The following is a 57,122-nucleotide window of genomic DNA, read 5'->3' on the forward strand; positions in this document are numbered from 1 at the left end:
CAAGGCATCGCACGCTCCCAAAGTCAGCAGTGCAATGATCATAAAAGGTGTTACCTATGTCCCTAGCCAAGTGTTTAGGATGTCCCTGTGCTGAACACACTGGTGCCCACGCTGCCTCATCAGCGGAGCAGGCCTGGCACGGATGGGCGACCCAAGCGGCAGGCTCGGCATTTCCGCAACGCCGACGCCGTCACGGCGTGGGCACGGATGCCCACCCTGCCCCTGCTGCATCGGCATGGCGCTTAATTGCAATGCTTCGGCGCGCCCGGATACAGCCCGTTGTTATACACGTCCAGCGTCCCCGCCCAGGTCTTCTGCAAGGCGCACTGCCCCGGGCCGCAAGTGGCGGGTACGGTGCCGCTGCGGAACCAGGTGGCGGCGGCGTCGATGGTCGACTGCACGCCGGACGGCGCCGAGGCGCCGGCGGAGCGGTTCAGGACGGCGGCAATGTACTGGTGCGCCAGGATCAGGTAAGCACTGCCGCGCGGCGGCGTATCGAGGACCTGCTGCCACGTCAGGCCGGACGCGAAGAACCAGGCCTTCCGGCTGTAGGGCGCCGGCCAGACCACGTTCGGCTTGTTGCCCCAGTAGCCCTGGGTGCGCACGCAGCCTTTCGGTGCGCAGCCGCACACGGTTTCGGGTGTGACCATCGCGCTCTGCACGGCGAACGGGCCGCCGAGCGGGCTGCCGGATTGCTCATACACTTGCACGCTCGAGACGCTGCGCAGCACCCCCAGCGCGAGCGGCGCCGCCTCCAGCACATAGGGCAGCACCAGGGTTTCCCCGGCGCGGGTGGCGATGGTGGCGGGCTGCGCCGGCAAGGCGTTGCTGAATCCCGCGCGGGTGGTCTGGTTCTGAACCTGGTTGTTGACGGCGGCCTTGCCGTCGCCTGCTCCGAGCACCGTCACCACGCCCGAATAGCGCCACTGGCCGTTGGCTTCATTGATGCAGACGTCGAGGGTCGAGCTTGCGGTCGGCGCCGCGCGTGCGGCTTCCTGGGTCGGCGCCGCGGAGGCAAACACGCCGAGCGCGAGACCGAGGGCGAGTGCAGCCCGCGCCGGTGCATGGGTAATGGCAAGGGCATGGGCAAGCAAGGTGCTGGGCTTCATGGAGATCTCCTTTGGTAAGCGGACGCGACAGTCATCCAGCTCCATGATGTCGCCCGGCCGGCGCCCGGGCTTGCGCGGCCTCAGCAACGCAAGTCGTTGAATTTAAAGGAAGAAAAGTTGAAAATAAAAAAATCGCCTCGAGCGAGGCGCTTTTCTGGAACGAGCTTCCTGCGGCTAATTCAAGCGATCAGCCCACCCACTTGCGCGCGTTGCGGAACATGCGCATCCACGGCGCGTCTTCGCCCCAACTGTCCGGCGCCCACGAATGGACCACGGTGCGGAACACGCGCTCGGCGTGCGGCATCATGGCCGTGAAGCGGCCGTCCGGCGTCGTCACCGCGGTCAGGCCGCCCGGCGAGCCGTTCGGGTTGAACGGATACTGTTCGGTGGCCAGGCCCCGGTTGTCGACGTAGCGCAGCGACTGCACGACTTCCTGGATGTTGCCGGTCAGCGAGAAGTCGGCAAAGCCTTCGCCGTGGGCAATGGCGATCGGCGCCTGGGTGCCGGCCATGCCCTCGAAGAAGATCGACGGCGAATCGAGCACCTCGACCATGCCGAAGCGCGCCTCGAACTGCTCCGACTTGTTGCGGGTGAACTTGGGCCAGGCGTGGGCGCCCGGGATGATGGACTTCAGGTTCGACAGCATCTGGCAGCCGTTGCACACGCCCAGGCCAAAGGTGTCCTGGCGCGCGAAGAAGGCCGCGAACTGGTCGGACAGCGCATTGTTGAACAGGATGGTCTTGGCCCAGCCCTCGCCTGCGCCCAGCACGTCGCCGTAGGAGAAGCCGCCCACCGCGATCACGCCGTGGAAGTCCGCCAGCGTGGCGCGGCCCGCGATCAGGTCGCTCATGTGGACGTCGACCGCCGCGAAGCCGGCCTGGTGCATCGTCCAAGCGGTTTCGATGTGCGAGTTGACGCCCTGCTCGCGCAGGATCGCCACGCGCGGACGCACGCCGGTCGCAACAAACGGCGCGGCCACGTCCAGGCAGGGGTCGAAGCTCAGCTTCGGCGACATGCCAGGGTCGCTTTCGTCCAGCAGGCGCTCGTATTCCTGGTCCGCGCAGTCGGGATTGTCGCGCAGGCGCGCGATGCGCCAGCTCGTTTCCGACCACAGGCGGTGCAGGCTGCTGCGTTTCTGGTTGTAGATGACCTTGGCGTCGCGCGTGAATTCGATGACGCCACGGTCATTCACCTTGCCGATGATGTGGCTGCAGGCGCCCAGGCCCAGTTCGCGCAGCACGTTCATCACCGGCGTCTTGTCGTCCATGCGGACCTGCACCACCGCGCCCAGCTCTTCCGAGAACAGCGCGCGCAGGGTCATTTCGTTGCGGCGCTCGCCGACCTGGGTCGCCCAGTTCTTGGCATCGCCCCAGTCCGACGCATGCTCGCCTTCCATGGTGAGGATGTCGAGGTTGACCGACACCCCGGCGCGGCCGGCAAAGGCCATCTCGCACAGGGTGGCGAACAGGCCGCCGTCGGAGCGGTCGTGGTAGGCCAGCAGCTTGCCTTCGCTGTTGAGGCGCTGGATGGCGGCGAAGAAGGCTTTCAGGTCCTCGGCCGAATCGACGTCCGGCACGGAGTCGCCCAGCTGCTGGGTCACCTGGGCCAGGCTTGACGCGCCGAGGCGGTTCTTGCCGCGGCCGAGGTCGATCAGCACGAGTGCAGTTTCGCCCAGGTCCGTGCGCAGCTGCGGCGTGAGCGAACGGCGCACGTCCGGCACCGGCGCGAAGCTCGAGACGATCAGCGACACGGGCGAGATCACCGACTTGTCCTGGCCTTCGTCGTTCCATGTCGTGCGCATCGACAGCGAGTCCTTGCCGACCGGAATGCTGATGCCCAGCGCCGGGCACAGTTCCATGCCGACCGCCTTGACGGTGTCGAACAGGGCCGCGTCCTGGCCCGGCTGGCCGCAGGCCGCCATCCAGTTGGCCGACAGTTTGATGTCCTCGATCGAGGCGATCGGGGCGCAAGCGATGTTGGTGATCGCCTCGCCGACGGCCATGCGGCCGGAGGCGGCGGCGTCGATCACGGCCAGCGGGGTGCGCTCGCCCATCGCCATCGCTTCGCCGGCGTAGCCTTCATGACTCATCGCGGTCACGGCGCAGTCGGCCACCGGCACCTGCCACGGGCCGACCATCTGGTCGCGCACGGTCATGGCGCCGACGCTGCGGTCGCCGATGGTGATCAGGAAGGATTTGTCGGCGACGGTCGGCAGCAGCAGCACGCGGCGCGCGGCTTCCTCGAGCTCGATGCCGGTCAGGTCGATCGCCGGCAGCGTGCGCTCGACGTGCTCGACTTCGCGCAGCATCTTCGGCGGTTTGCCGAGCAGTACGTCCATTGGCATGTCGACCGGATTGTTCCCCGCCTCGGGATCGATCACGCGCAACTGGCGCTCTTCGGTGGCAACGCCGACCACGGCGAACGGGCTGCGCTCGCGCTCGCACAGCGATGCAAACAAAGGAAGGCTTTCTGGCGAAATTGCCAACACATATCGCTCTTGCGACTCGTTAGACCAAATTTCCTTCGGCGCCATGCCACTCTCTTCGAGCTGGATCTTGCGCAGGTCAAAGGTCGCGCCGCGCTTGGCGTCGTTCACGATTTCCGGGAAGGCGTTCGACAGGCCGCCGGCGCCGACGTCGTGGATCGAGATGATCGGGTTATCCGCGCCCAGCTGCCAGCAGCCGTTGATGACTTCCTGGGCCCGGCGTTCCATCTCCGGGTTGCCTCGCTGTACCGAATCGAAGTCCAGGTCCGCGGTATTCGTGCCGGTCGCCATCGAGGAGGCGGCCGAGCCGCCCATGCCGATGCGCATGCCGGGGCCGCCGAGCTGGATCAGCAGGCTGCCGGCCGGGATGTCGTTCTTGTGGGTGTGCTGGTCGGCGATGTTGCCGATGCCGCCCGCGATCATGATCGGCTTGTGGTAGCCGTAGACGCCGCCGGCGGCCTGGGCGTTCTGCTCGTAGGTGCGGAAATAGCCGCCGAGTACAGGGCGGCCGAACTCGTTGCTGAAGGCGGCGCCGCCGAGCGGGCCGTCGATCATGATTTGCAGCGGCGAGGCGATGCGTTCGGGCTTGCCGTAGACCGGTGCCTCACCCTTTTCGCCGGAAGCCGTCACGTCGGCCGCGTTCTCCCACGGACGCTGGGCGTCCGGCAGCAGCAGGTTCGAGACGGTAAAACCGGTCAGGCCGGCCTTCGGCTTGGCGCCGCGGCCGGTCGCGCCTTCGTCGCGGATCTCGCCGCCGGCGCCGGTCGAGGCGCCCGGGAAGGGAGAGATCGCGGTCGGGTGGTTGTGGGTCTCGACCTTCATCAGGGTATGGGTCAGCTCGCTGGCCGGCGCATATTCCTGCCCTGCCCCGCGCGGGAAGAAGCGGGTAACCGTGGTGCCTTCCATGATCGACGAGTTGTCGCTGTAGGCCACGATCGTGCCCTTCGGCTGCAACTGGTGCGTGTTCTTGATCATCTGGAACAGCGACTTGTCCTGCTTGACGCCGTCGATGATCCAGTCGGCGTTGAAGATCTTGTGGCGGCAGTGTTCGCTGTTGGCCTGGGCGAACATCATCAGCTCGACGTCGGTCGGGTTGCGCTCGGCCCTGGTGAAGGCATCGAACAGGTAGTCGATCTCGTCGATCGACATGGCCAGGCCGAGTTCCGTGTTGGCGCGCACCAGGGCATCCCGACCTGAACCCGGGCCGAGGACGTCGATCGATTCGAGCGGCTTACCCTCGAGTTCGTTGAACAGCCGGGACGCGTCGTCGGCGCTGCGCAGCACGGTTTCCGTCATGCGGTCGTGCAGCAGGTTCGAGACTGCCGCGATTTCCTCGGCGGTCAGCTTCTTCGGCGCCCCGATGCTGCTGCCGAGGATGCCGCTCTTGAGGACCACCGTGTAGGCCACGCCGCGCTCGATGCGGTGCACCTGCTGCATGCCGCAGTTGTGCGCGATGTCGGTCGCTTTCGAGGCCCAGGGCGAGATCGTGCCCAGGCGCGGGATCACGAAGAACTCCTCGGTCACGCCCTCGTACAGGGTTTCCGGGACCGGCTCGCCGTAGGTCAACATCGCCGCAAGGCGCTGCGTGTCGTCGGTGGACAGGGGCGCGCTCGCATCGATGAAATGGTAGAAGCGGGCCTGCACCTGGGCGATCGCGGGTGCGGCAGCTTGCAGTTGGCTCAGGAGGCGTTGGCTACGAAATACAGACAGGGCGTTGGAACCCGGCAGAATCAACATGGCTGGAAGTCGGTTGATGCAGCGTGGCTGCGGGTGGAAGATAGCCCGCTATTATACAGGGTCGACAACATTGCCCCTAGCGCGGGCGCCGCTTTCCTCCTATGGCAGCTCGTATAGCCGGCAATCCCGCCCTGCCGTGCGCCCGCGCGACGAACTCCGGCCCCGATCGCTGCTGCCAGTTGCCGGGCGCGGCGCTTCTCGGTATTGTTGCGTTTGGAGACCGCCGTGCCTCATGACAGGAGCGGCGCAGACGAAAGAGACAATGCACGAGAACAGTAAGCTGTCGGTCCTGATCATCGATCCCAACCCGGGCATGCGCAGCAACCTGCAGAACATGCTCAACCTGGCCGGCATCAGCAAGATCGAGTACGCCGTGAACGCCGGCACCGCCATCCGCCAGCTGGCGCGGCGCAGCTACGACATCGTCCTCTGCGAATACGATCTCGGCAACACCGGCAGCGGCAGCGCCGGCGACGGCCAGGACGGCCAGCAACTGCTGGAAGACTTGCGCCACCACCGCCTGCTCAGTCCCTGGGCGATCTTCATCATGCTGACCTCGGAAGCCGTCTACGGCAAGGTGATCGGCGCGGCCGAGCTGGCGCCGACCGACTACGTGCTCAAGCCCTTCACCAGCGAGACCCTGAACGCCCGCATCGCGCGCGCGGTCGAGCGCCGTGCCGTGTTCCTGCCGGCTTACCAGCTGGTCGCCCAGGGCAAGACCCGGGAGGCGATCCACGCGGCGGCCGCCGCCGAGCTCGCCCACCCGCGCCATGCGCTCGACTTCGCCCGCCTGCGCGCCGAACTGCACGCCAGCCTGGGCGAACATCCCGATGCCGAACAGGTCTACCGCAAGGTGCTCGGCTACAAGCCGCTTGGCTGGGCCGGCCTCGGGCTGGCGCGCGCCGAGTTCGCGCAGGGCCGCGTCGACCAGGCGCGCGAGACGCTGCAGGAGCTGGTCGCCGCCAACCCGCGCCTGATGGCCGCCTACGACCTGCTGGCGCGCTGCCACGAGGCCGCCGGCCGCCATGCGCAGGCCCAGAAGATCCTCGAGGAAGCCGTGTCGATCTCGCCGCACCTGGTGCGGCGCCTGCGCAAACTCGGCGAGGTCGCGCTCGAGGCGGGCGACGCGCAGGCGGCGGAAAAATCGTTCAAGCAGGTGGTCGCCAAGGCGCGCTATTCGGAATTTCGCGATCCGGAAGACCATGTGCGGCTGGTCCAGGCCCTGGTCAAGCGCGGCGACATGCTGGGCGCCAGCGGCGTCGTGCGCGACCTCGAGCGCTCGATGCGCGCCAGCCCAGAGCTCGACGCCTGCATCGGCGTCGCCAACGCCGCCCTGCACGGCGCCGCCGGCAACCGCGAGGCCGCCGCCGCCGGGCTGCGAAACGCTGCAGCGGCCGTGCGCGGCGCCGGCGCGCTCTCGACCCGGCTCAAGGTCGGCCTGGTGCGCTCCTGCCTCGAACACCGCCTCGACGGGCCGGCCCAGGAAGTGATGCTGGCGGTGGTCAACGACAGTGCCAGCGGCGTCAGCTCGCAGGACGCGCTGCGCCTGTTCGGCGAGGCCGGCCGGCGCGACCTGGCCGAGGGCATGAGCGAGCAGCTCAAGGCCCAGGCCCAGGTCCTGCTCGGCGTGGCCGACGAGAAGCGCAACATGGGCGACGTGCGCGGCGCGGTGCAAACCCTGCTCGAAGCCCTGCACATGGCGCCGCAGAACCTGCAGGTGACGATCGCGGTGGCCGGCGGCGTGTTGCGCCAGATGAGCGAGCTGGGCTGGGATCACCCGCTGGGCGAGCTGTGCCTGGCGCAGCTCGAGAAGATCCGCGCCGTCGACGCCCAGCATCCGCGCCTGGGGCCCTTGATGGACGAGTACGCGGCGCTGCGCAGGAAGTACGGCATTTCCACGTAGGGTGGGCTCCGCCCACCGCTGCCGCGTATGATCAGCCGTTACGCGTGGACACAGGTGTCCACCCTACGTCGAGACCGTCCCGTACCCTCCCCCGCCCGGCGTTTCGATGACAAACACATCCCCGGCTCCCATCTCGACCTTGCCGATATGCCCGACGGGCTCGATCCGCCCGTCCGCGCGCACCACGGTGTTGACGCCGCGTTCGCCCGGCGCGCCGCCGGCCATGCCGAAGGGCGCATGGATCCGGTTGTTCGACAGGATCGCCGCCGTCATCGGCTCGAGGAAACGGAGCTTCCTGACCCCGCCGTTGCCGCCGTGCCAGCGCCCCGCGCCGCCGGAACCGGGACGGATCGCGTAGCTTTCCAGGCGTACCGGGAAGCGGAACTCGAGGATTTCCGGGTCGGTCAGGCGCGAATTGGTCATGTTGGTCTGGACCACGTCGGTGCCGTCGAAGCCCTCGCCCGCGCCGCTGCCGCCGGAAATTGTTTCGTAGTACTGGTATTGTGCGTTGCCGAACGTGAAATTGTTCATCGTGCCCTGGGACGCCGCCATCACGCCCAGTGCCCCGTACAGGGCGTTGGTGATGCAGGTCGAGGTTTCGACATTGCCCGACACCACCGAGGCCGGGTAATGCGGATTGAGCATCGAGCCGGGCGGGATGATGACTTCCAGCGGTTTCAGGCAGCCCCCGTTGAGCGGGATCTCGTCGTCGACCAGGGTGCGGAACACGTACAGCACCGCCGCCATGCAGACGGCGGACGGCGCATTGAAATTGTTGTCGAGCTGGGACGATGTGCCGCTGAAGTCGATCTGCGCGCTGCGCGCGGCGCGGTCGACGCGCACGGCGACGGCGATCTTCGCGCCGTTGTCGAGGTCGACCGTGAACGCGCCATCCTGCAAGGCGCCGATCACGCGCCGCACCGCCTCCTCGGCATTGTCCTGCACGTGGCCCATGTAGGCGCGCACCACGTCCAGGCCGAAGTGGGCGACCATGCGCCGCAGCTCCTCGACACCCTTCTGGTTGGCTGCCACCTGGGCGCGCAGGTCGGCCAGGTTCTGGTCGGGGTTGCGCGCCGGGTAGCGTGCGCCGGTGAGCAGCGCGCGTGTTTCCTCTTCGCGCAGCACGCCGTCGGCGCCGTCGACCAGCTTGAAATTGTCGATCAGGACGCCCTCCTGCTCGATGTGGCAGGAGTCCGGCGGCATCGAGCCGGGCGTGGTGCCGCCGATGTCGGCATGGTGGCCGCGCGAGCCGACGTAGAACAAGATGTGCTCGCCGGCCTCGTCGAACACCGGCGAGATCACCGTGACATCGGGCAGGTGGGTGCCGCCGTTGTAGGGGTCGTTCAGCGCATACACGTCGCCGGCGCGCATGCGCCCGGCGTTCTCGCGCATCACTGTCTTGATGCTCTCGCCCATCGAGCCCAGGTGCACCGGCATGTGCGGCGCATTCGCCACCAGGTTGCCGTCGGCATCGAAGATGGCGCAGCTGAAGTCGAGCCGCTCCTTGATGTTGACCGAGTGCGCCGTGTTCTGCAGGCGCAGGCCCATCTGCTCGGCGATCGACATGAACAGGTTGTTGAAGATCTCCAGCATGACCGGATCGGCCGCGGTCCCGATCGCGCGCCGCTCGGGCAGCGCCTCGACCCGGGTCAGCACCAGGTGGTTGTAGAGCGTGACCTCGGCGCGCCAGCCCGGCTCGACCACGGTCGTCGCGTTGTTCTCGGCGACGATCGCCGGCCCCGGGATCAGGTCCCCCGGCCGGATGTCCTCGCGCCGGTAGACGGCGGTGTCGCGCCACTGGCCGCCGGCGAACATGCGCACCGTGTCGAAGGCCGCGGGCGCGCCGGCCCCGGGACGCCGGACTGCGGCAGCCGGCCGTTCGGGCGGCGCTTCCGAGCGGCCGAGGGCTTCCACCGAGACCGCCTCGACCACCAGCGCGCGCGCCGGCATCAGGAAGGAGAAGCGGCGTTTATAGGCCTGCTCGAAGGCCAGGCGCATGGCCGGCGCTTCGTCGAAGTCGACCACCAGGGCCGAATCGGTGCCCTCGTAGCGCAGGTGCACGCGGCGCACGACGTCGATGCGCTCGACGCCCACGCCCTGGGCCAGCAGCTCGCCCCTGGCCGCATCGGCCAGCGCATCGAGCCGCCTGGCCAGCGCCGTGCCCATGATCGTGTCGAGCTTTTCCTCGACCGCCTGCTCGCGCATGGCGCTCTGGTCGGCCAGGCCCATGCCATAGGCCGACAGCACGCCGGCCAGGCTGTGGATGAAGACCGTCTTCATCCCGAGCGCGTCGGCCACCAGGCAGGCGTGCTGGCCGCCGGCACCGCCGAAGCTGGTGAGCGCGTATTCGGTCACGTCGTGACCGCGCTGCACCGAGATCTGCTTGATTGCATTGGCCATGTTGCCGACCGCGATCTGGATGAAACCTTCGGCCACCTCTTCCTTGCTGCGCAGGTCGCCGGTGGCGTCCGCGATCTCGCGCGCCAGTTGCGCAAAGCGCGCACGCACCGCGCCGGCGTCGAGCGCCTCGTCGCCGCCGGGCCCGAACAGGCGCGGGAAATACGCGCCCTGGATCTTGCCGAGCATGACGTTGCAGTCGGTGACCGTCAGCGGGCCGCCGCGCCGGTAGCAGGCCGGGCCGGGATTGGCGCCGGCGCTGTCCGGGCCGACGCGGTAGCGGCTGCCGTCGAAATGCAGGACCGAGCCGCCGCCGGCCGCCACCGTGTGGATGCTCATCATCGGCGCGCGCATGCGCACGCCCGCGACCTGGGTTTCGAAGGCCCGTTCATAGTCGGCCAGATGAGCCCCGGCGAAGTGCGAGACGTCGGTCGAGGTGCCGCCCATGTCGAAGCCGATGATGCGCCCGAAGCCGGCCAGGCGGCTCGCGCGCACCATGCCGACGATACCGCCTGCGGGCCCCGACAGGATGCTGTCCTTGCCCTGGAAGGCGCGCGCATCGGTCAGGCCGCCGTTCGACTGCATGAACTGCAGGTTCACGCCCGGCAGGTCGCAGGCCACCTGGTCGACGTAGCGGCGCAGGATAGGCGACAGGTAGGCGTCGACCACGGTGGTGTCGCCGCGCGCGACCAGCTTCATCATCGGGCTGACCTCGTGCGAGCTCGATACCTGGGTGAAGCCGATCTCGCGCGCGATGCGCGCCACCGCCGCTTCGTGGTGCGTGTGGCGGTAGCCGTGCATGAAGACGATGGCGAGCGTGCGCATGCCGGCGTCGAAGGCCGCCTGCAGGCTGCGGCGCGCGCCCTCCTCGTCGAGCGGACGGACGATGTCGCCGTGGGCGCCGATGCGTTCGTCGACCTCGATCACCTCGCCGTAGAGCAGCTCGGGCAGCACGATGTGGCGCTCGAACAGGCGCGGACGGTTCTGGTAGGCGATGCGCAGCGCATCGCGAAAGCCGCGCGTGATGGCCAGCAGGGTGGGCTCGCCCTTGCGCTCGAGCAGCGCGTTGGTCGCCACCGTGGTGCCCATCTTGACCGCTTCGATGGCGCGCACGGGGAGCGGATCGCCGGGCGCGACGCCCAGCAGGTGTCGGATCCCGGCGACGGCGGCATCGCGGTACTGTTCCGGGTTTTCCGACAGCAGCTTGTGGGTGACCAGTTGCCCGCCCGGGGTGCGCGCCACGATGTCGGTGAAGGTGCCGCCGCGATCGATCCAGAACTGCCAGTCCATTGTGTATCCTCTGCCATGTGAAGTCTTGCGCCTATTGTATTCGCCCCGGCGCCGGAAATTGGCGAAAATGCACGTATCTTGAATCTGGAATGGAGTTGGCATGAACAATGGTCTCTACAGCGTGGCGCAAATCCGCGCAATCGAAGCCGCGGCGCGCGAAGCGGCCGGGCCGGGGGGCCTGATGCGCCGTGCCGGGCGCGCGGCGGCCGACCTCGCCCTGGAACTGATCGGTCCGAAGCCGGCGCAGCCGGTGCTGGTGCTGGCCGGGCCGGGCAACAACGGCGGCGATGCGCTGGAACTGGCGGCCTGCCTGGCCGAGGCCAAGGTCGACGTCGTGGTGCTGCACCTGGCCGGGGGCGGCCAGCCGTCGCCGGAGGCGGCGCAGGCCCTGGCCCGCGCGCGCAACAGCGGGGCCAACTTCGCCGACGTGGCGCCCGACCTGCGCGCATGGGTGCTGGTGGTCGACGGCCTGTTCGGCATCGGCCTCGAGCGCCCGCTCGAGGGACGCTACCGCGAGTTCGCGGCAGCGGTCGAGCGCCTGCGCTGCCCGGTGCTGGCGCTCGACGTGCCGAGCGGGCTCGATGCCGACACCGGCGCGGTGGTGGGCAACTCGGGCATTGCCGTGCGCGCCACCCACACGATCACCTTCATCGGCGACAAGCCGGGCCTGCACACGGGCGATGGACGCGATCACGCCGGCATCGTCCGCGTGGCGGCGCTCGGGATCGACGTCGACGCGTGCGAGCGGGCCCGCGCCTGCCTGGCCAGCCCTGCCCTGTTCGCGCCGCTGCTGGCGCCGCGCCGCCAAAATTCGCACAAGGGCCAGTTCGGCGACGTCGCAGTCGTGGGCGGCGCCCACGGCATGCTGGGCGCGGCCCTGCTGGCGGCGCGCGCGGCCCTGCACGCCGGCGCCGGCCGGGTGTTCGCGGTGACGGTCGATCCCGGGCCGCAGGTCGACCTGGTGCAACCGGAGCTGATGCTGCGTACGTCAGGCGACTTCGAGTTCGAGCAGCGCGTGCTGGTGCTGGGGCCCGGGATGGGCGACTCGAGCGAAGCGATGCGCGTGCTGGGCCAGGGCATCGACGGCGCCGGGCCGGTCGTCATCGATGCCGATGGCCTGAACCTGGTGGCGGCCAGCACGGCCCTGCAGGAGCGCGTGGCCAGGCGCCAGGGCGCGACGATCGTGACCCCGCATCCACTGGAGGCGGCGCGCCTGCTCGGCACCTCCGGCGCCGAGGTGCAGGCGGACCGGCTCGGCTCCGCCCGCGAGCTGGCGCGGCGCCTGCAGGCAATCGTCGTCTTGAAAGGCTCGGGCACCGTCGTCGCCCAGCCCGACGGCGAACTGGCGATCAACCCGACCGGCAATCCCGGCCTGGCCAGCGGCGGCAGCGGCGACGTGCTGGCCGGCCTCTGCGGCGCCCTGCTGGCCCAGGGCTGGCCGGCATGGGAAGCGGCCGCGGGCGCCGTGTGGATGCACGGCGCAGCGGCCGACCGCCTGGTCGAGGAAGGAATCGGCCCGATCGGCATGACCGCCGGCGAACTGCCGAAGGCCGTGCGGTCCGTCTTCAACACCCTGGTACGGGAGCGGGCGTAGGGTAGGCGGGTCCCCCGCCTACGCGTTCAAACACCGCCTGCACGTCGCAAGCACAGTCAAGACGTCAAACCAGCTTCCCCGCCGCAATCGTAATCGTGCGCCCACAGCGCGCCGCCATCGCCGGATCATGCGTCACGAGCACCAGCGTCGAGCCGCGCTCGCGGTTCAGTTCGAACATCAGCTGGATGATCGATTCGCCGGTGGCCGCGTCCAGGCTGCCGGTGGGCTCGTCCGCGAACAGCAGCGGCGGTTGCGTCACGAAGGCGCGCGCCAGGGCCACCCGCTGCTGCTCGCCGCCCGACAGGTATTTCGGGTAGTGCTTCAGGCGGCTCGACAGGCCGACCCTCCCTAACATCGCCTCGGCCTTCTCGCGCGCCGCGCCGTCGCCGCGCAATTCGAGCGGCAGCATGACGTTTTCCAGCGCATTCAGGTGGGCCAGCAGCTGGAAGGACTGGAACACGAAGCCCAGCTTGGCCATGCGGAAGGCGGCGCGGCCGTCCTCGTCGAGGGCGAAGATGTCGGTGCCGTCGAGCAGCACCTTGCCGCTGCTGGGCGCGTCGAGGCCGGCGAGCAGGCCAAGCAGGGTCGACTTGCCGGAGCCGGAGGCGCCGACGATGGCGAGCGTCTCGGCCGGTTGCACGGTAAAATCGATGCTGTGCAGGATGGTGAGTTCGCCGCTGGCGTCCGCCACCCGCTTGGACAAACCCGCTACTTGAATCGCGGCCGGCCGGGCCTGTCGATTACACTGCGCAGGAACATCATTTTTCACAGCTTCGGGGTTATCGCGCATGCTTGCTTTTCTCAAAAAATTAACTGTCGCCGCAAGCCTGGTGCTTGCGTCGGCGAGCGCCTATTCTGCACCAAAAACGGTACTCGTGGTGGGTGACAGCCTGTCCGCCGAATATGGCCTGACCCGCGGCGCGGGCTGGGTGGCCCTGCTCGAACAAAAGCTCAAGGCCAACAAGATCGAGGCCAACATCGTCAACGCGAGCATCAGCGGCGAAACGACGAGCGGCGGCCGGGCGCGCCTGCCGGCCCTGCTGAACCAGTACAAGCCGCAGGTGGTCGTGATCGAACTCGGCGCCAACGACGGCCTGCGCGGCCTGCCGGTACCGGCCGCCGAAAGCAACCTGCGCCAGATGATCACGATGTCCCAGGACAAGGGCGCGAAGGTCATGCTGGTCGGCATGCGCATGCCGCCGAACTACGGCCGCGCCTACACGGAAAAATTCTTCGGCATGTTCGGCAAGCTGTCGAAGGAGTACAAGGCGCCGCTGGTGCCCTTCATGCTCGAAGGCGTGGCCGACAAGCCCTCCTTGTTCCAGGCCGACCGCCTGCATCCGAACGCCCAGGCGCATCCGATCATCCTGAATAACATCTGGCCCACCATCTCCAACCTGATCACATCCTGATGAAATACCCTGCCGTACTGAGTTTTGCCGACATCCTGCCCGAGCTGGACAATTTTGATGCCATCATCGACGCCCGCAGCGAGGGCGAGTTCCTGCTCGACCACCTGCCCGGCGCCATCAACTGCCCGGTGCTGAACGACGAGGAGCGGGTGCGCGTGGGCACGCTCTACAAGCAGGTCGGCGGTTTCGAAGCGAAGAAGCTGGGCGCGGCGCTGGCTGCGCGCAACATCGCGCGCCACCTGGAGCAGCAGTTCGCCGACAAGCCGCGCGACTGGAAGCCGCTCGTCTACTGCTGGCGCGGCGGCAACCGCAGCGGCTCGATGGCGCACATCCTGGCCAAGGTCGGCTGGCCCGCGATCCAGCTCGACGGCGGCTACAAGGCCTACCGCGCGCACGTGAGCGCCGCGCTCGCGCATCCGCCGGAGCTGGAGTTCCGCGTCATCTGCGGCACCACCGGCAGCGGCAAGAGCCGCCTGCTCGAAACCCTCGACGCCATCGGCGCCCAGGTGCTCGACCTCGAACGCCTGGCGGCGCACCGCGGCTCGGTGCTGGGCCATTTGCCGGACGAGCCCCAGCCGACCCAGAAGCGCTTCGAATCGCGCATCTGGGACACGCTGCGCCGTTTCGATGCCGGCCGCCCGGTGTTCGTCGAATCCGAGAGCAAGAAGGTCGGCAACCTGCGCGTGCCCGACGCCGTGATGGAGCGCATGCGCGCCTCGCCCTGCGTCGCCCTGGGCCTGTCGCGCCCGAACCGGGTGCGCCTGCTGATGGAAGACTACCGCCACTTCGCCGTCGACCCGCAGGCCCTCAACGGCCAGCTGGAACACCTGGTGCAGCTGCACGGCCGCGCCAAGATCGACGCCTGGCATGCCCTGGCCAACAGCGGCGCGATGCCGGAACTGGTCGACCAGTTGCTGGTGGAGCACTACGACCCGGCCTACCTGCGCTCGATCGACCGCAATTTCGTGCAGTACGGCCAGGCCCGGGTGCTCGAGCTGGACGATATCGGCCAGGACGATTTCGTGAACGCCGCCAGGACGCTACACGCTGCCTGAGGCCTGCGCTCCCGCCAAGGGACGTAGGGTGGACGGCTGCACCAGCGCGTTCGCATCGACGCGGCCGCGACGCCGTCCACGCGTTCAACCAGCAGAAGAACAGCGCAGGATTTCAAGCGCCAGTTGAACGCGTGGGCGGCGTTCGAGCCGCGCGTTCGCCACCGCCAAGGTGGAGCCGACCACCCTACCTCCTCCTGCAAGCGCTGCCGGAAGCTTCCGACATAAAAAAACCCGGCTGCGCGAGCAGCCGGGTTTTTCGTTTCAGGCACCAAGGGCCAGGCGTTTATTCCGCCTTCGCCGGCGCCGCCTTGGCATTGATCTTGACCTTGGCCTTGTCTTTCAGGGCCTCCACATAATTGTAGAGTTCAGCCTGGCCAACCAGGTTCGAGATCTGCTGGGCTTCCTGTGCGCGGCGTGCTTGGTCGAGCTGGGCCGGCTGGAACACCTTGCCGATGCGGTAGACGCCGTAGCCGACGCCAGGCAGTTCCACGCCCACGTAGGCCGGCAGCTTGGTCGCGTCCGCCTTCAGCGCGGCCAGGGCGCCGGCCGGGTGGATGGTCGGCTCCTGGGTGCGCGAGATCACTTTCACTTCACCGAAGCCGCTGGCGTCGCCCGAAGCCTTGGCCGCGGCCAGCTTCGCCTCGCCGGCTTCGCGGGCCAGGCGCATCGCTTCTTCCTGGGTGACGCGCTGGCGGATGGCCGCTTCGACTTCGGCCAGCGGACGCTTGGTGGCCGGCTTGAACTCGGCCACGCGGCCGGCGATGAGCACGGCCGGCGCGACTTCCACGGCTTCCGTGTTGCGCTTGTTCTTGAGCGAGTCGGCGGAGTACAGGGCCGTCAGGAACTTCTCGTTGTTGTACGGCGCATCGCCCAGTGCCGGGTTCGGCTTGCGGGTCAGGCCTTCGGCGGTCTGGATCTTCAGGGCCAGCTTGTCTGCGGCGGGCTTGAGGCTGTCGGCCTGCTCGTAGACGATGTCGTTGAACTGCTCGGCCAACTCCGAATACTTCTTCGACAGCTTGGCTTTCTTCAGTTCGGCGGCGATCTCGTCCTTGGCCGCGGCCAGCGACTTCTGCTGCGCCGGCTTGACCGAGGTGACCTTGATGATGTGGAAGCCGAATTCCGACGGCACGATGCCGCTGATCTCGCCTTCCTTCAGGCCATAGATCGCGTCTTCCAGCGATTTGCCCAGGCCGCCGCGCTCGATCGGGCCGAGGTCGCCGCCGTTGGCTGCCGACGCCGGGTCTTGCGACTGGGCCTTGGCGATGGCCGCGAAGTCGGCCGGGTTCTTGCGCACTTCGGCCAGCACCGCTTCGGCCTTGGCCTTGGCGGCTGCGGCTTCGGCCGGCTTGGCGCCGGCAGGGTTGGTGATCAGGATGTGGCTGGCGGTACGCTTTTCAGGCGTCGTGAAGCGCTTCTCGTTGGCCTTGTAGAACTGCTCGACCTCGGCGTCGCTCACGGTGACCTGGCTTTCCACGGCGGCGCCGTCGAGCACGATGTACTCGGCCTTCACCTGTTCGGGGATCATGAACAGGTTGGCGTTCTTCTCGTAGAAGGCCTTGACCATGTCGTCGGTGACTTTGACTTGCGGCAGGTAGTTCGCGATCGGGAACACCAGTTCCTGCACCTCGCGCTGCTGGTCGTTGATGTTCGAAATGCGCTCGGCCACCGAACGCGGCGCGAAGGCGGTGGCGCCGATCGAGCCGGCCAGCTGCTGGATCGCCATGTCGCGGCGCATGCGGGCGTCGAAGCCTTCCGGGGTCATGCCCTGGGCTGCGAGCGCGGCGCGGTAGGCGTCCATGTCGAAGCTGCCGTCTGGTTTGCGGAAGGCTTCGATGGCGTGGATCGCCTTGTAGATGCTCTGGTCGCTGACGGTCAGCTTGCTGCGTGCGAGCTCGGCGTTGACGGCGCGCTCGGCGACGAGGTTCTCGAGCACTTCGCGCTTCGCCTCGGGCGTGTCGAAGACCTTCTGGTCGAATTGCGGTCCGAGCTGCTGGCGGGCCTGGTCGATCTGGCGGCGCTGGGCCTCTTCCCACTCCTGCTGGGTGATGTTGCGGCCGTCCACCGAGGCCACGCCGACACCGCTGTCGCCGCGATCCTGGTAGCTCTCCACGCCGACCAGCACGAACGAGGGCACAATCAACAGGCCCAGGATGCCGTACATGATGCGTTTGTTATTTCGTACAAAATCAAACATGGTCCACCAATCGCTATTGACGCTTCAATCAAGTTAAAAAAAAAGGCGAACTCGCGTTCGCCTCTTCTCCGTCCAGACGCCTGTTTCAGGCATCCGACATACTGCTCAATTTGGCGGAGCGGACGGGGCTCGAACCCGCGACCCCCGGCGTGACAGGCCGGTATTCTAACCAACTGAACTACCGCTCCAAATTCGTGTATGTTTCTTCGAAGCGCCGCGCACCCGCTGGGGGAGCGCTTCTGCTTCAAAACCGTGGCGGAGCGGACGGGGCTCGAACCCGCGACCCCCGGCGTGACAGGCCGGTATTCTAACCAACTGAACTACCGCTCCACGAACATACTTGGGTACTGCATCATCCTTGCGGCGAAAGCTGAGAGGCTTGAGCTCCCACCCTGCTTCAGGATGCTTTCTCTGCTTGTCGTCGCAGAGAAGGCATTAGTTTACAGCATCTTTTAACGCTTTACCAGCCTTAAATTTCGGAACCTTGGCAGCCTTGATCTTGATAGGTTCCTTGGTGCGTGGATCGCGGCCGGTGCGTGCCGCGCGATCGCCGACGGTGAAGGTGCCGAAGCCGACCAGGGTCACGCTGTCGTTCTTCTTCAGGGTGTTCGTCACCGCTTCGATCATCGCATCCAGCGCGCGGGTAGCCGAGGCCTTGGTAATGTCCGCGGATTTCGCGATTTCTTCGATCAGTTCAGTCTTGTTCACTCGTATCCTCTTGGTCGTTCTTGACGCGGCGGCGCTGCGCCTTCCTGCAAAAGTGCAAGCGCGTATTAAACCGGGGTGATTTGCTTCTGTCAAGAAACATTCGTCGTAGAATGGTTCAGTGTGGCGATTTTTTTGGCCCACACGGCGCCGCCCGCGTGCGCCCGCCCCGCGTCCATTCAAAAAAAGAGGCGCCCGCAGGCGCCTCGTTCAGCTTGCCAGGCCGGCGATCAGTGCTTGACCACGCCGCCCTGCCCTTCGGCCACCGGCGACGGCGTCACCGAGACGGTCGGCGCCTCCACCAAGGCTTCCGGCTGGCGCTCCAGTGCAACCTCGAGCACCTTCTCGATCCAGCGCACCGGCACGATCTCGAGCTTGTTCTTGACGTTGTCCGGGATCTCGGCCAGGTCCTTCACGTTCTGCTCGGGGATCAGGACCGTCTTGATGCCGCCGCGATGCGCCGCCAGCAGCTTTTCCTTCAGGCCGCCGATCGGCAGCACCTCGCCGCGCAGCGTGATCTCGCCGGTCATGGCGACGTCGGCACGGACCGGGATGCCGGTGAAGATCGACACCAGCGCAGTGGTCATCGCGATACCGGCGGACGGACCGTCCTTAGGCGTCGCGCCTTCCGGCACGTGGATGTGGATGTCGCTCTTCTCGAACACCTCGTTCTTGATGCCCAGGCGCTGTGCGCGGCTGCGCACCACGGTGCGGGCGGCCTCGATCGATTCCTTCATCACGTCGCCCAGGGTGCCGGTGCGGATGATGGCGCCCTTGCCCGGCACGTTCACCGCCTCGATCGTCAGCAGGTCGCCGCCGACTTCGGTCCAGGCCAGGCCGACCACCTGGCCGACCTGGTTGTCCTTCTCGGCCACGCCGAAGTCATAGCGGCGCACGCCCAGGAACTTGTCCAGGTTCTTGTTGCTGACGACGACCTTCTTGTCGCTGCGCTTGAGCAGGAGCATCTTGACGACCTTGCGGCAGATCTTCGAGATTTCGCGCTCGAGCGAACGCACGCCGGCTTCCCGGGTGTAGTAGCGGATGATGTCGCGGATCGCCGATTCCTCGACCTTGATCTCTTCTTCCTTCAGGCCATTCGCCTTGACCTGCTTCGGCAGCAGGTAGCGCTGGGCGATGTTGGTCTTCTCGTCTTCGGTGTAACCCGAGAGGCGGATGACTTCCATCCGGTCCAGCAGCGCCGGCGGGATGTTGAACGAGTTCGAGGTCGCCACGAACATCACGTCCGACAGGTCGAAGTCGACTTCCAGGTAGTGGTCCGAGAACGTGTGGTTCTGTTCCGGATCCAAGACTTCCAGCAAGGCCGACGAAGGGTCGCCGCGGAAGTCCGCGCCCATCTTGTCGATCTCATCCAACAGGAACAGCGGGTTGCGCACGCCGACCTTGGCCAGCGACTGCAGCACCTTGCCCGGCATCGAGCCGATGTAGGTACGGCGGTGGCCGCGAATCTCGGCTTCGTCGCGTACGCCGCCGAGTGCCATGCGCACGAACTTGCGGTTCGTGGCGCGGGCAATCGACTGGCCCAGCGAGGTTTTACCGACGCCCGGAGGACCGACGAAGCACAGGATCGGCGCCTTCAGCTTGTCGACGCGCTGTTGGACTGCAAGATACTCGAGGATGCGTTCCTTGATCTTTTCGAGGCCGTAGTGCTCGGCTTCCAGCACCTTCTCGGCGTTCGACAGGTCGTTGGTGACCTTCGACTTCTTCTTCCAGGGCAGCGACACCAGGGTATCGATGTAGTTGCGCACGACGGTAGCTTCGGCCGACATCGGCGACATCAGTTTCAGTTTCTTGATTTCGGCGGTGGCCTTGTCGAGGGCCTCCTTCGGCATCTTGGCGGCGATCACCTTCTTCTCGAGCTCGTCGATGTCGGCGCCGTCTTCGCCTTCGCCCAGTTCCTTCTGGATGGCCTTGACCTGTTCGTTCAGGTAGTACTCGCGCTGCGATTTCTCCATCTGGCGCTTGACGCGGCCGCGGATGCGCTTCTCGACCTGCAGGATGTCGAGTTCGCCTTCGAGCTGGCCGAGCAGGTGCTCCAGGCGCTTGGCGACGTTGAAGATTTCCAGGATGACCTGTTTTTGCTCGAGCTTCAGCGGCAGGTGGGCGGCAACGGTGTCGGCCAGGCGGCCGGCGTCGTCGATACCGGCCAGCGAGGCGAGGATCTCGGGCGGGATTTTCTTGTTGAGTTTAACGTACTGGTCGAACTGCTGGACGATGGCACGGCGCATCGCCTCGACTTCGGAATCGTCGCCGATTTCCGAACTCAAGGGGGTCAGCTCGGCGATGAAATGGGTCGCGCCGTCGCTGATGTGGTCGATTCGGGCACGCTGGGCGCCTTCCACCAGCACCTTCACGGTGCCGTCGGGCAGCTTCAGCATTTGCAGGATGTTCGCGACGCAGCCGATCTCGTAGATGTCTGCGGCGGAAGGTTCGTCCTTGGCAGCGGCCTTCTGGGCGGCGAGCATGATGCTCTTGCCCTGCTCCATTGCAGCTTCGAGCGCCTTGATCGACTTCGGGCGGCCGACGAACAGTGGTATCACCATATGGGGAAACACGACCACGTCGCGCAACGGCAGGAGGGGCAGCGTCGTTTGCTCGGTTAATTTCGAAGTTGTCATGGTATACCTTATAAAAAGCGTGTTACCGATGTTGGGCGAACACGGTTAAAACTCAAGACCGGCCAACGAATATTTTCTTCAGGTAAAAAACATTATTCGATAATGCAAACAATGCAATCTGGCCGTTCCAATAAAACCCCTGTCTGAAATAAAAAAGCCACCACGCAGCGAGCTGCCGCGAGTGGCTTTTCGATTGAAGCCGGATGCTTTTATTGAGGTAAATTGTACCTCCAAGCTTCCAGCGCACAAGTGCTTTTGTGGTTTCCGGGCGGATATTTTTTAGTTTTCTCCGCTCGCCTTTGCGCTTTCGCTGTAAATCAGCAATGGTTTGGCGCCATTCGTGATCGTATTTTCATCGACCACGACCTTGACCACGTTTTGCTGATTCGGCAATTCATACATCACGTCGAGCAATGCGTGTTCCAGGATCGAACGCAGGCCGCGGGCACCGGTCTTGCGTGCCAATGCTTTTCTGGCAATCGCGTGCAGTGCGGCCGGACGAATTTCCAGTTCCGCGCCTTCCATTTCCAGCAGTTTCGAATACTGCTTGATCAGCGCATTCTTTGGCTCGATCAGGATCTGGATCAGCGCTTCTTCCGTCAATTCATTCAGCGTAGCTACGACAGGCAGACGGCCAACAAGTTCCGGGATGAGGCCGAATTTAATCAGGTCTTCCGGTTCCGCTTCCATCATGATTTCGCTGTTCGAGCGCTGGGTGCTGCTCTTGACGCTCGCTGCGAAGCCGATGCCGCCCTTTTCCGAGCGGTTCTGGACGATCTTGGCCAGGCCATCGAAGGCGCCGCCGCAGATGAACATGATGTTGGTCGTGTCGATCTGGACGAAGTCCTGGTTCGGGTGCTTGCGCCCGCCTTGCGGCGGTACCGAGGCCATCGTGCCCTCGATCAGCTTGAGCAGCGCCTGCTGCACGCCTTCGCCGGACACGTCGCGCGTGATCGACGGGTTGTCGGACTTGCGCGAAATCTTGTCGATCTCGTCGATGTAGACGATGCCGCGCTGGGCCTTCTCGACTTCGTAGTTGCAGCTCTGCAGCAGCTTCTGGATGATGTTCTCGACGTCTTCGCCGACATAGCCGGCTTCGGTCAGCGTGGTGGCATCGGCGATGACGAAGGGCACGTTGAGCATGCGCGCCAGCGTTTGCGCCAGCAGCGTCTTGCCCGAGCCGGTCGGGCCGACGAGCAGGATGTTGCTCTTGGCCAGCTCGACGTCGTCTTTCTTGCCGAGGTGCTTCAGGCGCTTGTAGTGGTTGTACACGGCGACCGACAGGATGCGCTTGGCAGTCTGCTGGCCGATCACGTACTGGTCGAGCAACTCGGCGATCTCGTGCGGGGTCGGCAGGTCGGACTTGGCGCCCGCCACCGACTCGACGTTCGAGGTCTCGTCGCGGATGATGTCGTTGCACAGGTCGATGCACTCGTCGCAGATGAAGACCGATGGCCCTGCGATGAGTTTCTTGACCTCGTGCTGGCTCTTGCCGCAGAAAGAGCAGTACAGAAGCTTTTCGCCGCTGGAAGATTTTTTGTCAGACATGTGGCAGGTTTCTTGTATAGAACTACAGATGGAAATCGACGCTTCTCGAATTTCCCCAATATAACGCGATCACGGGGCACGCGACAACGCCAGCGTACACCGCCATGCTACCCGAAATGAAAAACAAACGCCCGAACGTGTTGGCGCCCGGGCGTTTTTCAGCAACACCGATGTGATGCCTCAAGCGCGGTTAGTCAAGACCTTGTCGATCAAACCGTACTCGACGGATTCCTCGGCCGACATGAAGCGGTCGCGGTCGGTATCCTTGTGGATCTGCTCCACGCTCTGCCCCGTGTTGGCGGACATGATGCGTGCCAGGCGCTCGCGCAGGTACAGGATTTCCTTGGCCTGGATTTCGATATCCGAAGCCATGCCCTGCGAACCGCCCGACGGCTGGTGGATCATGACGCGCGAGTTCGGCAGCGAGAAGCGCTTGCCCTTGGCGCCGGCGGCCAGCAGGAAGGCGCCCATCGAGGCCGCCAGGCCCGTGCACAGCGTCGAGACGTCCGGCTTGATGAAATTCATCGTGTCGAAGATCGCGAGGCCGGCCGAGACCGAGCCGCCCGGCGAGTTAATGTAGAGCGAGATGTCCTTGTCCGGATTCTCGCTCTCCAGGAACAGCATCTGGGCGACGATCAGGTTGGCCATCTGGTCGTTGACAGGGCCGACGAGGAAAATCACGCGCTCCTTGAGCAGGCGCGAGTAAATATCGTACGCGCGTTCGCCGCGGCCGCTTTGCTCAACTACCATCGGCACGAGGCCGAGTGCTTGGGTGTCCAATGCCGGATTACGGTTCATACCTGTCTCGTTCCTTGTAAATAGGGCTTATCGTTCGAGGGCTGTACTGGGAACACGCCCGCTCCGGGCCGAAGCCCGAAGCTTAAGCGCTCGCTCAGCCCTGTGGGTTGCTGCCCATCAATTCATCGAAAGCGACGGTCTTGGTGCTGACCTTCGCCTTGCCAAGCACATAGTTGACGACGTTTTCTTCCAATACAAGGGCTTCCACTTCGCCCAGGCGGCGACGGTCGCTGTAGTAGTACTTCAGCACTTCCTTCGGATCTTCGTAGCTCTGCGCGAAGTCTTCGATCTGGGCCTTCACCTGCTCTTGCGTTGCTTGCAAGTTGTTGTCGGCGACCAGTTGCGACAGGATCAGACCCAGGCGCACGCGGCGCTCGGCCTTCTCGGCGAACAGTTCGGTCGGGAACGGCATGTTCTTGACGTCCATGCCGCGCTGGGCCATGTCCTGGCGGGTCTGCTCGGCCAGGCGTTCGGCGTCCTGCTGGATCATGACGGTCGGCACGTCCATCTCGGTGACCTTCACCAGCGCGTCCATCACGGCTTCCTTGTTGCGGGCCTTGACGCGGGCGTTGACTTCACGCTCGAGGTTGGTCTTGATGTCGGCGCGCATCTTTTCGATCGAACCGTCTTCGATGCCGAGCGACTTCGCGAATTCGGCGTCGACTTCCGGCATGTGCGCCCATTCCAGCTGCTTCAGGGTGATGGTGAAGTCGGCGGTCTTGCCGGCGACATCCTTGCCGTGGTAATCCTCAGGGAAAGCCAGCGGGAAGGTCTTGCTTTCGCCGACCTTCAGGCCGACGGTCGCTGCTTCGAATTCCGGCAGCATGCGGCCTTCGCCCAGCACGAAGGCGTAGTCTTCGGCCTTGCCACCTGGGAATTCGACGCCGTCGATCACGCCGACGAAGTCGACCGTCACGCGGTCGCCGTTGGCGGCCACCGGCTCGCCGCCGTCGCCGTCGCCGTGCTCGCCTGCCTCGCCCTTGGTGTGGTAGTGCACGCGCTGCTTGCGCAGGATGTCAATGGTCTTGTCGATTTCGGCGTCCGACACATCGGCGGCGACGGTTTCGACTTCAACCGCGGCCAGGTCGCCGATCACGACTTCCGGGAACACTTCGAAGGTGGCGTCGAAAGCCAGCATGCCTTCCGGCGCGTCCTGCTTTGGTTCGATTTTCGGGAAACCGGCAACGCGCAGCTGGTTTTCGTTGGCGGCTTCGTTGAAAGCGCGGCCGACGCGGTCGTTCAGCACGTCCGACTCGATCTGGTAGCCGTACTGGGCAGCGACCATCTTCAGAGGCACTTTACCCGGACGGAAGCCAGGCGCCTTGGCGGTCTTGGCCTGCTTCTTGAGGCGTTTTTCAACTTCCGTACGGACATCACTCAGCGGGAAAGTGATCGTCAAGCGGCGCTCGAGTTTATCCAGGGTTTCGACTGCAGTTGCCATCGTAAAAATCGTCCAAAAAAATAATTATTCGTGGTGCGAGGAGGGGGACTCGAACCCCCACACCATTGCTGGCGTCAGGACCTAAACCTGGTGCGTCTACCAATTTCGCCATCCTCGCGCAGGATTGCATATTGCCACATAAACAAAGGGCGCCCGACAATGAAACCGGCCGCCCTGCACTCCTTTGTTTATGGGCTACAACTTCAACCCGGTATTTTACTGGATTTTCTGACACGAGAGTGGTGAATTTTCATCGGGTGCGGGGCGTGCATATGTCGAATTGAGCCATCGAGGGCGCGTTGGTTGGCCGGCTGCGTCATTCTTCGTATGGCGAAACTGCGTGGGCACGCGTGCCCACGCTGTACGACGTGTCCGGGCCGCTCTCCCCTTTATACCACCGGCTTTTTGACCCTGAACCAGGCCGCATACAGCGCCGGCAGGAACAGCAAGGTCAAGGCCGTCGCCACCAGCAGCCCGCCCATGATCGCCACCGCCATCGGCCCCCAGAACACGGAACGCGAGAGCGGAATCATGGCCAGCGCCGCGGCCGCGGCCGTCAGCAGGATCGGGCGGCAGCGCCGCACGGCAGACTCGATGATCGCGTCCCATGGATGGGCGCCGCCCTTGATGTCCTGCTCGATCTGGTCGACCAGGATCACCGAATTCCGGATGATCATCCCGAACAGCGCGATCACCCCCAGGTTCGCCACGAAGCCGAACGGCCGGCCGAGGATCAGCAAGGCCATCGCCGCGCCCGCCACACCGAGCGGCCCGGTCAGGAAGACCAGCAGCGAGCGCGAGAAGCTGTGCAGCTGGAGCATCAGCAACGTAAACACGATGAACAGCACCAGCGGCACGTTGGCCATGATCGAGGCTTCGGCCTCCGAACTGTCGGCGGCCGCGCCCTCGAGCGTGATGCGGTAGCCGGCCGGCAGCTTGGCGCGCAGGCCGGCCAGCTGCTCGCTGACCTGGCTTGATACGGTCGGCCCCTGGATGCCGGCGACGACGTCCGACTGGACCATGATCGCCCACTCGCGCCCTTCGCGCCAGATCACGCCCGGCTCCCACACGAATTCAACACGCGCCACCTGGCCGATCGTCACCGGACGGCCGGAGGCGGTCGGAATGTTGGTGTCCTTCAGCGCGGCAATGGTCGCGCCCTGGTCGGCCGGCTGGCGCACCACGATGTCGATCAGCTCGTTCGTCTCGCGGAACTGGCCGATGGTGGTGCCCGTCAAGACGGTCTGCACCGCGCGCCGCACCAGTTGCGAGGTGACGCCGAGGGCGCGCAGCTTGTCCTGGTCGAGGTCGAGGCGCAGCACCTTGACCGACTCGTTCCAGTTGTCGTTCACGCCCACCGCATTCGGATTGGCGCGCAGCACGTCCTCGACCTGGTCGGCCAGGCTGCGCACGATGCCGATGTCCGGGCCGGCCACCTGGAACTGCACCGGGTACGGCACCGGCGGTCCGTTCGCCAGCAGCCTGACGCGCCCGCGCACTTCGGGGAACTCGTTGCGGAAGGCGCTCTCGATCGCCAGCCGCAGGCGCTCGCGCGCCTCGGCGTCCTCCGGCAGCACCACCAGTTGCGAGACGTTCGACTGCGGGAAGATCTGGTCGAGCGGCAGGTAGAAGCGCGGGCTGCCGGTGCCGACATAGCTGGTCACGCTCTCGACGCCCTCCTGCCTGGCAAGGAAGGCCTCGAAGCGCTTGACCAGGGCCTCGTTGGCGGCAAAGCTGGTGCCCTCCGGGCTCCACATCTCGACCATCAGCTCGGGACGGCTCGAATCCGGGAAGAACTGCTTTTCGATGAACTTGAAGCCGAACACGCCCAGCGCAAACACGGCCAGGGACGCCGCGATCGTGATCCTGCGGTACTCGACGCACCAGGTCACCAGGCGCCGGAAGCGGCGGAAGGCCGGCGTGTCGTAGACGTCGTGTTCGGAATGGCCTTGACCATGCGGCTTGACCTTGAGCAGCATGAAGCCGATGTAGGGCGTAAATGTCACCGCCACCACCCAGGACACCAGCAGCGCGATGGCATTCACGGAGAACATCGAAAAGGTGTATTCGCCCGCGGCCGACTTCGCCAGGCCGATCGGCAGGAAGCCGGCCGCCGTGATCAGGGTGCCGGTCAGCATCGGCATCGCCGTCGAGGTGTAGGCAAACGTGGCCGCATCGAGGCGCGACATGCCCTCCTCCATCTTGCGCACCATCATTTCGACGGCAATGATGGCGTCGTCGACCAGCAGGCCGAGCGCGATGATCAGGGCGCCGAGCGAGACCTTGTGCAGCGAGATGTCGAGCAGTCGCATGAAGAGGAAGGTAATGGCCAGCACCAGCGGAATGGTCAGTGCCACCACCAGGCCGGGGCGCGCGTCGATAGCCAGCTTGGGCTTGGTGTGCAGGCCCAGCGCCAGGAAGCTGACCGCCAGCACGATGAACACGGCCTCGACCAGGGTGCGGATGAATTCGTTCACCGAGCTGGTGACGGCGCGCGGCTGGTCGGACACGCGCTCGAGCTCGATCCCGACGGGAAGCTGGGAGCGGATCTCCGCCACCGTCCGCTCCAGCGATTTACCGAGGGTGATGATGTTGCCGCCCTTTTCCATCGACACGCCCAGGCCGATCACTTCCTTGCCGTTGAAACGCATCTTGTCTGTCGGCGGGTCCTGGTACTCCCGCTTGACGGTCGCGAAGTCGCCCAGGCGGAAGGTCGTGTTCCCGGCGCGCAGCTGCAAGTCCTCGAGTTCCTTGGTCGTGCGGATCGCGCCCGTGACCCGCACCTGCAGGTTGTCGGTCGGCGTGACCAGCACGCCCGAGGCCTCGATCCCGTTCTGCGTCGCCAGCTGGTTGACGATCTGCTCCATCGGCACACCCAGCTGGGCGAACTTCTGGTTCGAGAACAGGATGTTGATCTTCTCGGCCTGCACGCCGAATTGCTCGACCTTCGCCACCAGCGCCACGCCGAGCAGTTGCTGGCGCACGAAATCGGCGTACTCCTTCATTTCGGCATAGCTGAAGCCGTCGCCCGAGAGCGCGAAGATGGAACCGTAGGTGTCGCCGTATTCGTCGTTGAAGAAGGGCCCGACAACGCCGGCCGGCAGGGTGCCGGCCATGTCGCCGATCTTCTTCCTCACCTGGTACCAGGAGCCCGGCACCTCCTTCGGCGGGGTCGACTCGCGCAATTCGAGGATGATGGTGGTCTCGCCCGGCTTGGAAAAACTGCGGATGCGCTCGACATACGGCGTTTCCTGGAGTTTGCGCTCGAGCTTGTCGGTGACCTGCTCGGCCATCTGGACGGCGGTCGCGCCCGGCCAGACAGCGCGCACGACCATCGCGCGGAAGGTGAACGGCGGGTCTTCGTCCTGGCCCAGGCGTTCGTAGCTGAGGATGCCGCCGATCAGCAGCGCGGCGATCAGGAAACGGGTCAGCGGGATGTTTTCGAGCGCCCAGCGCGACAGGTTGAAGCCCCTCATTTGGCCGTCCCCGCGGCGGCAGCTTCGGTGTCGCCGCGGCGCGCCACGTCGGCCGTCAGGATGCGCACCTTCTGGCCGTTGCGCAGCTGGTTGACGCCGGCCGTGACCACCGTCTGGCCGGGTTGGACGCCTTCGCCCAGCACCACCTCGTTGCCGGCCTGCCCGACGATCTTCACCGGCACCAGGCGCACGGCGCCGTTTTCGATGATCCAGACGCTGGTCACGCCCTTCTGGTGATGCAGCGCGGTGAGCGGAACGCGCAGGCCGGCGCCACCCTTGCCGGACGCGATCTGCACCGCGGCCGTCATGCCCAGGCGCACGCCCGGGCTGGGCGGGATCGCGATGCGCGCGCTGTAGGTGCGGGTGGCCGGATCGGCCACCGGCGACACTTCGCGCACGCGCCCCGGAATCGCGGCGCCGGGATTGGCCCACATGCGCACCGTGACCGAACTGGCCTTGCGCAGGTCGTCCACCTGGTCTTCCGGAATCCCGATCACGACCTCCATTTCGTCGGTGCGGGCCACGCGCACCACCGGCGTGCCGGCCGTGACGACCTGGCCGACTTCGGCATCGATCCCGGTCACCACGCCGTCGATGTCGGATACCAGGCTGGCATAGCCGGCCTGGTTCGACTGCCCGCGGAAGGCGGCACGGGCGGCATCCGCCTCGGCCTGGGCCGCGCGCAGGGCCGCGCGCTTGGAGTCGAGCACCGACTGGCTCACGAAATTCTTCGCGCGCAGTTCCTGGTAGCGTTTGTAGTCGGCGTTGGCCAGGTCGCGGTTGGTCTCGGCGGCGCGCAGGCTGGCCTGGGCGCCGGCGGCGGCCAGCTTCAGGTCCTGCGGGTCGAGCTGCATCAGCACGTCGCCCTTGGCGACCACGGCCCCGACATCGACCTCGCGCCGGGTGATCTTGCCGGCCACGCGAAAGCCGAGGCGCGATTCGATGCGCGGACGCACCTCGCCGGAAAACTCGGCGCTCGCGCTGGATGCGCCTTCGGCCAGTACGACAGCGCGCACGGGGCGCACGTCTTCCGCCTTCGGCTCGTCCCTGGAACAGGCGGCCAGGAGCGCGCACAGGGACAGGGCGAGGACGGACAGGGGCCGGCGCGCATACGTCGCGTAGGTCGAAGGGGGCACGGTGTGATTCCTTGGATTAATTGATAGGCTGCGCATCATCGAAGTTTCTTTTTCGTCACTACCTGAAGCCTGGCAATTATAATCATGCAGGCCCGTTTTACACATGACCCGACGTTCACCCGGGTCCGCACCCCACATTCATGCCCGTCGAACACTACGAAAACTTCCCTGTCGCCTCGATCCTGCTGCCGCGCCGCCTGGTGCCGGCCGTGGAAGCGGTCTACGCCTTCGCGCGCGGCGCGGACGACGTCGCCGACGAAGGCGATGCGAGCCCGGCCGAGCGCCTGGCAGGCCTGGCCGAATACGAAGCCGCGCTCGACGACATCGCCGCCGGGCGCACGCCTGCGCGCCCGATGTTCGCGCGCCTGGGCGAGATGGTCGCCGCGCACGGCCTGCCCCTGCAGCCGCTGCGCGACCTGCTGTCGGCCTTCCGCCAGGACGTGGTGACGACCCGCTATCCCGACTACGCCCTGCTGCTCGACTATTGCCGGCGCTCGGCCAATCCCGTCGGGCGCCTGATGCTGGCCTTGTATGGTGTCGGCGGCGAGCGCAACCTGCGCGAGGCGGACGCCATCTGCAGCGCCCTGCAGCTGATTAATTTCTGGCAGGACGTCGGCGTCGACATCGGCAAGGGCCGCATCTACCTGCCGCAGGAAGACCTGGCCCGCTTCGGGGTGCTTGATGCCGACATCGCCTCCGGCATCGACAGCCCGGCCTGGCGCGCCCTGATGGCCTTCGAGGTCGAGCGCGCCCGCGCCCTGATGCTGTCCGGCGCGCCGCTGGCGACCCGGCTGCCGGGGCGCATCGGCTGGGAGCTGCGCTTCGTGGTCCAGGGCGGGCTGCGCATCCTGGAGCGGATCGAAGGCGCCGGCTACGATGTATTCCGGCGACGCCCGGTGGTCGGCAAGCTGGACTACCTGTTGATGCTGGGACGCGCACTTCGGATGTGAGCTTCCGTCCAAAATTACTGCCGGGTGGCCCCGGCCCTACGCGCATCGGCTAAGATAGCAGCTTCGCATCGCCTAATATTGCAATTCTTACATGTCCCCTGACGAATACTGCCAGCAAAAGACTGTCCAGAGCGGTTCTAGCTTCTACTACAGCTTCCTCTTCCTCACGCCCGAACGCCGCCGTGCGATCACGGCGCTGTACGCGTTCTGCCGCGAAGTGGACGATACCGTGGACGAGGCCAGCGACGCCTCGCTCGCGCGCATCAAGCTGGCCTGGTGGCGTACCGAGGTCTCGAGCATGTACAAGGGCACGCCGACCCATCCGGTGACCCAGGCCCTGAAACCCCATATCGCGCTCTACCAGCTCGAGGAACAGCACCTGCAGGCGATCATCGACGGCATGGAGATGGATCTCGACCAGAGCCGCTATCTCGACTACCCCGGCCTGCGCAAGTATTGCTGGCATGTGGCGGGCGTGGTCGGCGTCCTCTCGGCCAGCATTTTCGGCTACACCAATCCGCAGACCCTGGCCTACGCCGAAAAGCTCGGCCTGGCCTTCCAGCTGACCAACATCATCCGCGACGTCGGCGAAGACGCGCGCAAGGGCCGCATCTACCTGCCGGTCAACGAACTGCAGCAGTTCGGGGTGACGGCCGCCGACCTGCTCAATGCCCGCCACAGCGAGAAGTTCGAGGCGCTGATGCGCTTCCAGACCGAGCGCGCGCAAGCGATGTACGACGAGGCGCTGGCCTTGCTGCCGAAGGAAGACCGGCGCGCCCAGCGCCCGGGCCTGATGATGGCCGCGATCTACCGCACCCTGCTCGACGAAATCGCGCGCGACAACTTCCACGTGCTGACCCAGCGCATTTCGCTCACCCCGCTGCGCAAACTCTGGCTGGCGTGGAAAACGTATGTGCGCAGCTGATGGCCAGAGACCGGAACGCAAACGGTGAAGACTGATACAAGCGCCGCTCGATCCGTTGCCGTCGTCGGCGGCGGCTGGGCCGGTTGCGCCGCCGCCGTCGAACTGGCGGGCAAGGGGGCGCGCGTTACCCTGTTCGAATCGAGCCGCACGCTGGGCGGGCGGGCGCGCGCGGTCGAGGTCCAGGGCCGCCTGCTCGACAACGGCCAGCACATCCTGCTCGGCGCCTACAAGGAAACCCTGCGCCTGATCAAGCGGGTCGGCATCGACCCGGCCGCGGCCTTCCTGCGCCTGCCGCTGCAGATGCGCTACCCGCCCGCCAGCGCCGCGCTCGACTTCGTGGCGCCGCGCCTGCCTGCCCCCTGGCACCTGGGCGTGGCGCTGCTGCGCGCCAAGGGCCTGGCGCGCGACGACAAATTCGCGCTGGCCCAGCTGTTCACGGGCCTGCGCTGGATGGGCTGGCGTTTCGATGTGGACGTCAGCGTGTCGGTGCTGCTCGAGCGCTACGGGCAAACCGCGCGCCTGAACCGCCTGCTCTGGCATCCGCTGTGCCTGGCGGCGCTGAACACCCCGCCCGAGCGCGCCTCGGCCAACGTCTTCATGGCGACCCTGCGCGACAGCCTGGGCGCGCGCCGCGCCGCCTCCGACATGCTGGTGCCGAAGCTTGAACTGAGCGCCCTGTTCCCCCAGGCCGCGGCCCGCCACATCGCCGACCGCGGCGCCGTGGTGAAAAACGGCGCCCGGGTCGATGCCTTGACGCGCGTGCCCGGCGGCTGGGAAGTCGCGTGCGCGAGCCAGGCGGCGGAAGTCTTCGATGCCGTGGTGCTGGCGACGGCGCCCGGCGCGGCCGCGGCGCTGCTGGCGCCGTTCCCGGAAGCGGCCGCGCTGGCCGCCCAGCTGGGCGGCTTCCAGCACGAGCCGATCGCCACCTGCTACCTGCAATACGACGCGAGCGTGCGCCTGGCACTGCCCTTCTGCGCGCTGCTCGACGCGCCGGAGCGCGGGCACTTCGGCCAGTTCGCCTTCGACCGCGGCCAGCTCGATCCCGGCCAGGCCGGCCTGCTGGCGGTCGTGATCAGCGTCGCCGCCGACGCCGCCGCCCTCGGCCAGGAGGCGCTGGCGCAAGCCGCGGCCGCCCAGCTGGCGCAGGCGTTTGCCGACCCGCGCCTGGCCAGCCCGCTGTGGAGCCGGGTGATCACCGAGAAACGCGCCACCTTCTCCTGCACCCCGGGCCTGGCCCGCCCAGGCATCCTGACCGCCCTGCCCGGCCTGGTGCTGGCCGGCGACTATACGGCCAGCGACTACCCGGCCACGCTCGAGTCGGCGGTGCGCAGCGGCCAGGCCGCCGCGAAGGCCATCCTCGCCGGCGACCGCCTGCCGCCGGAAAACGGCAGCCTGTCGCATGCCGCTGGCGGCGAGTCGCCCGGTTCCGTACAGTAGCAGCATCGAATCTTGCGAAACACGGACAGGAACATGACTTACCAACTCGGCTTGCGGACGCTTGCCATCATTGCCATCGTTGCCGCCAGCACGGCGGTGCTGGTCGCGCCGGAACTCTTCGACGGGCCGGCGAACGTCCATGCGCCGCTGCTGGCGACGCTCTCGCTCGGACACGGCTGAAGGAAGCGCGACCCATGGGCAAACTGGAATACCTGGAAGCGCTCAAGCGCGCCCTGCTCGGCCTGCCGCCTGAACTGCAGGCCAAGACCCTGGCCTGGTACGAGCAGCGTTTCGTCGACGGCATCGCAGCCGGGCGGCCCGAGGCCGAGATCGCGCGCGAGCTGGACGACCCGAAAAAGGTCGCCCTGACGCTGCGCGCCAACACCCACATCCATGCGTTCGCCGAACAGAAGAACCCGGCCAGCCTGCTGCGGATGCTGGTGTCCGTGCTCGGCCTGCTGATCTTCAACCTGTTCATGGTGATCCCGGCAGCCGTGGTCGGCTCGCTGCTGGCGGCGCTCTACCTGGGCGCCCTCGGCTTCTATATCGGCGGCATCGCGATCACCGCATCCGGCCTGTCCGGCGCCAACGAGCTGGTGCTCGACGGTCCGCTGCGCCACGTGATCCAGGGCGGCGCCGGCGAGCGCGTCTCGACCCGGGTCTCGATCGGCGAGACCGGCATCGAGGTGCAGGAGGACAGCCGCGACAAGGCGGCCGCGGCCGAGGGCGCCGATTCGCCCTCGCGGGTCGTACGCGGCGCCGAGCGGGTGGCCGGCAGCGGCATCCGCATCTCGACCGGCATGGACGAGGAATCGCGCGCCACCCAGACCGCGCTCGGACTGAGCTCGGTGCTGGGCGGGATCGTGCTGTTCCTGGTCGCGCTGGTGCTCACGCGCCACGCGGCGCTGGGCATCAGGCGCTATGTGCAGATGAACCTGTCGCTGCTGCGGGGGACTTGAATGCCGATGCGCACCCTGTTACGGATCGGCATGAGCCTGCTGGTGCTGGCCCTGGTCCTGATCGGCCTGTCGTACAGCATGCTGCGCGCCCAGGGCGTGTCGGTGCGCCACGAGGGCCGCATGGTCAGCGAGGAAACCCGTCCGGTCAAGCGCGACGTGCGTGCCGTCGAGCTGAGCGGCCCGATCCACATGACCCTGCAATACGGCCCCCAGGCTTCGCTCCTGGTGCGCGGCGAGGAGCGCCTGCTGGCCAATATCGAAACCACCCAGGATGGGCGCGTGCTGCACATCGGCACGCGCGGCATCGTGCTGCGCCACCGGCAGCCGATCGAAGTGGTGCTGACCCTGCCGGCACTCGAGCGTGTCGGGGTCGACGGCAGCGGCAACAGCGAGGTCAACGGCTTCACGGGGGAGCGCATCGACCTCGAACTGAACGGTTCGGGCAGCCTCGAATTCAACGGACGCTACCGCCAGGCGCGCGCTCTCCTGCACGGCAGTGGCACACTGACGCTCGACGCCGGCAACGGCGACCGGGTCGAGGGCCAACTGATGGGCTCAGGCGAGATGACGCTGGCGGGCGCCGCGCGCAGTGTGAAGCTCGAGTCGAGCGGCTCCGGCACGCTGGACGCCCAGCGCCTGCGCGCCGACGAGGTGGAGGTGCGCCAGACCGGCTCGGGCAACACCAGCGTCACCGCCCACGCGCGCGTGGCCGCGGCGCTCAGCGGCAGCGGCGACATCGACGTCTACGGCAACCCGCCCGAGCGCACCATCAGCCGCACCGGCAGCGGCGACGTCCATTTCGATCATTAGCCGGGCACTGCAAGCACCGCTGCCGTTCGTCCGGCCGCGGTGGTCGAGCGAAAACGCGTAGTCAGCTGCCGGGCCGGCGCAGTCCGAGCAGCCGCATGATTTCGCCGAACTGGCGTTTCCATTCAGTGTGGCCGTCGACGATCTCGGTGCAGTCGAAGTTGACCAGCCGCTCATGTTCGAACTGGATGCCCGCGAAGCCGGCGGGTTCGCTGAGGCCGACGTTCGCGCCGCGGTAGAGCCGCTTGAGGATGTCGTCCTGTCCGGAATAGCAGTTGATCAGACTTCCTTGCATCGCTTGCAAGGCCTTGCTCCAGCATGCATCGTCTTTCGCGCCGCCTCCCACCGCCCCTCCCAGCAGGTACGCAGTGTCGACCTTCGGGTAGGGGGAAAGTTCCGCCAGTTCCATAAGTGCGAAGTGGATCACGCGCGCGCCCAGCGAATGACCGGCCAGGGTGAATGTCCAGCCTTTCGTGCGCGCGATGGCATCGGCCAGCAAGCGTCCGGCGATCTCGGCATTGCGCATGCTCAGATGCCAGGCGGTCGAAGCGTTCATCAAACCGGCAACCAGGGGGGCGCTGCGCGTCGGGGCAAGCGTCCCGGCTACACCGCCGAGCAAGGCGTCGATCGTTAGGTTCCCGGGGTGGGGAGTGGACTCCCAGTCGAGGTGATACAGGCTTGCCCCGTCAAAGTAGCGCGTCGTGGAACCGGTCCAGTCTCCCAGGTCCTTGAAGCCTTGCGATAGAAATCCGTTAACGAAGATCACCGCGTGCGTGGAACCTGCGCGGACCTTGTCGATCGAAAAATGTTCAAGTGACAAATGATCGGCCTTTGATGGCAACAGGGCGCGCCGCAGTTTCGAGGCCGCAAACGGACTGGGCAGGAAGTTCGTGCTGGAACGCTGGAGCACCCGCTTGAAGTGCTCGATGTCGTCGAGCTCACTCTTCCAGGAAGGCAGGTTGGGCACAGTGCCGTCGTGTTCGGCGCAGAGGTTGTGATCCCAGGTTCCGCCAGTACGCGCCATGTGCAGGCAGCCGGGCACCATGCAGACCAGGCTTCGTTCCCCGCAAGCGCTGCATGCGTAAACGTCGCGCCTGATACGGTTGGCCTCCAGCAGCCTGTGGGGCGCCGCACGGTAGCACGACGAGCAATATCTGGAGGCGGTCATCATCTGTTATCCCTGGAGCGCGTGAGTCCGGCCGGGCCTGTTTTGGCCCGCACCATGTACAAGCGCCCGGCGGCCGCCGAAAGCGCGCCCGGAAGTCTAACCGGATTATGTCCGCACGGCAACAATAGTGCCTTCTACTGCGAGGAATCGAGCGCGTGAGGACAGCTCAGTTTCTCAGCCAGCGAAGCGCGCCGGCGCCAGCCGCGCGGCCGCTGGCGAAACACGCGGTCAGCAGGTAGCCGCCGGTCGGCGCCTCCCAGTCGAGCATTTCGCCGGCCACGAACACGCCCGGCAGCGCGCGCAGCATGCCGTTCGGGTCGAGCGACTCGAAGCGGACCCCGCCGGCGCTGCTGATCGCCTCGTCGATCGGGCGCGGGCGCTTGAGCACCAGCGGCAGCGCCTTGAGCGCGGCGGCCAGGCGCTCCGGATCGGCATACTCCGCCTGGGTCAGGCATTCGCGCAATAAACCCGCCTTGACGCCCTTGATCCCCAGCCGGCTCTGCAGGTGGCTCGCCATCGAGCGCGCGCCGCGCGGGCGCGTCACTTCCTCGTGCACGCGCTCGGCGCTGTGGTCGGGCGCCAGGTCGAGCCAGATCATGGTGCTGCCGCGTTCGGCGATCTGGTCGCGCAGCGGCGCCGACAGCGCATACACCAGGCTGCCCTCGATGCCGGTGGCGGTGACCACGAACTGGCCGCGGCGCCGGGCGCGCTGGCCGCCCCCGTCCTGGTATTCGATGGCGACCTCGGTGAGCGGCGCGCCGGCGTATTTTTCGCTCAGGTGGGCGCTCCAGTCGGCATCGAAACCGCAGTTCGAGGGCAGCAGCGGCGCCACGTCCACGCCGCGCGCCGCCAGCAGCGGCACCCAGGCGCCATCCGAACCGAGGCGCGCCCAGCTTGCGCCGCCCAGGGCGAGGATGGTCGCATCGGGACGCAGCGCGAGCGCGCCCTCCGGGCTCGTGAAACGCAGCGCACCGTCGTGCCAGCCCTGCCAGCGATGGCGCATGTGGAAGCGCACGCCGCTTTCCTTCAGGCGGTGCAGCCAGGCGCGCAGCAGGGGCGCGGCCTTCATGTCGGTCGGGAACACGCGGCCCGAGCTGCCGACGAAGGTGCCGATGCCCAGTCCATGGATCCACGCGCGCACCTGGTCCGGATCGAAGCCGTCGAGCCAGGCGCCGACTTCGCCGCTGCGCGCGCCGTAGCGCCGGACGAAATCGGCGAGCGGCTCGGAATGGGTGATGTTCATGCCGCCCTTCCCGGCCAGCAGGAACTTGCGCGCGCTCGAGGCCATCGCATCATAGACGTCGACCTGCACGCCGCCCGCCGCCAGGATTTCGGCCGCCATCAGGCCGGCGGGGCCGGCGCCGATGACGGCGGCGCAGGGACGGTTGGAAACGGTTGCGGACATGCTGGACTGGAAAGAAATGGGCAAGAATGCGGGACCGGCATTGTAGTCGAGTTTCACGCGGGTCTTGCAAGATCGCGACAAATGTAAAGGGGCCTTGACATTGCAGCGGTGGCGATCTAGCATGTAAAGCATACTTTACACATGCGGAGCCTGCAATGCACGAAAAACGCGTCATGAAGAGCTATTACCGTGAACTGGTCGGCGCGTTGCTGCTGTACGGCCTGCTGCTGGTGCTGGCCATCCGCTTCGCGCGCCCATTACCCGAGAGCACGCTGCGCACGGCCTGGCTGCTCAGTCCGATGATCGGCTTCGGCGCGGCGATCTGGGCGATGGCGCGCCACATCAACCGGGTCGACGAATATGTGCGCAAATTCTTGCTCGAAACCGTCGCGCTCGGCGCGGCGGTGACGGCCGGCCTCACCTTCACCTACGGCTTCCTGGAAACCGCCGGTTTTCCGCGCCTGTCGATGTTCACCGTCTGGTGCGTGCTGTGCGGCGCCACCGTGCTGGTCGGACTGGTGCGCAAGCTGCTTGACCGATGAAGAATCGGATTCGCGAACTGCGGGCCGATCGCGGCTGGAGCCAGGCCCACCTGGCCGACCTGCTCGACGTCTCGCGCCAGACCATCATCGCCATCGAGACCGGCCGCTACGACCCCAGCCTGCCGCTTGCCTTCAAGATCGCCGGGCTGTTCCAGCAACCGATCGAAGCCATCTTCACCCCTGACCAGGAGCCAGTATGAAACTCAATGCATGCCTGTTGTTCGCCTTGTCCGCCGCCCTGTCCTCGTCCCTGTCCTCCGCCCTTGCGGCGCCCGTCCTCGGCGCCGATGCGCCGGCCGCCCCCAACCGTTTCCTGTCGGCCGCCGCGCCGGCCGAGCGCTTCGAGATCAAGGGCATGCTGGTCGAGCGCCACGGCAGCGCCGGCCGGCCCCTGGTGCTGATCCCCGGCCTGGCATCGGGCGGCTGGGTGTGGCAGGAGACGGTGCGCGAATTCGCGCCCTCGCACGCGGTGTACGTGGTCACCCTGCCCGGCTTCGACGGCCGCCCGGCGCCGGAAGGCGACCCGTACGAGGCCGCGCGCGGCGCGCTGCTCGAGCTGATCGCTTCGCGGCGCCTGGCCAAGCCGGTGCTGGTCGGCCACAGCCTGGGCGGCACCCTGGCCATCGAGCTGGCCGCGGCCGAACCGGCGCGCATCGGCGCCGTGGTCAGCCTGGACGGCCTGCCGGTCATGCCGCGCACCGAGGACATGCCGCTCGAGCAGCGCGCGCAGATGGCGCAAGGCATGCGCGCCCAGATGGCCGCCGTCCAGGGCCCCGCTTTCGCTGCCCAGCAGCGGCAGTACATGCGCAATATCGGCATGGTCGACATCGGCAAGGCCGACGACGCCGCCCGGCTCACCGCGCGCAGCGATCCGCAGGCGGTGGCCGCCTATGTGGGCGCCGTGCTGGCGCGCGACCTGCGCCCGCGCCTGCCCGCGATCGCGGCGCCGGTGCTGCTGCTTGCGCCCTGGTTTGCGCCGGATTCGGCCCAGCAGGGGATTACCGCGGGCGAGAAGCTGGCGTATTATCGGGAACTGATGACGGGCACCCGGCGCCTGGACGTGGCGCCCATCGACAACGCCCGTCACTTCGCCATGATCGACCAGCCGCGCGCCTTCAACGACGCGCTGCGCCAGTTCCTCAACACCTTGTGAACACCCTCTAGGAGCATGCCATGCCCAAGCTGTCCCACTGGATAGTCCAATACCTGATCGCCCTCGTGTCGATGTTCGTGCTGCTGCTCGTGATCGACTTGCTGCGCGGCGAGTTGCTGGAGCGGGCCTGGCCTTCGGCCCTGGCCTGGGCGGCAGTGGCCTCGGCCATCTTCATCGGCTCGCGTTACCGCAACATGCAGCGCGGCATTGCCTGTGGCGTCTGCGACAAGCTCGACAAGAAGTAAGGCGTTTCCCCTCTCCTCCTTGATGCAAGCGGGGTCCGCCGTCGCCGGCAGGCCCTAACCTTGCCCAGTTATTCACGGTGCATTTGTTAAGAGAACAAGATTATGCTTGACAAGCATTATCGAAGGAATATTCTTACAGGCAAAGTGAACGATGCGCGTCCACCGAGACACGCACGATTCGCCCGGTAGTCCGTTTCACTCATCTTGGAGGATGAATATGTCGTTGAAGACAGGGCCGAATACGGCCCGCAGGACCATGCTGGGCGCGATCGCGTCCAGCCCGCTGTGGATGCAAAGCGCCTGGGCCGCATCACAGCCCATGAAGCAGTCGATGAAAATCTCGCACCAGTTCCCCGGCGGCAGCATCATGGAAGGCGACTTCCGCGACCGCCTGTGCCGCATGTTCGCAGCAAGCGTCGAAAAACGCACCCGCGGCAGCCTCAAATTCTCGATCTATGCCAACTCGTCGCTGATGGCGCCGAACGCCCAGTTCGGCGCGCTGCGCAAAGGCGGGCTCGACCTGGCGCTGGTGCCGCTCTCGTATGCGGCGAGCGAAGCGCCCGAAGCGAACATCGGCCTGATGCCGGGCCTGGTCACTTCCTATGCCCAGGGCTATGGCTGGAAGAACGCCGCCGTCGGCAAGGAACTGGCGCGCATCCTGGCCGACCAGGGCCTGGTCATCGTCAGCTGGATCTGGCAGGCAGGCGGCGTCACCGCGCGCGGCGAGCCGATCCTGGCGCCGGAAGACGTGCAGGGCCTGAAGGTGCGCGGCGGCTCGCGCGAGATGGACCTGATCCTGCAGCAGGCCGGCGGCACGGTGGTGAACGTCCCGTCCAACGAGATCCACCGCGCCATGAAGGGCGGCGCGCTGGACGCGGCCTTTACCTCGTCGACCTCGCTGATGTCGTTCCGGCTGCACGAGGTCTCGCGCGCCCTGACCTCGCCGCGCAGCGGCGGCTACTGGTTCATGCTCGAGCCGCTCTTGATGTCGAAGACCAAATTCGACCGCATGAGCCGCGAGCAGCAGGCGGCCGTGATGGCGGTGGGCGCCGATCTCGAGAGCTTCGCGCTGCGCATGGCCCAGGCCGACGATGCGGCGGTCGCCAGCGTCTACGCCCGCAGCGGCGCGCGCGTGGCCGAGATGGATGCGGCGGCACTGGCGAAATGGCGCGACATGGCGCGCACGACGGCCTGGGCCGATTTCGGCGGGCGCAGCGACAATTGCGCGAAGCTGCTGGCGCTGGCCGAGAAGTCGATCGCCGCAATTTAAGGTAGGGTGGTCGGCTCCACCCTGAACGATGCGCATACGCGGCTGTAACACCGCCCACGCGTTCAACCGGTCTCAATGAATCCGCAACTGTGCGGGCACGGTTTGAACGCGTGGGCGGCGCTGAAGTTAGCTCGCAGCCGGCTCCCAGGTGGAGCCGACCACCCTACCCCCCCGTGACGGGCGGGAAGAAAGCCACTTCCCCGCCCTCTTTCACTTGCGTTTCGGGATCGCACATCACGTGGTTGAAGGCCATGCGCAGGGCGCGCTCGGGGCCGAGGGCTTCGCGCCAGGCGCCGCCGCGGTCGGCCAGGTGCGCGCGTACCGCGCCCACCGTGTCCACGCCGTCGGGCAGCTCGATGCGTTCGTTCGACACGCCCAGGGCCTCGCGCACGGAGGCAAAAAATCGCAGTTCGATGTGCATGGTCTCAGTGCTGACTCAGTGTTGTAACTCGCTGAAGGGAATGAAGCGCACCAGGTCGCCCTCGTGGATGATGCGGCCCGGCGGGTTGTCGATCAGGCCGTCGCCCCAGACGGTGGAGGTGAGCACGCCCGAGCCCTGGTTCGGGAACAGGTCGAGCCCGCCGCCGGCGTTCAGGCGCGCGCGCAGGAATTCGTTGCGGCGGTCGGCCTTGGGCAGGCTGAAATCGGCGCGCAGCTGCCAGGCACGCGGCTCGACCGGCCCGCTCACGCCCTGCAGCCGCAGCAGGAAAGGCCGCACGAAAAGCAGGAAGGTGATGAAGCTCGAGACCGGGTTGCCCGGCAAGCCCATGAAGAACGCCGTCCCGCCGGCGCTCCTGCGTACTTCGCCGAAGGCCAGCGGCTTGCCCGGCTTGACCGCGATCTGCCACATGTTCAACTGCCCTTCCGCTTCCACGGCCGGCTTGATGTGGTCTTCCTCGCCGACCGACACGCCGCCCGAGGTGATGATCAGGTCGTGCTCCTGCGCCGCCTCGCGCAAGGTGGCGCGGGTCGCGTCCAGCGAGTCGGGCACGATGCCGAAATCGGTGATCAGGCAGCCGAAGTTTTCGAGCAGCCCGCGCAGGGTAAACCGGTTCGAATTGTAGATGGCGCCCGGGGCGAGCTGGCCGCCCGGCGCTTCGCCCGGCATGGTCAGCTCGTCGCCGGTGAAGAACACGGCCACGCGCAGGCGCCGGCGCACGGGCAGGCTGGCCAGGCCGACGGAAGCGGCCAGTCCCAGTTCCTGGCTGCGCAGGCGGGTCCCGGCCGCGAGGATGCTGGCGCCGGCGCGGATGTCTTCGCCGGCGCGGCGGATCCACTCGCCGCTCCTGGGCGCATGGCGCACGGTGACGAATTCGCCTTGCGGGTTTGCCTGGGCCTCGCACTGTTCCTGCATCACGACGGCATCGGCGCCTTCGGGAATCAGCGCGCCGGTGAAGATGCGCGCCGCGGTGCCCGCTTCGAGCGGCTGGCCGACGCTGCCGGCCGGGATCCGCTGCGCCACGCGCAAGACCGCATTGCCGCCGATGCAATCGGCGGCGCGCACCGCATAGCCGTCCATCTGCGTGTTGTCGTTGGACGGCACGTCGATGGTCGAGGCCACGCTGGAGGCGAGCACCCGGCCGTTTGCTTCGAGCGTCGGCACCGGCTCGACCTCGGCGACCGGGCGCGCCGCGGCCAGCAGGGTGTCCAGGGCTTCGCGCACCGACAGCATCGGGCGCGCGGCCGGTTTGTCGTTCGGGCCGCTCATGGTCAGAGGCCCGTGTGCGCGGCGATGAAGCTCTTCATCTCCTCGACGTTCGGCTGCATGACGACGAATTTCTGCGGCAGCGCTTCGATGTTCTCGAAGCCGCGCGGACGCTCGGCGTCCATGCCCAGCGCTTCCAGGATGGTCTGGTTGAACTTCGCGGCCAGCGCGGTTTCGAGGACGATCATCGGCACGCCCGGCGTCATGTGCTCGCGCGCCACCTTCAGGCCGTCGGCCGTATGGGTGTCGACCGTGATGCCGTAGTCGTCGAAGGCCATGCGGATCGTGTCGAGACGATCGAGGTGGGTCGACTTGCCCGAGACGAAGCCGTAATCGCCGGCGCGGCGCCATTCGTCGCCGTCGGCGCCCGGCCCGCCCGACAAATCGAAACCGCCGTGGGTGTCGACCTTGCGGAACAGGGCGTGGGTGCGCTCGCTGTCGCGGCCGACGAGGTCATAGATGAAGCGTTCGAAGTTCGAGGCCTTCGAAATGTCCATCGACGGGCTGCTGGTGTGGAAGGTCTCGCTGGACTTGCGCACGCGGTACTTACCGGTGCGGAAGAACTCGTCGAGCACGTCGTTCTCGTTGGTGGCCACCACCAGGCGGTCGATCGGCAGGCCCATCATGCGGGCGATGTGGCCGGCGCAGATGTTCCCGAAATTGCCTGAGGGGACCGTGAACGACACCTTCTGGGAGTTAGCGGTGGTCGCCGCCAGGTAGCCGCGGAAGTAGTACACCACCTGCGCCACCACGCGCGCCCAGTTGATCGAATTGACGGTGCCGATCTTGTGGCGCGCCTTGAACGACAGGTCGTTCGAGACGGCCTTCACCAGGTCCTGGCAGTCGTCGAACACGCCTTCGACGGCGATATTGAAGATGTTCGGATCCTGCAGGCTGAACATCTGGGCGGTCTGGAACGGGCTCATTTTGCCGCTCGGCGACAGCATGAAGACGCGCACCCCGCGCTTGCCGCGCATCGCGTATTCGGCCGCGCTGCCGGTGTCGCCGGAGGTGGCGCCGAAGATGTTCAGCTCGTCGTCGTTCTTCGCCAGCGCGTATTCGAACAGGTTGCCCAGCAACTGCATCGCCATGTCCTTGAAGGCCAGCGTCGGGCCGTTCGACAGCGCCTGGAGAACGAGCTTTTTCCCGCCCTCGTCTTCCAGCACCCGCAGCGGCGTGATCTCGGCCGCGTTCTCGCCCTCGCGGGCGTTGCGGTACACCTCGGGGGTATAGGTCTTCGCGGTCAGGGCCTTCAGGTCGGCGTCGGGAATGTCGGTGGCGAATTTGCGCAGGATTTCATAGGCCAGTTCGGCATACGACAGGCTGCGCCAGGCAGTGAGTTCTTCCGGTGTCACCTGCGGGTACTCGGCCGGCATGAACAGGCCGCCGTCGGGGGCCAGGCCGCCGAGCAGGATGGTGGAGAAGGTTTCCGGATTGCGGGAAGCGGACGCGCTCGTTGCGCGGGTAGACACGTATTGCATACAGTTGAAGATCCGGGTTGGCTCGCGTTGATTCTTTATTATAGTGCGGGCTGCGCAATCCTGTCTGCCGTCGAGTTTTTCGGCCGTTGGCCTTGTGGGGTGGGCATTCGTGGTGCTGGCATTTAGCCAGCCCCACTGCCCACGCGGTCGCGCCGCACGCGCTGCGCTGGCGACAAAAAAGCCGGATGCGCATGCGATCCGGCTTTTTATCTACGTTGGGGTATGCAAGAGCACGACCGCGTGCGCACAAGTGCGCACCCTACCGTATTGCGGCAAGCATCAATGGATCAGCAAGCCGCGTGGTTCACCGTCACCACGTGAATCGCCAGCCCGCCGAGCGAGGTTTCCTTGTACTTCACCTGCATGTCGGCGCCGGTCTGGCGCATCGTCTCGATGACGTTGTCCAGGCTGACGAAGTGGGTGCCGTCGCCCTTGAGCGCCAGCGAAGCGGCCGTGATGGCCTTGATCGCGCCCATGCCGTTGCGCTCGATGCAGGGGATCTGCACCAGGCCGCCGATCGGGTCGCAGGTCATGCCGAGGTGGTGCTCGATACCGATCTCGGCGGCGTTCTCGATCTGTTCGTTCGAGCCGCCGAGCGCGGCCACCAGGCCGGCGGCGGCCATCGCGCAGGCCACGCCGACTTCGCCCTGGCAGCCTACTTCGGCGCCCGAGATCGAGGCGTTCTTCTTGCACAGCATGCCGATCGCGGCGGAGGTAAGCAGGAAGTCGCGGATGCCCTTGACCGGATCCGTCGGGCGGCAATCCTCGGCGTAGTAGCGCAGCACCGCCGGGATGATGCCGGCCGCGCCGTTGGTCGGCGCCGTCACCACGCGTCCGCCGGCGGCGTTCTCTTCGTTGACCGCCATCGCGTACAGCGTTACCTGGTGGGTCGAATCGTGCGGCAGTTCGTTGACGCGCTTGCCTTCGACGCAGTGCGCCTGCTTCCACAGCTTGGCGGCGCGCCGCTTGACGTTCAGGCCGCCGGGCAGCTGGCCTTCGGTCACCAGCCCGTGCGCGATACAGTCGTGCATCGTGTGCCAGATCCGGTCCAGGCCGGCGTCGAGTTCCGCTTCGCCCATGCGCGCCAGTTCGTTCGCGCGCAGCATGTGCGGGATGCTCAAGCCGTGTTCGCGGCCCAGGGCCAGCAGCTCGGCCATCGTGCTGAAGGAGAACGGCACCGGGGTGCTTGGTGCCTCCTGCACGCGCTGGGATTCGCCGGCCGCGGTGATGAAGCCGCCGCCGACCGAGTAGAAGATGCGCTCGATCACGCTGCCGTCCGCTAGCCGTAGCACGAAGCGCATGCCGTTCGGGTGCTCGGGCAGGCTCGAAGCCTTGTGCCAGACCAGGCCGGTGCGGGCGCTGAACGGCACCTCCTTCGTGCCGAGCAGGCGCAGCACGCCATCGAGTTCGGCTTCGGCCAGCTTGTCCTCGACGCCGTCGGGGTCGATCTCTTGCGGGGTTTCTCCCATCAGGCCGAGGATCACCGCCTTGTCGGTGGCGTGCCCGACGCCGGTCAGCGCGAGCGAACCATACAGGTGCGCTTCGACGCCGACGGCTTCATCGAGCAGGCCGCATTCCAGCAGGAAGCGGCGCGCCGCCACCATCGGGCCCACCGTATGCGAGCTCGATGGGCCGATGCCGATCTTGAAAAGATCAAAAACACTCATGTCCATCTGGGGATTGTCTCTCTAATCTTTGTTTTTATGGTTATGCGGAACTTAATGCAGGTATTAAGCGGTGGCGCCGACGTCGACGTTCTCCAGCATGCTGGCCACCATTTCGTCGGTGCCGATGCGGGCCTTCCAGCCCCAGTCGGCGCTGGCGCGGCTGTCGTCCAGGCTCTTCGGCCAGGTGTCGGCAATCGCCTGGCGGCTGTCCGGCTTGTAGGTAATCTTGAACTGCGGGATGGCGCGGGTGATCGCCTCGGCTAGTTCGCGCGGGTTGAACGACACGCCGGCCACATTATACGAGGAACGGATCTTGACCTGGCCGGCCGGCGCATCCATCAGTTCGATGGTGGCGCGGATCGCGTCGGGCATGTAGATCATCGGCAGCGTGGTGTCCGGGCCGAGGAAGCACTCGTAGGTTTCGCCCTTGAGGGCGGCGTGGAAGATCGCGATCGCGTAGTCGGTGGTGCCGCCGCCCGGTGGCGACTTGAAGCTGATGATACCCGGATAGCGGATGCTGCGCACGTCCACGCCGTACTTGGTGTGGTAGTACTCGCACAGGCGCTCGCCGGCGAGTTTGCTGATGCCGTAGATCGTGGTCGGATCCATCACCGTGTACTGCGGGGTGTTCTCGCTCGGCGTATTCGGACCGAAGGCGGCGATCGAGGAGGGCCAGAACACCTTGAGCGGCTTGCCCGCCTCGAGGCGCTCGCGCGCCACTTCCAGGATGTTGAGCAGGCCGTCCATGTTCAGGGACCAGGCTTTCAGGGGCGCCTTCTCGCCGGTGGCCGACAGCAGCGCGGCCAGCTGGTAGACCTGGGTCACGCCTTCGTCCTGGATGAGCGCGGCCAGGCGCGCCTTGTCCAGCACGTCGAGCTGGGCGTAGCGCGCGGCGCCATACACGTTGGTCGTGCCGATGTCGGTGGCGAGCACGTTACCGGCGCCGTGTTGTTCCGCGAGTGCCGAGACCAGCTCGCTGCCGATCTGGCCGTTGGCGCCGATGATGAGGATGCGTTCCATGTAATGTCCTTGAAGCTGAGGCTAATTAGTTATTCTTGAGGATGCCCAGCTCGCGCCCGGCTTGTTCGAATGCGGCCAGCACGGTGTCGAGCTGCTCGCGGGTATGCGCCGCCGAGAGCTGGACGCGCACGCGCGCCTGCCCCATCGGCACCACCGGGTAGAAGAAGCCCGACAGCAGCACGCCCAGCTCGAACATGCGGGCCGCGAATTTCTGCGCCACCGGCGCGTCGAACAGCATCACCGGCACCACCGGGTGGGTACCCGGCTTGATGGTGAAGCCGATGCGCTCGATCTCGCGGCGGAAGTAGGCAGTGTTTTCCATCAGGCGGTCGCGCAGCTCGGTCGACTTCGAGATGCGCTCGAGGACCGACAGCGAAGCGCCGACGATCATCGGGGCCAGCGTGTTCGAGAACAGGTAGGGACGCGACTTCTGGCGCAGCGTCTCGATGACTTCCTTGCGGCCCGAGGTAAAGCCGCCCATCGCGCCGCCCAGGGCCTTGCCCAGGGTGCCGGTGATGATGTCGATCTTGCCGATCACACCGCAGTGCTCGTGGGTGCCGCGCCCGGTCGCGCCCATGAAGCCCGAGGCATGCGATTCGTCGATCATGGTCAGGGCGCCGTACTGCTCGGCCAGGGCGACGATCTTGTCGAGCTGGGCGATCGTGCCGTCCATCGAGAACACGCCGTCGGTCACGATCACCTTGTGGCGCTTGCCGGCCGCGGTGGCGTCCTGCAGCTGCTTCTCGAGGTCGGCCATGTCGTTGTTGGCGTAGCGGTAGCGCGCGGCCTTGCACAGGCGGACACCGTCGATGATCGAGGCGTGGTTCAGGGCGTCGGAGATGATCGCGTCGTTTTCGTCGAACAGGGGCTCGAACACGCCGCCGTTGGCGTCGAAAGCGGCCGCGTACAGGATCGTGTCCTCGGTGCCCAGGAAACGGGACAGCGCCGCTTCCAGCTCCTTGTGCACGGTCTGGGTGCCGCAGATGAAGCGCACCGAGGACAGCCCGTAGCCGTACGTGGCCAGCGCCGCTTCCGCCGCTTTTTGCGTTTCGAGGTCGCCCGACAGGCCGAGGTAGTTGTTGGCGCACATATTGATCAGGGTGCGGCCGTCATCGGATTGCACCTGCGCGCCCTGGCGCGAGGCAAGCACGCGCTCCGGCTTGAACAGGCCCTGCTCGCGCAGGTTGGAGAGGTTCTGCTGCAGACCGGTGTAAAACGCGTTCTTCGCTTGTTCGCTCATGTCGATTCCCTATTGGTGATTGACGGCTTGACCCTGGCGGGCCGGATGCTGTACCGTGGCTTGACTAATGTTCGTTTTCGGTGCCGGCGTTTGATACTGCGCCGTTTTCGCTATCTCGAACCCAAATTCAATATAATGAATATTACGCCGGCCTGTTGAACTTGGCAAGGTCGGCTTTCCAACACTTGATCAGGCTGTCTCGACCATGAAAACCGTGGGTACCACCAACAACGCGCCGCCCGAAGTCGGCGCCACCCTGCAGCGCCTGCGCCTGGCGCGCGGCCTGACCCTCGAGGACCTGTCGCGCATCGCGGGCGTGTCGAAATCGATGCTGTCGCAGATCGAGCGCGAAAAGGCCAATCCTACCATCGCCATCACCTGGCGTCTGGCCAATGCGCTGGGGGTCCAGATCGGCGAATTGCTGGCCTCGGAAACCCGCGAGGTCGAGGCCATCCGTGTGCTCGACGCCCACGAAACCCCGACCCTGCCCGGCACCCATGCCGGCTACACGCTGCGCATCCTGGGCCCGATGGAACTGGCCGGGCAATACGAATGGTATGAGCTGACCCTCGCGCCCGGCGGCGCGCTGGCCTCGCAGGCGCACGATCCGGGCACCAGGGAGCACCTGACGGTGCTCAACGGGTCGCTGGAGGTCGAAGTCGGGCTGGAGAAGCGAAAGGTCAAGGCGGGCGGGACGGCGCGGTATTCGGCGGACCAGGATCATGTGCTCAGGAATGCGGGCAAGACCGAGGCGAAGGCGCTCCTGGTGGTGGTGCACCGGTAGGACGCGTCGGCGCTTGCTTTGAACCGGTGGAGTCGGGACTCCACCCTACGACACCGAACCGCGCCCCGCGGGCAAGCGAAAGGGCCGGTCGAATCGCGAGATTCGACCGGCCCCTTTCATTGGCACCCATGAGGCGGCGATCGCTGCCCCATGGGTGCCCTTTCACGCCTTGCCTTACTTGCTGGCGACCGTCGCCGGCTCGTTCATCTTGAGCGCACGGCTCAGGAAGCCCCAGCGGTCGGCCACTTCCTCGATCTGCTTCGCGGTCGGCTTGCCGGCGCCGTGGCCGGCCTTGGTGTCGATGCGGATCAGGACCGGGTTGCAGCCGGCTTGCGCGGCCTGGGCCGCGGCCGCGAACTTGAAGCTATGCGCAGGCACCACGCGGTCGTCGTGGTCGGCGGTGGTGACCATCGTCGCCGGATAGCTGGTGCCGGGCTTCAGGTTGTGCAGCGGCGAATACTTGACCAGGGCCTTGAACTCGTCCGGGTTGTCCGCCGAGCCGTAGTCCGAGGTCCAGGCCCAGCCGATGGTGAACTTGTGGAAGCGCAGCATGTCGAGCACGCCGACCATCGGGATCGCCGCGCCGAACAGGTCAGGACGCTGGGTCATCGCCGCGCCGACCAGCAGGCCGCCGTTGCTGCCGCCGCCGATCGCCAGCTTCGCCGGCGAGGTGACCTTGTTCGCCACCAGCCACTCGGCCGCGCCGATGAAGTCGTCGAACACGTTCTGCTTTTGAAGCTTGGTGCCGGCCTGGTGCCAGGCTTCGCCGTACTCGCCGCCGCCGCGCAGGTTGGCCACGACATACACGCCGCCCATTTCCATCCATGCCAGGTTGGCCGGCGAGAAGCCCGGGGTCATCGAGATGTTGAAGCCGCCGTAGCCGTAGAGGTAGGTCGGGTTGCTGCCGTCTAACTTGAGGCCCTTCTTCGAGACGATGAACATCGGCACCTTGGTGCCGTCGCGGCTCGTGAAGAACTGCTGGCGCGTCTCGTAGTCGGCCGGGTTGAAGTCGACCTTCGGCTGGCGGAACACGCTGCTCTGGCCCGTTTTCAGGTTCAGTCGGTAGATCGTGGTCGGCGTGGTGAAGCCGGTGAACGAGTAGAAGGTCTCGGTTTCGCCGCGCTTGCCCGACAGGCCGCCGACGGTGCCGATGCCCGGCAGCGCGATCTCGCGCACCGGCTTGCCCTTGAGGTCGACCACCTTGACGACGCTGCGCGCGTCTTTCAGGTATTCGAGTACCAGCTGGTTGTTGATGATGTCGGCGCCGGCCAGGGTATCGGCGCTCTCGGGCACGATTTCCTTCCAGTTCGATTCGGCAGGCTTGCTGATGTCGATCGCGACGATGCGCTTTTTCGGCGCCTTGCGGTCGGTGCTGAAGTAGAACACGGTGCCGACGTTGTCGATGAAGGTGTAGCCGGCGTCGAAGTTGTCGACCAGGTCGACCACTTTCGAGTCGGGCCTGGACAAGTCCTTGTACGAGACGCGGTATTTCGGCGCGGTGCCCTTGGTGGTCGTGATGATCAGGTAGCGGCCATCGTCCGTGGTCTGGCCGCCGAAGCCCCATTCCTTCTGGTCGGCGCGGTCGTAGACCAGGGTGTCGGCGCTCTGCGGCGTGCCGATGCGGTGATAGTAGAGCTTCTGGAAGTAATTCACGTCGGCCAGCTTGGTCGCTTCCTTCGGCTCGTCGTAGCGGCTGTAGAAGAAGCCCTTGCCGTCCTTGGTCCAGGCCGTGTTCGAGAACTTGACGAACTTGACATGGTCGTCGAGGTCCTTGCCGCTCTCGATGTCGCGCACGCGGATCTCGTTCCAGTCCGAGCCCGAGGCCGCCGTGCTGTAGGCCAGCAGCTTGCCGTCCGGGCTCACTTCGGCGCCGGCCAGGGCGACGGTACCGTCGGCGGCCAGCTTGTTCGGGTCGAGCAGCATGCGCGGCTCGTCGCCCAGGTTCTTCAGCGTGTACAGCACCGACTGGTTCTGCAGGCCGTCGTTACGGGTGTAGAAGTAGCGGCCGCCGTCTTTCGAAGGCACCGAGTAGCGCTCGTAGTTCCAGAGCTTGGTCAGGCGCTTGCGGATCGCCTCGCGCTGCGGGATCTGGCCGAGGTAGCCCTGGGTCACCGCGTTCTGGGCGTCGACCCACTGCTTGGTCTCGGCACTGTTGGCGTCTTCCAGCCAGCGGTAGGGATCGGCCACCGTCGTGCCGTGGTAATCATCGGTTTGTGCGACCTTCTGGGTGACTGGGTAAGTCACTTGCGAACCCGGCGTGCAGGCGGCCGGGGCGGCAGCGTGCGCGGCGCCGAAAGCCGCCATCAGGGCGACGGCGAGCGTTGCATGTCTCATGTGCATATTGTTCTCTACTGTGGTCAAGATGAGTCGTGATGGGGCAAATGTGCCGAGGGGCATCATAGCGCGAAACCCGGCGGGTGGCGATATTGACGCTGGGATGCGGCCTGGGTCGGAAGGCGCGTGTATGGTACGGGCGTAGGGTGGTCGGCTACACCCGGGGGCATGCGCATCCTGCGACTCTGACGCCGCCCACGCGTTCAGCCAGCCCCGGAAACCTCGCGTCGTTTCACACGTTCGTTGAACGCGTGGGCGGCGCTAAGGCAGCGGGATGATCCGCTTGCCGGGTGGAGCCGACCACCCTACCCTACCGCTGGTGGCTCATGCGCCATTTGTGCGACAGGTCGAGCGCCCAGCCGATCTCGGACGGGCTCAGGCGCCGCGCGACGATGGTCTTGTTGACATTGGCGGTGGCGTCGCCGCCCTCGGCCGCGAGCAGCATCCACATGTAGGCGCGCACCGGGTCGCGCGCGACGCCGAGGCCGCTGCCGTACATGCCGCCGAGGTTGTACTGGGCCAGCGCGTGCCCCTGCTCGGCGGCCTGCTCGTACCAGTACACGGCGGTGCGGTCGTCCTGGGCCACGCCCTGGCCGCTGGCGTACATCACGCCCAGGTTGTTCTGCGCGCTGGCGTCGCCCTGCTCGGCGGCGAGGCGATACCACTGGGCGGCCCGGACGTCGTCCTTCTCGACGCCCTGGCCGTTGGCATAGATGACGCCGAGGCTGAACTGGGCATTCGCCGCGCCCTGCTCGGCCGCGCGCCGGTACCATTCATAGGCGTGCTTCGGGTCGGGATCGGTGCCGCGACCGAGCGCATACATGTTGGCCAGGTTGTACTGGGCGCCGACGTGGCCTTGCCCGGCCGCGCGCGTATACCAGTCGAGGGCGCGCGCCTCGTCCCTCTCGCCCAGTACATGAGCGCGGCCGTTGGCGAACATCGTCCCGAGCCGGAACTGGGCTTCGCGGTCGCCATGGCCGGCCGCGCGCTGCAGCCAGGCGACGGCGCGGCGCGGGTCGGCGCGCACGCCCTGGCCCTCGTCGTAGGCGATGCCGAGTTCGCGCTGCGCGCCCCGCTCGCCGGCCGCCGCGGCCTTGCGCAGCCAGTACAGGGCCTGCTGGTCGCTGGCGTCGACGCCCTGCCCGCGCTTGTACATCAGGCCCAGGTTGAGCTGGGCCGGGGCGTCGCCCTGCAGCGCGGCCTTGCGGAACCAGGCCATGGCAAGCGGATAATTGATCGCTGCCCCATTGCCGTACAGGTAGCATTCGCCGAGCTGGTTCTGGGCGCCGGCCATGCCCTGCTCGGCTGCGCGGTAATACCACGACAGCGCGCGCTCGGGATCGACGGCGACGCCACGCCCCTCGCGGCACATGTGGCCGAGGTTCTGCTGGGCCGAGGCATCGCCCTGCTCGGCCGCGCGCCGGAACCAGCGCGCCGCCTCGATGTCGCAGCGCTGCACGCCGCGGCCGTGGTAATACATGGCGCCCAGGTGGTTCTGGGCGAAGGCCAGGCCCTGCAGCGCCGCCATGCGCAGCCAGCGCACGGCCAGCGCATCGTCGCGCGGCACGCCGTTGCCCTTCTTGTACATCAGGCCAAGGTTGAACTGGGCATAGGCGTTGCCGCGCTCGGCCGCCTCGCGGAACCACAAATAGGTCTGCTGGCTCTCGTTCTGGAGCTTCTGGCGGTTCATGCTGTTCCCCCTGTTGGGACGTCGGCCTGGAAACGGCGGCGGCGCCCGAAGAATGTCGCACATCAGGGCGCCGGCACCGCATCAGCTGCGGGCGGCCGCATTGCAAGCGGCCTCATAAGTATTAGCAAAATTCTAATGAAAACGATGCTGCGCAGGTTTGACTGCGCGCAATCGTGCAGGGGGCACGGAGTGGCGCCCCTGTGCTCAAGCCGGCTGTGCGGCGTTTTTTTCGGCTGCGTACTTGCCGAGGTAGCCGTGCACCTTGGCGGCGGCCAGCTTGTTGACCGACACCAGCAGGTCGGGCGTCACCTGCGCCAGGCCGTAGGACGATCCCAGATGGCGGCCGATGTGGATCAGCACTTCGGCCGCCACTTCGGCATCGGCCTCGGCGCGGTGGGCCGCGCTGCGGAAGGCGATGCCGAGCTGGCGCGACAGCTGGCCCAGCTTGTAGCTCGGCATGCCGGGAAACACCCGGCGCGACAGTTTCAGGGAACAGACCAGGCCGACGTGGCCGCAGGCGCGCCCCAGGCGTTCGCTTTCCGCCAGCAGGAACTTTTCGTCGAAGCTGGCGTTGTGGGCCGACAGCGTGTCGCCGCCAATGAAGTCGAGCAGCTCCGGCACCACGGTGCGCGCCGGCGGGGCCGCATCGACCATCTCCTGGGTGATGCCGGTCAGCCCGGTGATGAAGGCCGGGATGCGCGCGCCGCAGTTCACCAGCGAGACGTAGCGCTCGGTGACCCGTCCGCCCTCGATGCGCAGCGCCGCCACCTCGGTGATGCGGTCGCCCATCGCCGGGGACAGGCCCGTGGTCTCGAAGTCGAGCATCACGATTGGTCGTTCGAAGATTGTCATGCCGTCCCTTTTAACGGAATTTGCGCAGCGCGTCCAGCGCCAGGCCAGTGCCGATGCTGCCGAAGCGGTCGCCCTCGACCCTGCGCGCGTCCGGCACCAGGGCGCCGATGCGCTCGCGCAGCAGGCCGACGCCACTCGAGCCGCCGGTGAAGAACACGGTGTCGACCGCGCCCGGGGCCACGCCGGCATCGTCCAGCAGGCGCAGCACGGTGGCGTCGATGCTGCCCAGCAGTTCGCCGATGGCCTGCTCGAAGCTGCCGCGCTCGACCAGCAGGCTTTCCGGCGGCGCCAGGCGCTCCAGCTCGAGCGTCACCGCCGCGCTGTCGGACAAGGCGATCTTCGCCGCCTCGACCTGCATCGCCAGCCAGTGGCCGGCGCGCTCGTCGATCAGGTGCTTCAGGCGCGCCAGCTTGGCCGGTTCGCGCGCGTCGCGCACCAGCTCGTCGAGCTGGCCGATGCTCTTGCGGGTATAGGCCTGGTTGATCGTGTGCCAGGTCGCGAGGTTGAAGTAATAGCTCGACGGGATTTCCGCACCCGAGCGCAGGCTGCTGCGGTAGCCGAGCAGCGGCATCACCGAGGCCAGGCTCAGGTATTTGTCGAAGTCGGTGCCGCCGATGTGCACGCCACCGGTGGCGAGGATGTCCTCGCGCCGGTCGGGCTTGCCGGCGCGGCCCGGTCCCAGGCGCACCAGCGAAAAGTCCGAGGTGCCGCCGCCGATGTCGGCGATCAGGACCAGTTCCTCGCCCCCGATCTGCGACTCGTAGTCGAAGGCGGCGGCGATCGGCTCGTACTGGAAGGCGACTTCGCGAAAGCCAACGCTCCTGGCGACCTCGGCCAGGGTGTCCTGGGCCAGCTGGTCGGCCGCGGGATTGTCGTCGATGAAGAACACCGGGCGGCCGAACACGGCGTGTTCGAAGGGGCGGCCGGCCTGCTCCTCGGCGCGGCGCTTGACCTCGCCGATGAACTGGGCCAGCAGCAGGCGGAACGGCAGCGCGCGGCCGCCGACCTCGGTCTGGCCGTCCATCAGGCTGGTGCCGAGCAGGCTTTTCAGCGAGCGCATCAGGCGGCCCTCGTAGCCGGCCAGGTAGTCGGCCAGCGCCGCGCGGCCATAGCGCACCTCTTCGTCGTCGGCGTTGAAGAACACCACCGACGGCAGGGTCGGCTTGCCGTCTTCGAGTGCCAGCAGGGAGTGCGCCGCCGGGCGCGCCAGGCCGCCAGGATGGCTGCCCGCACCGATCCAGCCAACCGTGGAATTCGACGTACCGAAGTCGACGCCGCAAGCGTTCGTCATGTGTGCCTTTGCCCGAGGGCTCGTTCAGAAGGGGCGAGATCTTACCAGAATCCAGTTTCCATGGCGAACGGACAGAAGCCGGCGTTGCGCGTCCGTCACGCGCGGCGGGCCGCGCCCGCCTTGGCTATACTGAAAGTACCCGAGTCGCGGCCGGCGCGTGCCGGACCCAACGCGTAACCGATGCCATGAGCCAGTACTGGATACTGAAACGCAATTGTTCGCTGACGCCGCGCCAGTCGGGCGCCGTCTATGCCCTGCTCTGCACCGCGTCCTTCGGCATTGCCCTGGTATTCCTGCTCCAGGGAATCTGGATCGTGCTCGCCTTTGCCCTGCTCGAAATGCTGGCCGTCGGGCTGGCGCTGCTGCATTACGCCCGCCACGCGCTCGACGTGGAACGCATCGCGCTGCTTGACGGCTCGCTGGTGATCGAGCGTGTCGATGCCGGCCGCCGCGAGGAAATCCGGCTCGACCCGATCCGCTTGCGCGTGCTCGCTCCGGCGCCGCGGGTCCAGAAGCTGATCCGGCTCGAATCGCGCGATGTCATCGTCGAGATCGGCCGCTACGTGTCCGAACCGATACGGGCCCAGGTCGCCCAGGAACTCAACCGGGCGCTGCGCTCCCATCCGGCCCGCTTGCGTTTCTAGAAATGTTGTCTTCCATGTAAGTTTCTTCTTACAGCGACACGGCGACGCAACCGATAGTTGTTTTCTATCTCCCCTCGCATAATGCTCTATTAACGAAATCGCCACGCGCGACTGACGCGAGGGCAATAGAGGGGACTTCACACACATGAGCAACACACTGGAGGGCTTTGCCATCGTCACGCACGGCGGCGCCGGCGAGCCGCTGGACCTGGCTGACGGCTGCGAACGCGCGGCACGGCGCGGGCGCGACAAGATGCGCGAAACGGGCGACGCCCTGGACGCGGCGATCGCCGCCGTGCTCGTATTCGAGGAAGACGAGCGCTTCAATGCCGGCACCGGCTCGGTGCTGTGCCTGGACGGGGCCACGATCGAGATGGACGCCTCCATCATGGACACCCGCGGCCGCCTCGGCGCCGTCGCCGGCGTGCGCGACGTGCGCAATCCGATCCTGCTGGCGCGCGCCGTGGCCGACACGCCGCACGTGCTGCTCGCCGGCGAAGGCGCCGACCGCCTGGCGCGCGCCCTGGGGCTGGAACCGGCCCGGCCGATCCGCGCCAGCCAGCGCGACAAGCACGCCAGGGTGCTCAAGGAGCTGGCCGGCTCGGTGCCGATGATGCCGGGCATCGACAACCGCATGTTCGAGCGCTTCTGGAATTACAAGACCCCTTTGCAGCTGCCGCCCAGCGCCGCCCACGACACCGTCGGCGCCGTCGTGCGCGGCCCGGACGGCCACTTCGCGGTCGCCGGCTCGACCGGCGGCTCGGCGCCCTCGCTGCTCGGGCGCGTGGGCGATACCCCGATCATCGGCAGCGGCTTCTATGCCGGGCCGCTGGGCGCGGTCGCCGCCACCGGCATCGGCGAGCACATCATCCGGCACCTGCTGGCGCGCACCGTCTACGGCTGGATCGAACAGGGCGTGCCGCTGCAGCAGGCGCTGCAGCGCGGCATCGACCTGATCGACAAGGACGCCGACACCGGCCTGATCGCCGTCACGAGGACCGAAGCGGCTTCCTGCAGCAATACCCACATGCCAACTGGAATCATCGAAGAATAATATGCAAACAGAACAACAGCAGCGCGGCTCCCATGGCCACCTCGTCATCATCGGCGGCCACGAGGACCGCCACCACGGCAAGGCCATCCTGAGCCGCTTCGTCGAGCTTGCCGGCGGCCCGCAGGCCCGTATCGTCGTCATCACCGCCGCCAGCAAGGTCGCCGACGAGATGTGGGAGCAATACGACAAGGCCTTCGCCGACCTCGGCGTCAGGCAGTGCTTTCACCTCGGCCTGGAAAGCCGCCAGGACGCCAACGACGAAGCCAAGGTCCGCATGGTGGCCGAGGCCGACGGCATCTTCATGACCGGCGGCGACCAGAAGCGCCTGCTGGCCATCATCGGCGGCACCGCCCTCGACGCCGCGATGCACACCGCCCTCAAGGTGCGCGGCGCCTGCATCGGCGGCACCAGCGCCGGCGCCTCGGCCATGTCGGGCCACATGCTGGCCCAGGGCAAGACCGACCTGCTGCCGGAAAAAGGCGCGGTCAGCCTGGCCGCTGGACTCGGCTTCTTGCACCGCGTCGTCATCGACCAGCACTTCTCGGAACGCCAGCGCCTGTCGCGCCTCTTGTCGGTGGTGGCCCAGAACCCGTATTTGCAGGGCATCGGCATCGACGAGGACACCGCCTTGGTGGTCGAGCGCGGGCGCGGCATCGAGGTGCTGGGCGAAGGCTCGGTCACCGTGGTCGACGGCCGCACGATGGACACCAACATGGCCGACATCCGCGACCACGCCACGCCCGAGCTGATCGACGTGCGCCTGCACCTGCTGCCCGCCGGCAGCCGCTGGTACCTGCCGAGCGAGGACGCGCCGCAGGCCAGGCCGATGTCGCCGTCGCTGCGCGATTTTTTAGAAAATGTCACGAAACGGAACCCGATCTCATGAAAATCCTCGAAAAGCGCTTCTTGCGCGGCCCGAACCTGTTCAATCCTGCTCCCTGCCTGATGGTAGTCCTCGACGACGGCGCCGGGTCCGCCGGCCCCGCCCCTGCGGCCGGCCTCGGCGCGCGCCTGCTGGCCCTGCTGCCCGGCCTGCCGCTGGACGCTTCGGCGCGCCTGGCCAGCCTGGCCAGCCCGCTCGACGCGGTCGAACCGGTCGTCATGGAGCTGCAGCGCCTGGCCGGCGCGCCCGCCGAATTCAGCCAGACGCTCGCGGTCCCGCGCAAGCCGGGCGCGCGCCGCGCCGTCTGCGGCTACCGCACCGAGCAGGTCGCGGCCCAGGCGCTCGAGCTGGCGCTTGCCACGATCGACGCGCTGGCGCGCGGCGAAGAGGTCGACATCGGGGCCGATGTCGCCGCCCTGCAGGAGACGGCCGAGGACTACGCGATCGGCACCAGCACCGGCGCGGTCGTCAACGCGGCGATCCGGCGCGGCATCCCGGCCCTGCGCATCACCGACGAGGCCAACCTGTTCCAGCTCGGCTGGGGCAGCCGCCAGAAGCGCCTGCAGGCGACCATCACCGGCGCCACCAACTCGATCGCGGTCGGCATCGCCAGCGACAAGCAGCTGACCAAGACCCTGCTCGAGCAGGCCGGCGTGCCGGTCCCGGGCGGCGCCACCGTCACCACGCTCGCCGCGGCCCA

The 57,122-nt window shown here is 66.7% G+C and carries 44 protein-coding genes and 3 tRNA genes (1 of these 47 only partly in view); 20 read left to right on the forward strand and 27 right to left on the reverse strand.

The window, feature by feature from the left end; all coding sequences use genetic code 11:
* Positions 1-242: 242 nt before the first annotated feature.
* Positions 243-1,109, reverse strand: coding sequence for a hypothetical protein (locus ACFPAH_RS13350; RefSeq protein WP_379746028.1), 867 nt, complete (start codon positions 1,107-1,109; stop codon positions 243-245).
* Between the two features lie 187 nt (positions 1,110-1,296).
* Positions 1,297-5,331: a phosphoribosylformylglycinamidine synthase gene (gene purL, locus ACFPAH_RS13355; RefSeq protein WP_379746031.1), complete on the reverse strand. Its 4,035-nt coding sequence runs from the start codon at positions 5,329-5,331 to the stop codon at positions 1,297-1,299.
* A 262-nt stretch (positions 5,332-5,593) separates the two neighbouring features.
* Here purL and ACFPAH_RS13360 point away from each other — a divergent pair, with 262 nt between their 5' ends.
* Positions 5,594-7,234, forward strand: coding sequence for a tetratricopeptide repeat protein (locus tag ACFPAH_RS13360; RefSeq protein ID WP_379746034.1), 1,641 nt, complete (start codon positions 5,594-5,596; stop codon positions 7,232-7,234).
* A gap of 63 nt (positions 7,235-7,297) precedes the next feature.
* Here the strand turns inward: ACFPAH_RS13360 and ACFPAH_RS13365 are convergent, their stop codons facing one another.
* Complete coding sequence (locus tag ACFPAH_RS13365) at positions 7,298-10,921, reverse strand: hydantoinase B/oxoprolinase family protein (RefSeq protein WP_379746037.1); 3,624 nt, start codon at positions 10,919-10,921, stop codon at positions 7,298-7,300.
* 100 nt (positions 10,922-11,021) lie between these two features.
* Here ACFPAH_RS13365 and ACFPAH_RS13370 point away from each other — a divergent pair, with 100 nt between their 5' ends.
* On the forward strand, positions 11,022-12,515 hold the full coding sequence (locus tag ACFPAH_RS13370) for an NAD(P)H-hydrate dehydratase (protein ID WP_379746040.1): 1,494 nt from the start codon (positions 11,022-11,024) through the stop codon (positions 12,513-12,515).
* A gap of 64 nt (positions 12,516-12,579) precedes the next feature.
* Here the strand turns inward: ACFPAH_RS13370 and ACFPAH_RS13375 are convergent, their stop codons facing one another.
* On the reverse strand, positions 12,580-13,305 hold the full coding sequence (locus tag ACFPAH_RS13375; RefSeq protein WP_379746043.1) for an ABC transporter ATP-binding protein: 726 nt from the start codon (positions 13,303-13,305) through the stop codon (positions 12,580-12,582).
* Between ACFPAH_RS13375 and ACFPAH_RS13380 the strand changes: the two genes are divergently transcribed.
* Together ACFPAH_RS13380 and mnmH are read left to right on the forward strand one after the other, a co-directional pair.
* Positions 13,304-13,927, forward strand: coding sequence for an arylesterase (locus ACFPAH_RS13380; protein ID WP_379746047.1), 624 nt, complete (start codon positions 13,304-13,306; stop codon positions 13,925-13,927). The two genes, ACFPAH_RS13375 and ACFPAH_RS13380, sit on opposite strands and share 2 nt — an antisense overlap.
* A complete protein-coding gene (mnmH, locus tag ACFPAH_RS13385; protein WP_379746050.1) occupies positions 13,927-14,982 on the forward strand; it encodes a tRNA 2-selenouridine(34) synthase MnmH in 1,056 nt (351 codons plus the stop codon). The genes ACFPAH_RS13380 and mnmH overlap by 1 nt, the downstream gene beginning before the upstream one ends.
* Before the next feature lie 283 nt (positions 14,983-15,265).
* On the opposite strand, the gene ACFPAH_RS13390 is transcribed toward mnmH, so the two are convergent.
* From ACFPAH_RS13390 to ACFPAH_RS13440, 11 genes are all read right to left on the reverse strand, one after another.
* Positions 15,266-17,176 carry a SurA N-terminal domain-containing protein gene (locus ACFPAH_RS13390; protein WP_379746053.1) on the reverse strand — a complete coding sequence of 637 codons (1,911 nt, stop codon included), beginning with the start codon at positions 17,174-17,176 and terminating at the stop codon, positions 15,266-15,268.
* A 111-nt stretch (positions 17,177-17,287) separates the two neighbouring features.
* Positions 17,288-17,364, reverse strand: a tRNA-Asp gene (locus ACFPAH_RS13395).
* Positions 17,365-17,429: 65 nt separating this feature from the next.
* Positions 17,430-17,506: transfer RNA gene (locus ACFPAH_RS13400), tRNA-Asp, on the reverse strand.
* Between the two features lie 105 nt (positions 17,507-17,611).
* Positions 17,612-17,890 carry an HU family DNA-binding protein gene (locus ACFPAH_RS13405; RefSeq protein ID WP_379746156.1) on the reverse strand — a complete coding sequence of 93 codons (279 nt, stop codon included), beginning with the start codon at positions 17,888-17,890 and terminating at the stop codon, positions 17,612-17,614.
* A gap of 221 nt (positions 17,891-18,111) precedes the next feature.
* Positions 18,112-20,517, reverse strand: coding sequence for an endopeptidase La (lon, locus tag ACFPAH_RS13410; RefSeq protein WP_379746056.1), 2,406 nt, complete (start codon positions 20,515-20,517; stop codon positions 18,112-18,114).
* A 279-nt stretch (positions 20,518-20,796) separates the two neighbouring features.
* A complete protein-coding gene (gene clpX, locus ACFPAH_RS13415) occupies positions 20,797-22,065 on the reverse strand; it encodes an ATP-dependent Clp protease ATP-binding subunit ClpX (RefSeq protein WP_379746059.1) in 1,269 nt (422 codons plus the stop codon).
* Between the two features lie 180 nt (positions 22,066-22,245).
* Complete coding sequence (gene clpP, locus ACFPAH_RS13420; RefSeq protein WP_379746062.1) at positions 22,246-22,863, reverse strand: ATP-dependent Clp endopeptidase proteolytic subunit ClpP; 618 nt, start codon at positions 22,861-22,863, stop codon at positions 22,246-22,248.
* Between the two features lie 94 nt (positions 22,864-22,957).
* Positions 22,958-24,304, reverse strand: a complete 1,347-nt coding sequence (tig, locus tag ACFPAH_RS13425) for a trigger factor (RefSeq protein WP_379746065.1) — start codon at positions 24,302-24,304, stop codon at positions 22,958-22,960.
* 31 nt (positions 24,305-24,335) lie between these two features.
* Positions 24,336-24,422 (reverse strand) — tRNA-Leu (locus ACFPAH_RS13430).
* Positions 24,423-24,693: 271 nt separating this feature from the next.
* Complete coding sequence (locus tag ACFPAH_RS13435) at positions 24,694-27,780, reverse strand: efflux RND transporter permease subunit (protein WP_379746068.1); 3,087 nt, start codon at positions 27,778-27,780, stop codon at positions 24,694-24,696.
* Positions 27,777-28,916, reverse strand: a complete 1,140-nt coding sequence (locus ACFPAH_RS13440; RefSeq protein ID WP_379746071.1) for an efflux RND transporter periplasmic adaptor subunit — start codon at positions 28,914-28,916, stop codon at positions 27,777-27,779. The genes ACFPAH_RS13435 and ACFPAH_RS13440 overlap by 4 nt, the downstream gene beginning before the upstream one ends.
* 140 nt (positions 28,917-29,056) lie before the next feature.
* Here ACFPAH_RS13440 and hpnC point away from each other — a divergent pair, with 140 nt between their 5' ends.
* From hpnC to ACFPAH_RS13470, 6 genes are all read left to right on the forward strand, one after another.
* Positions 29,057-29,866 carry a squalene synthase HpnC gene (gene hpnC / locus ACFPAH_RS13445; RefSeq protein ID WP_379746074.1) on the forward strand — a complete coding sequence of 270 codons (810 nt, stop codon included), beginning with the start codon at positions 29,057-29,059 and terminating at the stop codon, positions 29,864-29,866.
* A 91-nt stretch (positions 29,867-29,957) separates the two neighbouring features.
* Positions 29,958-30,791, forward strand: a complete 834-nt coding sequence (gene hpnD, locus ACFPAH_RS13450) for a presqualene diphosphate synthase HpnD (RefSeq protein WP_379746077.1) — start codon at positions 29,958-29,960, stop codon at positions 30,789-30,791.
* Positions 30,792-30,815: 24 nt separating this feature from the next.
* A complete protein-coding gene (hpnE, locus tag ACFPAH_RS13455) occupies positions 30,816-32,228 on the forward strand; it encodes a hydroxysqualene dehydroxylase HpnE (RefSeq protein WP_379746080.1) in 1,413 nt (470 codons plus the stop codon).
* A 33-nt stretch (positions 32,229-32,261) separates the two neighbouring features.
* Entirely contained in the window at positions 32,262-32,408 is a 147-nt protein-coding gene (locus ACFPAH_RS13460) for a hypothetical protein (protein WP_379746083.1), read from the forward strand.
* A gap of 14 nt (positions 32,409-32,422) precedes the next feature.
* Positions 32,423-33,187: a DUF1700 domain-containing protein gene (locus ACFPAH_RS13465; protein ID WP_379746086.1), complete on the forward strand. Its 765-nt coding sequence runs from the start codon at positions 32,423-32,425 to the stop codon at positions 33,185-33,187.
* 6 nt (positions 33,188-33,193) lie between these two features.
* Positions 33,194-33,997 (forward strand): head GIN domain-containing protein, encoded by an 804-nt coding sequence (locus tag ACFPAH_RS13470; protein WP_379746089.1) that lies wholly within the window; start codon positions 33,194-33,196, stop codon positions 33,995-33,997.
* 61 nt (positions 33,998-34,058) lie between these two features.
* On the opposite strand, the gene ACFPAH_RS13475 is transcribed toward ACFPAH_RS13470, so the two are convergent.
* Both ACFPAH_RS13475 and ACFPAH_RS13480 read right to left on the reverse strand, forming a co-directional pair.
* Positions 34,059-35,165 carry a DUF726 domain-containing protein gene (locus ACFPAH_RS13475; RefSeq protein ID WP_379746092.1) on the reverse strand — a complete coding sequence of 369 codons (1,107 nt, stop codon included), beginning with the start codon at positions 35,163-35,165 and terminating at the stop codon, positions 34,059-34,061.
* A gap of 163 nt (positions 35,166-35,328) precedes the next feature.
* Positions 35,329-36,567, reverse strand: coding sequence for a TIGR03862 family flavoprotein (locus ACFPAH_RS13480; RefSeq protein WP_379746095.1), 1,239 nt, complete (start codon positions 36,565-36,567; stop codon positions 35,329-35,331).
* A 155-nt stretch (positions 36,568-36,722) separates the two neighbouring features.
* On the opposite strand from ACFPAH_RS13480, the gene ACFPAH_RS13485 reads away from it, so the two are divergent.
* The 5 genes from ACFPAH_RS13485 (at position 36,723) to dctP (ending at position 39,777) form a co-directional block, all read left to right on the forward strand.
* Positions 36,723-37,109 (forward strand): hypothetical protein, encoded by a 387-nt coding sequence (locus tag ACFPAH_RS13485; RefSeq protein ID WP_379746098.1) that lies wholly within the window; start codon positions 36,723-36,725, stop codon positions 37,107-37,109.
* Positions 37,106-37,309 (forward strand): helix-turn-helix transcriptional regulator, encoded by a 204-nt coding sequence (locus tag ACFPAH_RS13490; protein ID WP_379746101.1) that lies wholly within the window; start codon positions 37,106-37,108, stop codon positions 37,307-37,309. The genes ACFPAH_RS13485 and ACFPAH_RS13490 overlap by 4 nt, the downstream gene beginning before the upstream one ends.
* The gene (locus ACFPAH_RS13495; RefSeq protein ID WP_379746104.1) at positions 37,306-38,262 is read left to right on the forward strand and encodes an alpha/beta fold hydrolase; all 957 of its coding nucleotides are present in this window, start codon (positions 37,306-37,308) and stop codon (positions 38,260-38,262) included. The genes ACFPAH_RS13490 and ACFPAH_RS13495 overlap by 4 nt, the downstream gene beginning before the upstream one ends.
* Positions 38,263-38,282: 20 nt before the next feature.
* Positions 38,283-38,507 carry a hypothetical protein gene (locus ACFPAH_RS13500; protein WP_379746107.1) on the forward strand — a complete coding sequence of 75 codons (225 nt, stop codon included), beginning with the start codon at positions 38,283-38,285 and terminating at the stop codon, positions 38,505-38,507.
* A 217-nt stretch (positions 38,508-38,724) separates the two neighbouring features.
* A complete protein-coding gene (gene dctP / locus ACFPAH_RS13505) occupies positions 38,725-39,777 on the forward strand; it encodes a TRAP transporter substrate-binding protein DctP (RefSeq protein WP_379746110.1) in 1,053 nt (350 codons plus the stop codon).
* A gap of 163 nt (positions 39,778-39,940) precedes the next feature.
* Here the strand turns inward: dctP and moaD are convergent, their stop codons facing one another.
* The 6 genes from moaD to kbl all read right to left on the reverse strand — a co-directional run bounded on the left by moaD (position 39,941) and on the right by kbl (position 46,890).
* Complete coding sequence (moaD, locus tag ACFPAH_RS13510) at positions 39,941-40,198, reverse strand: molybdopterin converting factor subunit 1 (RefSeq protein WP_379746113.1); 258 nt, start codon at positions 40,196-40,198, stop codon at positions 39,941-39,943.
* Positions 40,199-40,213: 15 nt separating this feature from the next.
* Complete coding sequence (gene glp / locus ACFPAH_RS13515) at positions 40,214-41,449, reverse strand: gephyrin-like molybdotransferase Glp (RefSeq protein ID WP_379746159.1); 1,236 nt, start codon at positions 41,447-41,449, stop codon at positions 40,214-40,216.
* A 38-nt stretch (positions 41,450-41,487) separates the two neighbouring features.
* A complete protein-coding gene (gene thrC / locus ACFPAH_RS13520; protein ID WP_379746116.1) occupies positions 41,488-42,963 on the reverse strand; it encodes a threonine synthase in 1,476 nt (491 codons plus the stop codon).
* 287 nt (positions 42,964-43,250) lie between these two features.
* Complete coding sequence (locus ACFPAH_RS13525; protein WP_379746119.1) at positions 43,251-44,636, reverse strand: L-serine ammonia-lyase; 1,386 nt, start codon at positions 44,634-44,636, stop codon at positions 43,251-43,253.
* Between the two features lie 57 nt (positions 44,637-44,693).
* Complete coding sequence (locus tag ACFPAH_RS13530; RefSeq protein WP_379746122.1) at positions 44,694-45,650, reverse strand: NAD-dependent epimerase/dehydratase family protein; 957 nt, start codon at positions 45,648-45,650, stop codon at positions 44,694-44,696.
* A gap of 25 nt (positions 45,651-45,675) precedes the next feature.
* The gene (gene kbl, locus ACFPAH_RS13535; RefSeq protein ID WP_379746125.1) at positions 45,676-46,890 is read right to left on the reverse strand and encodes a glycine C-acetyltransferase; all 1,215 of its coding nucleotides are present in this window, start codon (positions 46,888-46,890) and stop codon (positions 45,676-45,678) included.
* A 205-nt stretch (positions 46,891-47,095) separates the two neighbouring features.
* Between kbl and ACFPAH_RS13540 the strand changes: the two genes are divergently transcribed.
* Positions 47,096-47,674 (forward strand): helix-turn-helix domain-containing protein, encoded by a 579-nt coding sequence (locus ACFPAH_RS13540; protein WP_379746128.1) that lies wholly within the window; start codon positions 47,096-47,098, stop codon positions 47,672-47,674.
* Positions 47,675-47,848: 174 nt separating this feature from the next.
* Here the strand turns inward: ACFPAH_RS13540 and ACFPAH_RS13545 are convergent, their stop codons facing one another.
* The 4 genes from ACFPAH_RS13545 to ACFPAH_RS13560 all read right to left on the reverse strand — a co-directional run bounded on the left by ACFPAH_RS13545 (position 47,849) and on the right by ACFPAH_RS13560 (position 53,841).
* Entirely contained in the window at positions 47,849-50,014 is a 2,166-nt protein-coding gene (locus ACFPAH_RS13545) for a prolyl oligopeptidase family serine peptidase (protein ID WP_379746131.1), read from the reverse strand.
* A gap of 304 nt (positions 50,015-50,318) precedes the next feature.
* A complete protein-coding gene (locus ACFPAH_RS13550) occupies positions 50,319-51,698 on the reverse strand; it encodes a tetratricopeptide repeat protein (RefSeq protein ID WP_379746133.1) in 1,380 nt (459 codons plus the stop codon).
* 204 nt (positions 51,699-51,902) lie between these two features.
* A complete protein-coding gene (locus ACFPAH_RS13555; RefSeq protein WP_379746136.1) occupies positions 51,903-52,550 on the reverse strand; it encodes a PolC-type DNA polymerase III in 648 nt (215 codons plus the stop codon).
* A 10-nt stretch (positions 52,551-52,560) separates the two neighbouring features.
* Positions 52,561-53,841: an Hsp70 family protein gene (locus ACFPAH_RS13560; RefSeq protein WP_379746139.1), complete on the reverse strand. Its 1,281-nt coding sequence runs from the start codon at positions 53,839-53,841 to the stop codon at positions 52,561-52,563.
* Positions 53,842-54,026: 185 nt separating this feature from the next.
* On the opposite strand from ACFPAH_RS13560, the gene ACFPAH_RS13565 reads away from it, so the two are divergent.
* The 4 genes from ACFPAH_RS13565 to cphA form a co-directional block, all read left to right on the forward strand.
* The gene (locus tag ACFPAH_RS13565) at positions 54,027-54,485 is read left to right on the forward strand and encodes a DUF2244 domain-containing protein (protein ID WP_379746141.1); all 459 of its coding nucleotides are present in this window, start codon (positions 54,027-54,029) and stop codon (positions 54,483-54,485) included.
* 145 nt (positions 54,486-54,630) lie between these two features.
* On the forward strand, positions 54,631-55,539 hold the full coding sequence (locus tag ACFPAH_RS13570; RefSeq protein WP_379746144.1) for an isoaspartyl peptidase/L-asparaginase: 909 nt from the start codon (positions 54,631-54,633) through the stop codon (positions 55,537-55,539).
* A gap of 1 nt (position 55,540) precedes the next feature.
* A complete protein-coding gene (locus ACFPAH_RS13575; RefSeq protein WP_379746147.1) occupies positions 55,541-56,425 on the forward strand; it encodes a cyanophycinase in 885 nt (294 codons plus the stop codon).
* Positions 56,422-57,122: the 5' portion of a cyanophycin synthetase gene (gene cphA, locus ACFPAH_RS13580; RefSeq protein ID WP_379746150.1), read on the forward strand. 1,903 nt of this gene lie beyond the right edge of the window; the window shows 701 of its 2,604 coding nt (coding positions 1-701); its start codon is at positions 56,422-56,424; its stop codon lies off the right edge, out of view. The genes ACFPAH_RS13575 and cphA overlap by 4 nt, the downstream gene beginning before the upstream one ends.

The sequence above is a fragment of the Massilia sp. GCM10023247 genome (genome assembly GCF_042653325.1).
In the GTDB taxonomy this organism is placed as follows: domain Bacteria; phylum Pseudomonadota; class Gammaproteobacteria; order Burkholderiales; family Burkholderiaceae_D; genus Telluria.

What these genes read in the sequence shown, in the direction of transcription:
- ACFPAH_RS13495 (WP_379746104.1), top strand. Translation starts at nt 37,306, where the DNA reads ATGAAACTCAATGCATGCCTGTTGTTCGCCTTGTCCGCCGCCCTGTCC.
- ACFPAH_RS13350 (WP_379746028.1), bottom strand. Translation starts at nt 1,109, where the DNA reads ATGAAGCCCAGCACCTTGCTTGCCCATGCCCTTGCCATTACCCATGCA.
- ACFPAH_RS13575 (WP_379746147.1), top strand. Translation starts at nt 55,541, where the DNA reads ATGCAAACAGAACAACAGCAGCGCGGCTCCCATGGCCACCTCGTCATC.
- ACFPAH_RS13490 (WP_379746101.1), top strand. Translation starts at nt 37,106, where the DNA reads ATGAAGAATCGGATTCGCGAACTGCGGGCCGATCGCGGCTGGAGCCAG.
- ACFPAH_RS13370 (WP_379746040.1), top strand. Translation starts at nt 11,022, where the DNA reads ATGAACAATGGTCTCTACAGCGTGGCGCAAATCCGCGCAATCGAAGCC.
- ACFPAH_RS13540 (WP_379746128.1), top strand. Translation starts at nt 47,096, where the DNA reads ATGAAAACCGTGGGTACCACCAACAACGCGCCGCCCGAAGTCGGCGCC.
- ACFPAH_RS13360 (WP_379746034.1), top strand. Translation starts at nt 5,594, where the DNA reads ATGCACGAGAACAGTAAGCTGTCGGTCCTGATCATCGATCCCAACCCG.
- ACFPAH_RS13545 (WP_379746131.1), bottom strand. Translation starts at nt 50,014, where the DNA reads ATGCACATGAGACATGCAACGCTCGCCGTCGCCCTGATGGCGGCTTTC.
- ACFPAH_RS13390 (WP_379746053.1), bottom strand. Translation starts at nt 17,176, where the DNA reads ATGTTTGATTTTGTACGAAATAACAAACGCATCATGTACGGCATCCTG.
- lon (WP_379746056.1), bottom strand. Translation starts at nt 20,517, where the DNA reads ATGACAACTTCGAAATTAACCGAGCAAACGACGCTGCCCCTCCTGCCG.
- ACFPAH_RS13485 (WP_379746098.1), top strand. Translation starts at nt 36,723, where the DNA reads ATGCACGAAAAACGCGTCATGAAGAGCTATTACCGTGAACTGGTCGGC.
- ACFPAH_RS13470 (WP_379746089.1), top strand. Translation starts at nt 33,194, where the DNA reads ATGCGCACCCTGTTACGGATCGGCATGAGCCTGCTGGTGCTGGCCCTG.
- ACFPAH_RS13365 (WP_379746037.1), bottom strand. Translation starts at nt 10,921, where the DNA reads ATGGACTGGCAGTTCTGGATCGATCGCGGCGGCACCTTCACCGACATC.
- ACFPAH_RS13560 (WP_379746139.1), bottom strand. Translation starts at nt 53,841, where the DNA reads ATGACGAACGCTTGCGGCGTCGACTTCGGTACGTCGAATTCCACGGTT.
- ACFPAH_RS13475 (WP_379746092.1), bottom strand. Translation starts at nt 35,165, where the DNA reads ATGATGACCGCCTCCAGATATTGCTCGTCGTGCTACCGTGCGGCGCCC.
- mnmH (WP_379746050.1), top strand. Translation starts at nt 13,927, where the DNA reads ATGAAATACCCTGCCGTACTGAGTTTTGCCGACATCCTGCCCGAGCTG.
- moaD (WP_379746113.1), bottom strand. Translation starts at nt 40,198, where the DNA reads ATGCACATCGAACTGCGATTTTTTGCCTCCGTGCGCGAGGCCCTGGGC.
- ACFPAH_RS13460 (WP_379746083.1), top strand. Translation starts at nt 32,262, where the DNA reads ATGACTTACCAACTCGGCTTGCGGACGCTTGCCATCATTGCCATCGTT.
- ACFPAH_RS13570 (WP_379746144.1), top strand. Translation starts at nt 54,631, where the DNA reads ATGAGCAACACACTGGAGGGCTTTGCCATCGTCACGCACGGCGGCGCC.
- ACFPAH_RS13530 (WP_379746122.1), bottom strand. Translation starts at nt 45,650, where the DNA reads ATGGAACGCATCCTCATCATCGGCGCCAACGGCCAGATCGGCAGCGAG.
- kbl (WP_379746125.1), bottom strand. Translation starts at nt 46,890, where the DNA reads ATGAGCGAACAAGCGAAGAACGCGTTTTACACCGGTCTGCAGCAGAAC.
- ACFPAH_RS13565 (WP_379746141.1), top strand. Translation starts at nt 54,027, where the DNA reads ATGAGCCAGTACTGGATACTGAAACGCAATTGTTCGCTGACGCCGCGC.
- ACFPAH_RS13500 (WP_379746107.1), top strand. Translation starts at nt 38,283, where the DNA reads ATGCCCAAGCTGTCCCACTGGATAGTCCAATACCTGATCGCCCTCGTG.
- purL (WP_379746031.1), bottom strand. Translation starts at nt 5,331, where the DNA reads ATGTTGATTCTGCCGGGTTCCAACGCCCTGTCTGTATTTCGTAGCCAA.
- ACFPAH_RS13550 (WP_379746133.1), bottom strand. Translation starts at nt 51,698, where the DNA reads ATGAACCGCCAGAAGCTCCAGAACGAGAGCCAGCAGACCTATTTGTGG.
- tig (WP_379746065.1), bottom strand. Translation starts at nt 24,304, where the DNA reads ATGGCAACTGCAGTCGAAACCCTGGATAAACTCGAGCGCCGCTTGACG.
- glp (WP_379746159.1), bottom strand. Translation starts at nt 41,449, where the DNA reads ATGCTGTCGGTGCGCGAAGCCCTGGACACCCTGCTGGCCGCGGCGCGC.
- ACFPAH_RS13525 (WP_379746119.1), bottom strand. Translation starts at nt 44,636, where the DNA reads ATGGACATGAGTGTTTTTGATCTTTTCAAGATCGGCATCGGCCCATCG.
- hpnD (WP_379746077.1), top strand. Translation starts at nt 29,958, where the DNA reads ATGTCCCCTGACGAATACTGCCAGCAAAAGACTGTCCAGAGCGGTTCT.
- ACFPAH_RS13380 (WP_379746047.1), top strand. Translation starts at nt 13,304, where the DNA reads ATGCTTGCTTTTCTCAAAAAATTAACTGTCGCCGCAAGCCTGGTGCTT.
- dctP (WP_379746110.1), top strand. Translation starts at nt 38,725, where the DNA reads ATGTCGTTGAAGACAGGGCCGAATACGGCCCGCAGGACCATGCTGGGC.
- hpnC (WP_379746074.1), top strand. Translation starts at nt 29,057, where the DNA reads ATGCCCGTCGAACACTACGAAAACTTCCCTGTCGCCTCGATCCTGCTG.
- ACFPAH_RS13555 (WP_379746136.1), bottom strand. Translation starts at nt 52,550, where the DNA reads ATGACAATCTTCGAACGACCAATCGTGATGCTCGACTTCGAGACCACG.
- ACFPAH_RS13465 (WP_379746086.1), top strand. Translation starts at nt 32,423, where the DNA reads ATGGGCAAACTGGAATACCTGGAAGCGCTCAAGCGCGCCCTGCTCGGC.
- ACFPAH_RS13375 (WP_379746043.1), bottom strand. Translation starts at nt 13,305, where the DNA reads ATGCGCGATAACCCCGAAGCTGTGAAAAATGATGTTCCTGCGCAGTGT.
- clpP (WP_379746062.1), bottom strand. Translation starts at nt 22,863, where the DNA reads ATGAACCGTAATCCGGCATTGGACACCCAAGCACTCGGCCTCGTGCCG.
- ACFPAH_RS13435 (WP_379746068.1), bottom strand. Translation starts at nt 27,780, where the DNA reads ATGAGGGGCTTCAACCTGTCGCGCTGGGCGCTCGAAAACATCCCGCTG.
- clpX (WP_379746059.1), bottom strand. Translation starts at nt 22,065, where the DNA reads ATGTCTGACAAAAAATCTTCCAGCGGCGAAAAGCTTCTGTACTGCTCT.
- ACFPAH_RS13480 (WP_379746095.1), bottom strand. Translation starts at nt 36,567, where the DNA reads ATGTCCGCAACCGTTTCCAACCGTCCCTGCGCCGCCGTCATCGGCGCC.
- thrC (WP_379746116.1), bottom strand. Translation starts at nt 42,963, where the DNA reads ATGCAATACGTGTCTACCCGCGCAACGAGCGCGTCCGCTTCCCGCAAT.